This is a genomic window from Paenisporosarcina sp. P4_E4_2 (assembly GCF_056401595.1).
Window position 1 is genome coordinate 1 of sequence record NZ_JBFUJC010000002.1, and the last position, 56619, is coordinate 56619.

At 35.0% G+C, this 56619-nt stretch carries 67 protein-coding genes and 2 pseudogenes (1 of these 69 only partly in view); 45 read left to right on the forward strand and 24 right to left on the reverse strand.

Annotated elements, in window-relative coordinates:
* The 7 genes and pseudogenes from AC1DSB_RS01005 to AC1DSB_RS01035 form a co-directional block, all read left to right on the forward strand.
* Positions 1-94, forward strand: a pseudogene (locus AC1DSB_RS01005) (EamA family transporter); the annotation flags it as partial.
* Between the two features lie 366 nt (positions 95-460).
* The gene (locus tag AC1DSB_RS01010; RefSeq protein WP_477585458.1) at positions 461-973 is read left to right on the forward strand and encodes a DUF3231 family protein; all 513 of its coding nucleotides are present in this window, start codon (positions 461-463) and stop codon (positions 971-973) included.
* Between the two features lie 1308 nt (positions 974-2281).
* Complete coding sequence (locus AC1DSB_RS01015; protein ID WP_477585460.1) at positions 2282-2968, forward strand: hypothetical protein; 687 nt, start codon at positions 2282-2284, stop codon at positions 2966-2968.
* Between the two features lie 14 nt (positions 2969-2982).
* The gene (locus tag AC1DSB_RS01020; RefSeq protein WP_477585462.1) at positions 2983-4362 is read left to right on the forward strand and encodes a TIR domain-containing protein; all 1380 of its coding nucleotides are present in this window, start codon (positions 2983-2985) and stop codon (positions 4360-4362) included.
* Positions 4363-4740: 378 nt separating this feature from the next.
* Positions 4741-5595, forward strand: coding sequence for a ParA family protein (locus AC1DSB_RS01025; RefSeq protein WP_477533115.1), 855 nt, complete (start codon positions 4741-4743; stop codon positions 5593-5595).
* Positions 5588-5944 (forward strand): DUF5388 domain-containing protein, encoded by a 357-nt coding sequence (locus tag AC1DSB_RS01030; RefSeq protein ID WP_477533116.1) that lies wholly within the window; start codon positions 5588-5590, stop codon positions 5942-5944. The genes AC1DSB_RS01025 and AC1DSB_RS01030 overlap by 8 nt, the downstream gene beginning before the upstream one ends.
* Positions 5945-6496: 552 nt before the next feature.
* On the forward strand, positions 6497-8008 hold the full coding sequence (locus AC1DSB_RS01035; RefSeq protein WP_477585464.1) for a primase C-terminal domain-containing protein: 1512 nt from the start codon (positions 6497-6499) through the stop codon (positions 8006-8008).
* 132 nt (positions 8009-8140) lie between these two features.
* On the opposite strand, the gene AC1DSB_RS01040 is transcribed toward AC1DSB_RS01035, so the two are convergent.
* Positions 8141-8455, reverse strand: a complete 315-nt coding sequence (locus AC1DSB_RS01040) for a helix-turn-helix domain-containing protein (protein ID WP_477533413.1) — start codon at positions 8453-8455, stop codon at positions 8141-8143.
* A 318-nt stretch (positions 8456-8773) separates the two neighbouring features.
* On the opposite strand from AC1DSB_RS01040, the gene AC1DSB_RS01045 reads away from it, so the two are divergent.
* The 11 genes from AC1DSB_RS01045 (at position 8774) to AC1DSB_RS01095 (ending at position 18653) form a co-directional block, all read left to right on the forward strand.
* Positions 8774-9718 (forward strand): replication initiator protein A, encoded by a 945-nt coding sequence (locus AC1DSB_RS01045; RefSeq protein ID WP_477585466.1) that lies wholly within the window; start codon positions 8774-8776, stop codon positions 9716-9718.
* Between the two features lie 213 nt (positions 9719-9931).
* On the forward strand, positions 9932-10156 hold the full coding sequence (locus tag AC1DSB_RS01050) for a hypothetical protein (RefSeq protein WP_477532800.1): 225 nt from the start codon (positions 9932-9934) through the stop codon (positions 10154-10156).
* Between the two features lie 20 nt (positions 10157-10176).
* Complete coding sequence (locus AC1DSB_RS01055; protein WP_477532799.1) at positions 10177-11211, forward strand: TrsD; 1035 nt, start codon at positions 10177-10179, stop codon at positions 11209-11211.
* Positions 11212-11226: 15 nt separating this feature from the next.
* Positions 11227-13101: a VirB4 family type IV secretion system protein gene (locus AC1DSB_RS01060; RefSeq protein ID WP_477532798.1), complete on the forward strand. Its 1875-nt coding sequence runs from the start codon at positions 11227-11229 to the stop codon at positions 13099-13101.
* A gap of 17 nt (positions 13102-13118) precedes the next feature.
* On the forward strand, positions 13119-14198 hold the full coding sequence (locus tag AC1DSB_RS01065) for a M23 family metallopeptidase (RefSeq protein ID WP_477532797.1): 1080 nt from the start codon (positions 13119-13121) through the stop codon (positions 14196-14198).
* 15 nt (positions 14199-14213) lie between these two features.
* Positions 14214-14765 (forward strand): hypothetical protein, encoded by a 552-nt coding sequence (locus tag AC1DSB_RS01070; RefSeq protein WP_477585468.1) that lies wholly within the window; start codon positions 14214-14216, stop codon positions 14763-14765.
* Positions 14766-14792: 27 nt separating this feature from the next.
* The gene (locus AC1DSB_RS01075) at positions 14793-15041 is read left to right on the forward strand and encodes a hypothetical protein (RefSeq protein WP_477532795.1); all 249 of its coding nucleotides are present in this window, start codon (positions 14793-14795) and stop codon (positions 15039-15041) included.
* Positions 15038-16063, forward strand: coding sequence for a conjugal transfer protein TrbL family protein (locus AC1DSB_RS01080; RefSeq protein WP_477585470.1), 1026 nt, complete (start codon positions 15038-15040; stop codon positions 16061-16063). The genes AC1DSB_RS01075 and AC1DSB_RS01080 overlap by 4 nt, the downstream gene beginning before the upstream one ends.
* Before the next feature lie 14 nt (positions 16064-16077).
* Positions 16078-16815 carry a hypothetical protein gene (locus tag AC1DSB_RS01085; protein WP_477585472.1) on the forward strand — a complete coding sequence of 246 codons (738 nt, stop codon included), beginning with the start codon at positions 16078-16080 and terminating at the stop codon, positions 16813-16815.
* 35 nt (positions 16816-16850) lie between these two features.
* Positions 16851-18392, forward strand: a complete 1542-nt coding sequence (locus AC1DSB_RS01090) for a hypothetical protein (RefSeq protein ID WP_477585474.1) — start codon at positions 16851-16853, stop codon at positions 18390-18392.
* Between the two features lie 12 nt (positions 18393-18404).
* Positions 18405-18653 carry an AbrB/MazE/SpoVT family DNA-binding domain-containing protein gene (locus AC1DSB_RS01095; protein WP_477585476.1) on the forward strand — a complete coding sequence of 83 codons (249 nt, stop codon included), beginning with the start codon at positions 18405-18407 and terminating at the stop codon, positions 18651-18653.
* 873 nt (positions 18654-19526) lie between these two features.
* Here the strand turns inward: AC1DSB_RS01095 and AC1DSB_RS01100 are convergent.
* Both AC1DSB_RS01100 and AC1DSB_RS01105 read right to left on the reverse strand, forming a co-directional pair.
* Complete coding sequence (locus AC1DSB_RS01100) at positions 19527-20207, reverse strand: cell envelope integrity TolA family protein (protein WP_477585478.1); 681 nt, start codon at positions 20205-20207, stop codon at positions 19527-19529.
* 13 nt (positions 20208-20220) lie between these two features.
* Positions 20221-21471, reverse strand: a complete 1251-nt coding sequence (locus AC1DSB_RS01105; RefSeq protein ID WP_477533173.1) for a YHYH domain-containing protein — start codon at positions 21469-21471, stop codon at positions 20221-20223.
* 232 nt (positions 21472-21703) lie between these two features.
* Between AC1DSB_RS01105 and AC1DSB_RS01110 the strand changes: the two genes are divergently transcribed.
* The 8 genes from AC1DSB_RS01110 (at position 21704) to AC1DSB_RS01145 (ending at position 27864) form a co-directional block, all read left to right on the forward strand.
* Positions 21704-23134 carry a hypothetical protein gene (locus AC1DSB_RS01110; RefSeq protein WP_477585480.1) on the forward strand — a complete coding sequence of 477 codons (1431 nt, stop codon included), beginning with the start codon at positions 21704-21706 and terminating at the stop codon, positions 23132-23134.
* Positions 23135-23421: 287 nt separating this feature from the next.
* Positions 23422-24297: a hypothetical protein gene (locus tag AC1DSB_RS01115; RefSeq protein ID WP_477585482.1), complete on the forward strand. Its 876-nt coding sequence runs from the start codon at positions 23422-23424 to the stop codon at positions 24295-24297.
* A 61-nt stretch (positions 24298-24358) separates the two neighbouring features.
* A complete protein-coding gene (locus AC1DSB_RS01120) occupies positions 24359-24943 on the forward strand; it encodes a hypothetical protein (RefSeq protein WP_477533392.1) in 585 nt (194 codons plus the stop codon).
* 163 nt (positions 24944-25106) lie between these two features.
* Positions 25107-25358, forward strand: coding sequence for a multiubiquitin domain-containing protein (locus AC1DSB_RS01125; protein ID WP_477585484.1), 252 nt, complete (start codon positions 25107-25109; stop codon positions 25356-25358).
* Positions 25333-26499 carry a ThiF family adenylyltransferase gene (locus AC1DSB_RS01130; RefSeq protein WP_477585486.1) on the forward strand — a complete coding sequence of 389 codons (1167 nt, stop codon included), beginning with the start codon at positions 25333-25335 and terminating at the stop codon, positions 26497-26499. Before AC1DSB_RS01125 ends, AC1DSB_RS01130 begins: the two co-directional genes overlap by 26 nt.
* A complete protein-coding gene (locus AC1DSB_RS01135) occupies positions 26486-26860 on the forward strand; it encodes a ubiquitination-like system serine protease family protein (protein ID WP_477533165.1) in 375 nt (124 codons plus the stop codon). The genes AC1DSB_RS01130 and AC1DSB_RS01135 overlap by 14 nt, the downstream gene beginning before the upstream one ends.
* Positions 26861-26997: 137 nt before the next feature.
* Entirely contained in the window at positions 26998-27660 is a 663-nt protein-coding gene (locus AC1DSB_RS01140; protein ID WP_477533166.1) for a hypothetical protein, read from the forward strand.
* Between the two features lie 78 nt (positions 27661-27738).
* On the forward strand, positions 27739-27864 hold the full coding sequence (locus AC1DSB_RS01145) for a hypothetical protein (RefSeq protein ID WP_477585488.1): 126 nt from the start codon (positions 27739-27741) through the stop codon (positions 27862-27864).
* 226 nt (positions 27865-28090) lie between these two features.
* On the opposite strand, the pseudogene AC1DSB_RS01150 reads toward AC1DSB_RS01145, so the two are convergent.
* From AC1DSB_RS01150 to AC1DSB_RS01165, 4 genes and pseudogenes are all read right to left on the reverse strand, one after another.
* Positions 28091-28306: pseudogene (locus AC1DSB_RS01150) on the reverse strand (helix-turn-helix domain-containing protein); the annotation flags it as partial.
* Between the two features lie 142 nt (positions 28307-28448).
* Positions 28449-29054 carry a recombinase family protein gene (locus AC1DSB_RS01155; protein WP_477533390.1) on the reverse strand — a complete coding sequence of 202 codons (606 nt, stop codon included), beginning with the start codon at positions 29052-29054 and terminating at the stop codon, positions 28449-28451.
* 755 nt (positions 29055-29809) lie between these two features.
* On the reverse strand, positions 29810-30691 hold the full coding sequence (locus AC1DSB_RS01160) for a GNAT family N-acetyltransferase (RefSeq protein ID WP_477532939.1): 882 nt from the start codon (positions 30689-30691) through the stop codon (positions 29810-29812).
* A gap of 270 nt (positions 30692-30961) precedes the next feature.
* Positions 30962-31222, reverse strand: coding sequence for a TetR/AcrR family transcriptional regulator (locus AC1DSB_RS01165; RefSeq protein WP_477532940.1), 261 nt, complete (start codon positions 31220-31222; stop codon positions 30962-30964).
* Positions 31223-31484: 262 nt separating this feature from the next.
* Here AC1DSB_RS01165 and AC1DSB_RS01170 point away from each other — a divergent pair, with 262 nt between their 5' ends.
* Positions 31485-31628 (forward strand): hypothetical protein, encoded by a 144-nt coding sequence (locus AC1DSB_RS01170; RefSeq protein ID WP_419961802.1) that lies wholly within the window; start codon positions 31485-31487, stop codon positions 31626-31628.
* Positions 31629-31673: 45 nt separating this feature from the next.
* Here AC1DSB_RS01170 and AC1DSB_RS01175 read toward each other — a convergent pair whose 3' ends face one another.
* Entirely contained in the window at positions 31674-32432 is a 759-nt protein-coding gene (locus AC1DSB_RS01175) for an NAD-dependent epimerase/dehydratase family protein (RefSeq protein WP_002014092.1), read from the reverse strand.
* A gap of 142 nt (positions 32433-32574) precedes the next feature.
* Between AC1DSB_RS01175 and AC1DSB_RS01180 the strand changes: the two genes are divergently transcribed.
* Complete coding sequence (locus AC1DSB_RS01180) at positions 32575-33462, forward strand: LysR family transcriptional regulator (RefSeq protein WP_477585490.1); 888 nt, start codon at positions 32575-32577, stop codon at positions 33460-33462.
* A 388-nt stretch (positions 33463-33850) separates the two neighbouring features.
* Positions 33851-34300, forward strand: coding sequence for a GNAT family N-acetyltransferase (locus AC1DSB_RS01185; protein WP_477585492.1), 450 nt, complete (start codon positions 33851-33853; stop codon positions 34298-34300).
* Between the two features lie 295 nt (positions 34301-34595).
* Here the strand turns inward: AC1DSB_RS01185 and AC1DSB_RS01190 are convergent, their stop codons facing one another.
* Positions 34596-35066, reverse strand: a complete 471-nt coding sequence (locus AC1DSB_RS01190; RefSeq protein ID WP_477585494.1) for a DinB family protein — start codon at positions 35064-35066, stop codon at positions 34596-34598.
* A 797-nt stretch (positions 35067-35863) separates the two neighbouring features.
* Here AC1DSB_RS01190 and AC1DSB_RS01195 point away from each other — a divergent pair.
* Positions 35864-36061, forward strand: a complete 198-nt coding sequence (locus AC1DSB_RS01195) for a hypothetical protein (protein ID WP_477585496.1) — start codon at positions 35864-35866, stop codon at positions 36059-36061.
* A 294-nt stretch (positions 36062-36355) separates the two neighbouring features.
* Here the strand turns inward: AC1DSB_RS01195 and AC1DSB_RS01200 are convergent, their stop codons facing one another.
* Together AC1DSB_RS01200 and AC1DSB_RS01205 are read right to left on the reverse strand one after the other, a co-directional pair.
* Complete coding sequence (locus AC1DSB_RS01200; RefSeq protein WP_477533322.1) at positions 36356-36565, reverse strand: hypothetical protein; 210 nt, start codon at positions 36563-36565, stop codon at positions 36356-36358.
* Positions 36566-37057: 492 nt separating this feature from the next.
* Positions 37058-37330, reverse strand: coding sequence for a hypothetical protein (locus AC1DSB_RS01205; RefSeq protein WP_477585498.1), 273 nt, complete (start codon positions 37328-37330; stop codon positions 37058-37060).
* A gap of 258 nt (positions 37331-37588) precedes the next feature.
* Between AC1DSB_RS01205 and AC1DSB_RS01210 the strand changes: the two genes are divergently transcribed.
* From AC1DSB_RS01210 to AC1DSB_RS01225, 4 genes are all read left to right on the forward strand, one after another.
* On the forward strand, positions 37589-37840 hold the full coding sequence (locus AC1DSB_RS01210; protein WP_477585500.1) for a hypothetical protein: 252 nt from the start codon (positions 37589-37591) through the stop codon (positions 37838-37840).
* Positions 37841-37958: 118 nt separating this feature from the next.
* Positions 37959-38225: a translation initiation factor 2 gene (locus tag AC1DSB_RS01215; protein ID WP_477533376.1), complete on the forward strand. Its 267-nt coding sequence runs from the start codon at positions 37959-37961 to the stop codon at positions 38223-38225.
* Between the two features lie 124 nt (positions 38226-38349).
* Positions 38350-38619 (forward strand): hypothetical protein, encoded by a 270-nt coding sequence (locus tag AC1DSB_RS01220; RefSeq protein ID WP_477585502.1) that lies wholly within the window; start codon positions 38350-38352, stop codon positions 38617-38619.
* Between the two features lie 4 nt (positions 38620-38623).
* Positions 38624-38722 carry a DUF7660 family protein gene (locus tag AC1DSB_RS01225; protein WP_477585504.1) on the forward strand — a complete coding sequence of 33 codons (99 nt, stop codon included), beginning with the start codon at positions 38624-38626 and terminating at the stop codon, positions 38720-38722.
* 606 nt (positions 38723-39328) lie between these two features.
* On the opposite strand, the gene AC1DSB_RS01230 is transcribed toward AC1DSB_RS01225, so the two are convergent.
* Entirely contained in the window at positions 39329-39493 is a 165-nt protein-coding gene (locus AC1DSB_RS01230) for a WGxxGxxG family protein (RefSeq protein ID WP_477585540.1), read from the reverse strand.
* A gap of 5 nt (positions 39494-39498) precedes the next feature.
* Here AC1DSB_RS01230 and AC1DSB_RS01235 point away from each other — a divergent pair, with 5 nt between their 5' ends.
* Positions 39499-40029, forward strand: coding sequence for an NPCBM/NEW2 domain-containing protein (locus AC1DSB_RS01235; protein ID WP_477532921.1), 531 nt, complete (start codon positions 39499-39501; stop codon positions 40027-40029).
* A 122-nt stretch (positions 40030-40151) separates the two neighbouring features.
* On the opposite strand, the gene AC1DSB_RS01240 is transcribed toward AC1DSB_RS01235, so the two are convergent.
* From AC1DSB_RS01240 to AC1DSB_RS01255, 4 genes are all read right to left on the reverse strand, one after another.
* Positions 40152-40637, reverse strand: coding sequence for a hypothetical protein (locus tag AC1DSB_RS01240; protein WP_477532920.1), 486 nt, complete (start codon positions 40635-40637; stop codon positions 40152-40154).
* A 140-nt stretch (positions 40638-40777) separates the two neighbouring features.
* Positions 40778-41023, reverse strand: coding sequence for a hypothetical protein (locus tag AC1DSB_RS01245; protein WP_477532919.1), 246 nt, complete (start codon positions 41021-41023; stop codon positions 40778-40780).
* Positions 41024-41077: 54 nt separating this feature from the next.
* The gene (gene radC / locus AC1DSB_RS01250) at positions 41078-41536 is read right to left on the reverse strand and encodes a RadC family protein (RefSeq protein WP_477532918.1); all 459 of its coding nucleotides are present in this window, start codon (positions 41534-41536) and stop codon (positions 41078-41080) included.
* A 234-nt stretch (positions 41537-41770) separates the two neighbouring features.
* Entirely contained in the window at positions 41771-42055 is a 285-nt protein-coding gene (locus AC1DSB_RS01255) for a hypothetical protein (RefSeq protein WP_477585506.1), read from the reverse strand.
* Between the two features lie 113 nt (positions 42056-42168).
* Here AC1DSB_RS01255 and AC1DSB_RS01260 point away from each other — a divergent pair, with 113 nt between their 5' ends.
* From AC1DSB_RS01260 to AC1DSB_RS01280, 5 genes are all read left to right on the forward strand, one after another.
* A complete protein-coding gene (locus AC1DSB_RS01260; RefSeq protein ID WP_477532917.1) occupies positions 42169-42525 on the forward strand; it encodes a hypothetical protein in 357 nt (118 codons plus the stop codon).
* 25 nt (positions 42526-42550) lie between these two features.
* Entirely contained in the window at positions 42551-42889 is a 339-nt protein-coding gene (locus tag AC1DSB_RS01265; RefSeq protein WP_477532916.1) for a hypothetical protein, read from the forward strand.
* Between the two features lie 69 nt (positions 42890-42958).
* Positions 42959-43888: an AAA family ATPase gene (locus tag AC1DSB_RS01270; protein WP_477585543.1), complete on the forward strand. Its 930-nt coding sequence runs from the start codon at positions 42959-42961 to the stop codon at positions 43886-43888.
* Between the two features lie 344 nt (positions 43889-44232).
* Positions 44233-44988, forward strand: coding sequence for a DUF58 domain-containing protein (locus AC1DSB_RS01275; protein ID WP_477533265.1), 756 nt, complete (start codon positions 44233-44235; stop codon positions 44986-44988).
* Positions 44989-45001: 13 nt separating this feature from the next.
* Positions 45002-45745, forward strand: coding sequence for a hypothetical protein (locus AC1DSB_RS01280; protein WP_477585508.1), 744 nt, complete (start codon positions 45002-45004; stop codon positions 45743-45745).
* Positions 45746-46574: 829 nt separating this feature from the next.
* On the opposite strand, the gene AC1DSB_RS01285 is transcribed toward AC1DSB_RS01280, so the two are convergent.
* Positions 46575-47120: a peroxiredoxin family protein gene (locus tag AC1DSB_RS01285; RefSeq protein ID WP_477585510.1), complete on the reverse strand. Its 546-nt coding sequence runs from the start codon at positions 47118-47120 to the stop codon at positions 46575-46577.
* Positions 47121-47213: 93 nt separating this feature from the next.
* Between AC1DSB_RS01285 and AC1DSB_RS01290 the strand changes: the two genes are divergently transcribed.
* Genes AC1DSB_RS01290 through AC1DSB_RS01305 form a run of 4 tightly spaced genes read left to right on the forward strand, consistent with a single transcriptional unit; the run spans position 47214 to position 50137 of the window.
* A complete protein-coding gene (locus AC1DSB_RS01290) occupies positions 47214-49001 on the forward strand; it encodes an ABC transporter ATP-binding protein (protein ID WP_477585512.1) in 1788 nt (595 codons plus the stop codon).
* A complete protein-coding gene (locus AC1DSB_RS01295; protein WP_477585545.1) occupies positions 48994-49512 on the forward strand; it encodes a MauE/DoxX family redox-associated membrane protein in 519 nt (172 codons plus the stop codon). The genes AC1DSB_RS01290 and AC1DSB_RS01295 overlap by 8 nt, the downstream gene beginning before the upstream one ends.
* Complete coding sequence (locus AC1DSB_RS01300) at positions 49509-49649, forward strand: hypothetical protein (protein WP_477585514.1); 141 nt, start codon at positions 49509-49511, stop codon at positions 49647-49649. Before AC1DSB_RS01295 ends, AC1DSB_RS01300 begins: the two co-directional genes overlap by 4 nt.
* Positions 49649-50137: a hypothetical protein gene (locus AC1DSB_RS01305; RefSeq protein WP_477585516.1), complete on the forward strand. Its 489-nt coding sequence runs from the start codon at positions 49649-49651 to the stop codon at positions 50135-50137. The genes AC1DSB_RS01300 and AC1DSB_RS01305 overlap by 1 nt, the downstream gene beginning before the upstream one ends.
* A gap of 241 nt (positions 50138-50378) precedes the next feature.
* Here the strand turns inward: AC1DSB_RS01305 and AC1DSB_RS01310 are convergent, their stop codons facing one another.
* The 3 genes from AC1DSB_RS01310 to AC1DSB_RS01320 all read right to left on the reverse strand — a co-directional run bounded on the left by AC1DSB_RS01310 (position 50379) and on the right by AC1DSB_RS01320 (position 53886).
* On the reverse strand, positions 50379-50531 hold the full coding sequence (locus tag AC1DSB_RS01310) for a hypothetical protein (RefSeq protein ID WP_477533430.1): 153 nt from the start codon (positions 50529-50531) through the stop codon (positions 50379-50381).
* A gap of 92 nt (positions 50532-50623) precedes the next feature.
* Positions 50624-52672 (reverse strand): ABC transporter permease, encoded by a 2049-nt coding sequence (locus AC1DSB_RS01315; protein ID WP_477585518.1) that lies wholly within the window; start codon positions 52670-52672, stop codon positions 50624-50626.
* A gap of 521 nt (positions 52673-53193) precedes the next feature.
* Complete coding sequence (locus tag AC1DSB_RS01320) at positions 53194-53886, reverse strand: ABC transporter ATP-binding protein (RefSeq protein WP_477533230.1); 693 nt, start codon at positions 53884-53886, stop codon at positions 53194-53196.
* Positions 53887-54292: 406 nt separating this feature from the next.
* Here AC1DSB_RS01320 and AC1DSB_RS01325 point away from each other — a divergent pair, with 406 nt between their 5' ends.
* On the forward strand, positions 54293-54667 hold the full coding sequence (locus tag AC1DSB_RS01325) for a transcriptional regulator (protein ID WP_477585520.1): 375 nt from the start codon (positions 54293-54295) through the stop codon (positions 54665-54667).
* Positions 54668-54788: 121 nt separating this feature from the next.
* Here the strand turns inward: AC1DSB_RS01325 and AC1DSB_RS01330 are convergent, their stop codons facing one another.
* The 4 genes from AC1DSB_RS01330 to AC1DSB_RS01345 all read right to left on the reverse strand — a co-directional run.
* The gene (locus tag AC1DSB_RS01330; RefSeq protein WP_477585522.1) at positions 54789-55001 is read right to left on the reverse strand and encodes a DUF3006 domain-containing protein; all 213 of its coding nucleotides are present in this window, start codon (positions 54999-55001) and stop codon (positions 54789-54791) included.
* Positions 55002-55005: 4 nt separating this feature from the next.
* Positions 55006-55863 carry a ComEC/Rec2 family competence protein gene (locus AC1DSB_RS01335; protein ID WP_477533367.1) on the reverse strand — a complete coding sequence of 286 codons (858 nt, stop codon included), beginning with the start codon at positions 55861-55863 and terminating at the stop codon, positions 55006-55008.
* 122 nt (positions 55864-55985) lie between these two features.
* A complete protein-coding gene (locus tag AC1DSB_RS01340; protein ID WP_477585524.1) occupies positions 55986-56270 on the reverse strand; it encodes a hypothetical protein in 285 nt (94 codons plus the stop codon).
* A 58-nt stretch (positions 56271-56328) separates the two neighbouring features.
* Positions 56329-56619, reverse strand: the 3' portion of a protein-coding gene (locus AC1DSB_RS01345; RefSeq protein WP_477585526.1) for a YcxB family protein. The gene runs 135 nt beyond the window's last position; only the last 291 of its 426 coding nucleotides appear in the window; its start codon lies off the right edge, out of view; it ends in the stop codon at positions 56329-56331.

Sequence of the window (56619 nt, forward strand, 5' to 3'; positions counted from 1 at the left end):
GCTTATTTTAGGCGAGAACATAGGTGTAACGTTTTGGATAGGATCTATCCTAATTCTCACTGGTGTTTTATTCGTTATTAACGAGAAAAATTAGTATTACAAAACCCCTTCAACATTATTTGAAGGGGTTTTGCATGTTAGAAACTAATCTTCCTTATTGGCCTCGTTAGTTGAACAAGAAATGCATTACTCTTTTTGATGTAAAGCATCCGTTAGCTGAACCTGATTATTTACTTCATTTGCTCGATTAAGATGTAAGTGATACATCGCTTGTTGCACTTCTTCTCCACATTCCTCTCTACATACGTTTTCAAAAGTTAATTTTCCACATTCATCTATGACTGAATTACGAATTTAACTTTACTATTTCTTAAATTTCCCATACAAAATGAATAATCTTTTATACTCCGCACATCCTAGTCCTTGTATGAAAAATTATGAATTGTTAGGGAGTGCAATTATGGGAATACTAACTGGAAACCCAAAAGATGAACCATTACATTATGGTGAAGTGTTTGGCCTTTGGACAAATTTAGCAACAAACAATGGATTGATTGCTGCATATCAAACGTTTATTAATCACACTGGTGACGAAGATTTACAAAAACTAATTGAAGAATTGATTTACGCTATGAAAGACGAAAATAAGCAATTAGAAAAGATATTAAAAGTAAATGGCGTCGGGCTTCCTCCTGCACCGCCTGAACGTCCGGAAGCAAGATTAGAGGACATTCCGGTTGGAGCACGATTTAACGATCCTGAAATCAGTGCTGCACTCTCAATGGATTGCGCGGCAGGTTTAGTCGCATGTAGTCAAGCAATGGGTATGTGCATTAGAGAAGATATTGCTTTAATGTATGGCCAGTTCCATTTGGGCAAGGCACAACTAGGAGCAAAGCTATTAAGATTAAACAAAGATAAAGGTTGGCTTGTTCCTCCACCACTACACTTAAACTCTCCAGATAAAGAATAATATTCTTTGGGCAATCAAATTTTGATTGCCCTTTTATGATTGATTCACAATATGTGTCAAAAGCAACATTACACATTCATTCTCTTATTGAACTAAACTGCCCCGTTAGTTGAAGATGGACTCTGTTATTGGAAGTTCCCAATAATCTAATATGGTCCAAGAAATTTGAGGATCCCCATTGCAAGACTTCATTGAACCCACGTATGCCTGGTCAGTTTGTTTACCTTCATCAAAATAATGTTTAATTATTTCTTTTGTAGAGGCCGTAACATTTTGTTGAGAAATGTCTTTGTGGTCTATTGTTGATTTTTTATGAAGGAATAAAAAATTCTGTTCATCATTAAATAGGAATGCAACAGCCATTTGTTTAAGTTTAAAGAGTAACTCTCCCTTTGATTTGTTAATACATCTTAATTCTATTCAAATTATGGATGTTCCTTCTTCAACAATTGAAATCCCCTTCCTCTATTCGGAAAATCAGTTAATAGAATCTTATTCCCTGAAATCAATAATCCGCCATGAAAATAAAAGTTATCCGATATAGAAATTTGTATTGAAAGTAAAGGAAATTCATTTAGTTTTGTCGAAATATTATGATTTAGACAGTGGTCAACAAGGGCTGTGTGGTCCATGAGTGATAAGTTAACCTAACAGTTTGGGGTCTACTAGTGATTTGTGGTCTATAAATGGCCATAATATCAGATCATCTGATGATTCACGAGTGGTTGGTGCTTTATTAATGAAGCAAGAATAATGCATCATTTGTTGCGGAGTGGTCTATTAGTGATGAGATGACTTAGCTTTGGGGTCTACAAGTGGTTTGTGATCAATAAGTGGTCGTAAAATCAAATCCTCTAGTGAATCACGAGTGATTAGTGCTTTATTAAGGAAACAAGAATGATGCATCACTTGTTGGTTCGTACACCATAAGTGATAACTCATATTTGTTCATATTTAGATAACTATTTATCGTGGTGGTCCATCAGTGTTGTATTCTCTACAAGTGGACCATACAGGTAACCCATTGAGGATCTACCGGTGGCTCGTGAATGATTAGTGCTGCACAAGTGATTAATCATTAAAGGTTATGTGGTACATGAATGGTTAAGCAGGGTCTGTTCCTAGATAGAAGTGATATTCTAAAAGAAACATTAATGTAATTCTGTAATGTCCTACAAGTGGCTAGTGATTGAGTGGTGCAGCAAGAGTGATTCATCAGTAGTGCTATGTTGTACATGTCTGTTGTTCCATTTATGGGGCACAGATCATTTGTGGCCCACTAATACTTAAAAAGAAGGCGGTATGTACATGGAGTTGAAAGAGGCAGTTTGGCAAATCAGTGACTTCACAGAAGAAATCCAAAGAAGATACGAAGAAGTAACAGCTGTTAAAGAGTCCGTTCACTACAATACCGTCGATAAATGGTTTAAAGATCTCGAGAACAAAGGGATTCATTATATTCAAAGAGTAGCTGAGAAAAAGGTATACGATGATTTAGATGTAGCCATCGCCATATTCATCATGAAAAAAAGATCTCAAAAGTGGAGTTTAGATGCAATTTCCAATGTCCTTTCAGCTCAAATGGAAGTTCGACCGTTCCCTGACTTACAGAATGAGGAACCACAAGGGCTAAGTGAGGCACAAGTGATGGTGGAAATGGGCCGTAGATTCGATAAAATGCAGAAAGAGTTTGAAGAAAGATTATTTTACGAAATGGATATGAAGAAGAAAGAACTTGAACAACAATTCCTGAACAGGCTACCAACCCCAAAAACCGATCAGGAGATAAGAGCTGAAAAAACTGACCTCATGATTTCATCCGTCCGGAAGAAATACGAAATTGAAGAAAAAGCGATCGCTGAATGGAACAAGTTGCCGATGGAGCAAAAGATGAAAAAAGTGGGCTTTTTCCGTAAGGAAGAAGATATGTTGAAGAGAGACAACTTTATTAGGGAGTTTGTTAAAGACTACTTTGAAATTGGATACAAAAAATAGAATGGGGATTGAACATGTCAAAGTTAAAAGATAGAACTGCCAGCAAAGTATATATATCATATTCATGGAGTTCAGGTGAACATATAGATCGTGTTGTGAATTTAGCTAATTTCTTAAGGAGAGACGGGATAGATGTCGTCTTTGATAGATGGGAAGTAAAAGAAGGACAAAACTTTACTGAATTCATGAATCGGTGTGTGGATGATGTTTCGATTAACAAGGTATTAGTTATATGTGATAAGGAATACGCTCGAAAAGCCAATGCCCTCAATTTAAAGGGAGGCGTTGGCTATGAAACAAGTATTATTTCGAGTTCTATTCTTAATAATGCTCAAAAGGGTAGATTCATCCCAATAGTCTTCGAAAAAAGCACGATGGGTGAAGCTTTTTTGCCTACATATTTTGGAATGACAAAATACATAGATATGACTCCCGAAAACTTTGTAAACGGGTATAACCTACTACTTGAAAACTTATATAGAAATGAGGATTCWGAAAGAATGTTTTACCATGTTATTATTCAATTTAAAGAAAAATTAATGCTCAATAATTTAAAGAGATTTGAGTATGATCACGAGTCAGAAGAAGAAATAATTAATGACATCCTTGTTCCATATGTTTCAGATTCAAAATTCTTATTCGATGGGGCTTTATTGAAACCAAATGACATTGAAAAAGTAGAGATTAGAAGAACCCATCATCCTATAAGAGAAGTTATTAGCAGTGTTGAAAAGGATAATGTTTATCTTAATCAACTCTCTAAAGAAGTTGTTGTTCAGAGTGAAATGTATACTAAGGACATAACAAAAAGTATTTTTGCTAAAGTAATAAAATCTACTATTAATCCTACTAATCAATCAGATAAGCTCAGTATAAGAGCAATAGATGGTTCTGGTACTGATATAAACAACTCCATTAGAAGAGGAATAGAAACAGAAACTACTGACCGTACAAAAGTGTTTATTGTTCATGGTCATGATACTGCCGCAAAAACAGAAGTTGCACGTTTTGTAGAAAAACTAGGTTATACAGCAATTATTTTGCATGAACAAGCTAGTAATAGCGATACCATTATTGAGAAAATAGAGAGATATTCAAACGTTGGATTTGCAATAGTGTTATATACACCATGCGATGTAGGTGGTAAGAAGGAATTGGAGCCGAGACTTCTTTCTAGAGCTAGACAAAACGTATTATTTGAACATGGTTATCTTATGGCCAAAATCGGAAGAAAAAATGTGTGCGCTCTTGTAAAAGATGATGTTGAAAAACCAAATGATATCTCAGGAATAGTCTATGTGACAATGGATCAAAACGATGGCTGGAAATTAGGAGTGGTTAAGGAAATGGTTGGGTCAGGATATAATATTGACTACAATAAGCTTAATTACTAAAACCTAACAAATAATATTAATCGGTCTACCTATGTTGGAAAAAGCTAAAAGTAAATTAATATTGAATTAAAGTCAGTAATAAAACCAGGATGTGTAGTTTACGACACGGCCTGGTTTTTTGTGATTTAGAACATTTCTCGAATTGTATACAAATCTACATGTATATTTGTATATTAATATACATGTAGATTAGGTTACATGTATATGAAAGTATAAAACGTATAAATACTAAGTAAATTCAGAGGGTTTTGCAGTTAAAGATTGTAATCATGAAACAACAGTGTTATTTTTAAATTATTAGTTATCTCCATTTGTCTACAAGTCTACAATTACATAAAACATAATTTACTAATTTCATTATCTAAGGGAGGCATTTTCATGCACTCATCAGCACAAGTGATCACATTTGGAAATTTTAAAGGCGGGACAGGTAAAACCACCAATAGTACGATGATTGCTTATTGTCTAGCAAATTTGGGTTACAGAGTGTTATTAAGTGACCAGGATCCTCAAGCTAACGCTACTAGTCTTTTTCTACGCACAAAGGCACTGATCGAAGACGACATCGTATCATATGAAAAAACGTTAATGTCAGCTATTCAAGATGAAGATTTGAGCAGCATTGTAACTAAAGTCAAAGAAAACCTGTATCTTCTTCCAAGTTTCAGTGACTTTGCTCAATATCCGAAACTATTAGAAAAAAAATTCCCTGATGAAATTGATCGAGTCCAGTTTTTCTCTAAATTGCTGAAGCCTTTAAAGGGGGACTATGATTTTATATTCATAGATGTTCCTCCTACTATTTCTATCATTACCGATTCTGCTTTGTATGCTTCTGATTTCGTCGTCGTGGTATTACAGACTCAAGAAAGAAGCCTTCAAGGCGCAGAAGGCTTTACAGCCTATCTTCAAACGCTGATTGACGACTATGATGCTGATTTAGATATCCTGGGTATTCTTCCGGTCCTATGGAAGAATGGTGCAGCTGTCGACATTCAAACATTGGATACGGCCAAAGAGATTTTTGGCGATCATAATATCTTTTCAAATGTAGTAAAACAGATGGAAAGATTGAAACGATTTGATATGACGGGGATCACTGAAAATGATATGCATGACAAAAATGTCATCGAAAGCTATACAAAGGTTGCGATGGAATTTGTTCAACGATTGGATGCAGCCGTTAATCCATCGAATTCACCAAGCACGATTGGAGAGGTTGTAGATGTCTGATCTGCTTAGAAAGAAGCAACCTGGTAAGATTCAAAGAAGCCAAACAGTCGTTCCGAAGAATACATTTGATATCAAGGCAGTCGAAACTACCGTGGAACCGGAAAAAACTCCGGAACCTACACCGAAAAAAACAGTCAATTCCAATGTGGTTTCCGAAAAGTCGACAACGGTTCGAGTAAACATGAGTACCAAAAACAAGCTCAATGCTTTGGTGACATTGGGCATTGCTTCAACGGTTGATGATGTCACCGATCTCCTGATCAACGACTATATCGCAAATATATTAACAAAAGATGAGAGAAAACAATTCGAGATTATCTTCGAACTCTATAAGAGCAAATCGAAATAATACCCAAAAAGATGAGAGAGCCCAGGCTAACTCATCTTTTTTCAATACTGTAGACTCATCTACATGTAGATTTGTAGATGAGTCTACATGTAGATTTGTAGATATGTAATTTAATCTACATGTATTTTTGTAGATTGGTCTACATGTAGATTTGTAGATTCATCTACAAATTAAGAATTTCACAAATTAACACTCTAAAAAGGTTATTACCTATTATCTTGATAAAACGACTCAAATCCTTATATGTCAACAATTCCTGGGTATTAAATTCCGACATTAATCACATTAAAGTGCATACATGTAGATTGGTCTACATGTAGATTTGTAGATTAATATACATGTAGATTTGTAGATTAATATACATGTATATGTGGTTACATGTAGATTTGTAAATTTGTAGATGGATATACAAGTAGATTTGTAGACCCGTCTACCGTATTGGAAATGCCCGTAAACCCTTATTGTATAAGGGTTTTTGTTCTTCTATACTTTGTTACTAATTGAGAGATTTTACTAGATTCTCAAAAACGTTAYAAAGATAGGAGATGCGTAATGGGCAATTTATCAGCACTGTTTAATTTGATACTTCATGAAGGATTGATGGAATACAAAAAAATTGGTTCACGCGCATCCCTATCAAGACAGATTGCCTTAAAAAGACAAGATACCCAAAATAAAAACGGTATAGTGTTTGTAACACGTTCAAAAGAAGATTTGCTTTCCCCACACGGAGTGAAGGGATACATCATTTCCTCCAAGGAATCGGTTGTGGAAGATTGCAACTTGCTATCCCACTGGACACCGAATGTGTTCAATTACGGTACATATACGAATCAACGACGAAATTACATAAAAGGGCATGTTGAAACAAATTTACAACAAATCAATACGTTTGTTGTCGATATTGATTCCAAAAAGCAAGCTTATACAGAAATTTTAACGGCTGCACTCGATCACAGCGTCGGTTCCCCAACCTTAATTTTGGAAACCCCAAAAGGATTTCAGGTTTATTTTGTGTTGGACAAGCCTTTGTTCATTTCGAATAAACATGATTTTCGTGGTCTTAAAGTGGCCAAAAGGATTTCAGAGAATATTAAACGTAGCTTAGCGAAGGTTTTACAGGGAGTCGATCTCTCGTGTAACGACTTTGGCTTTTTCCGTGTGCCAAAAGAAGAAAATATTCGTTGGTTTTCAAAAGAAATGACCTTTGATTTTGGCCATTTAATTGAATGGTCCAGAAGACAAGACGACAATCACGGACGCGGTTTATTTGTGGTGCATGAAAATCAATCGGCTCACGACGTTACACAAGAAGCCTGGTTCCAGGAATTACTGCATGCAAAAAATGTAAAAGGCCAACAAGGACAAATCGGCCGTGATAACTTGTTGTTTACGTTGGCTTTAGCTTGTTACAGTGCTGGAAAAGAAGAGGACGAAACGTATAACTTGCTAGATGAAGCGAATTCTTCATTGCATGCTCCACTAAAGCACTCGGAAGTAAGGAAAATCATGAAAAGTGCGTATCGAGGACGTTTCAAAGGGGCTCATTCCTCCTATATTCAGCAACTACTGGAAGAGTGGGGGAGTGGGAAAGAGATCGTTATTCAATCCAACCCGAATGGATGGCACAAATTCAAGAAGGCTAGGAAAGATCGATCTCGAAGTCATTACGAAGAGTGGGAAAGCGATATTTTAACGTATATCAGTACACATGCAAATGTCGATCAACCCATTAAGTGGGGAACACAAAAAGAAATCTGCGAAGAAATTGGCATCCCACGCAGTACATTCCATGAAGTCGTGAAACAATCAACCAAAATCATGATGAAAACAGAAGGAAGAGGGTGCAAAGCAAAAACGGGACTAACGTCTGTTGCTGTGCTTCTTCAGTGTGCACTTTCATTCACCCAAGCCCATCGGGCAATGTACTACGAAGCCGTTCAATTAATGATGAGTGAACGAGAGAATTCAGAGTCCATTCATTCATTGGAAGATACGGTAAAAACAGTCCAACATGCCGTCAGACCAAGGATTCCAGATCTATTTACAATCAATTCATCTTAATTGTCCAGTCTGCCATTACATATCTGTATACGTATCCTGTTTTGGTTTTGCATCCTTTGTTTCCTGTATCTATCCATCATCTTTTTTCTTTGCAAACAAAAAAACACAACCACTAGAAGTCGTGTTTTCAGGTTACTCGTTTTCAGTTGGTGTTTTTTCAAGTTGATAGGCAGCGAACTTATCAAAGATACGGTCCATCTGTTGGGATTTGAAGTCATCTGCAAATGCGCGGATAAAGACTTCGTTTGGATTGATGTCGAGGACATTGCAGTAATGAATGATCCATCCAATGCTTAGATTAGCTTTGCCGTTTTCGGCTAATGAAATCCGGGCTGCGTGTTGATCACTATTTTTTTCAATTTGCTGAAGGGTTAACTTTTTTTCTTTTCGAATCTCTTTTAGGGCTTTGCCTATTTTTTGATAAATATCGATTTCATTTTCAGTCATAGTGGAAAATCCTTTCAAAAAATCATTATGCATCTGGTGAATGTAGGTGGTATACTGGACGTAAATTTTTATTTATATATCAAAAAATCTCTACAAACTTGGTTATTGGACAGTTTGGCGACCAGCAATAATCAAGTATATCGGTAGAGAAATTCCAAGGAAAATTCATGTAATTGATGTAGTAAGTATAGCATTCGAATGGAGGATTGTGAACCTCTATTCATCCGTTATCTTTGCCACGAAGACATCAAAAATGAATGAATGTACCTTCTTTGGAGTTTCTGGTGTATGAACTAAACTCAAAGGGGGATTTTTTACATGACCAAGAAGTTTCGTGTGCAAGAAGAAGTAGGGGAACGTTTTTATCGTTTACCCAAAATCTTTTTCACCAGTGAACACTATAAAAAGATGAGTAATGATGCGAAAATTGCCTTTGCATTGCTGCAAGATCGATTAGAATTGTCCATTCGTAATCAGTGGTTTGATGAAGATGGATATATCTATTTTTTATTTGGAAATGAGCAATTAAGCGAGATTTTGAATTGCAGCAAGCCGACCGTGATTAAAATCAAAAAGGAACTGCAAAAGGCTGAGTTGCTTGAAGAAAAACGAATGGGTTTATCGCAATCAAATCGTCTTTATTTATTGAAACCACAGGTGACGAATGAGGATGTATTGGAATTACAAGAGAAGAATGAAAATTCGTCATCCTTAGAGCCCCAACAGAAGTTAAAAAATTTAACTTCAAGAAATCAAAATTCTTTACTTCAAGAAGTTAAAAATTTTAACACTAATGATACTGACCTTAGTGATACTGACTTTAAAGAGACTGAATATAAGATCTATCAAGACATTGGACAATTGGAGATTCCGGTTGTTATCAAAGATGTGCTGAAAAAGCATCAAAAGAGATTGATAGATGACCATATTCAGATACAAGATATAGCGAATCATTATTTAGGCCATGCATCCATCTTGAGCGATTATCAATATGCAGATGCGTTAAACTATTCCCTTGAACGGACACCTGGCAAGATTAAAAGCATTCAAGCGAGGCTCACGAAAGCTGTAGAGGACAAGAAGCAATGGTTGTGTGACCAGGAACAAAAAGGTGGGTTCGAGAGAAAAGAAGAGAACGTGCCAGATTGGTTTGAAAAACATCGGGAAAGGCGTCAAAATCCAGATGCTGTCGAAGAGGATGAAGGGTTATCTCCGGAATTGGAAGTTAAACGAGATGAGTTACTAGCGTGGTTGAGAAGGTAATGCTTCTCAACCTTTTTTTATTTATAAATTAAATTATTTAACCCATATTTTGTATTCTCTTGAATTAAGAACCCTTGAAATCAAAGTAATACTTGAACTTACTACCTAAATAGAAAAGGATATAGTACCCATGTAAAATATGGTTATTTAACTTGCCTTTATTGTGGCAACTTGATAAAGTGGGAATAATACAAGATTTAGGAGGTGGAGGAAATGTTTGAAAGAATTCAAGGTTTTTTAGATACGTTGTTTAGCGACATGCAAGCGACGTTTATTACCATCTTTGCGATCGGGCTGTTGATTTGCGCCATTGGGGTCTGGGCTGGAGATGAACAATCTTCCCCAAAATTCAAGAACGGCATTAAGTTATGTGTAGTTGGCGTTGTTTTGTTTTTACTTGCTCGTCCCGTCATCGATTATGTTCAAACGAATCTCTAACCTAGAAAGATGTGATAGCTATGCGTTCCGAAGGTTACTTTGAACGACAAGAACGATTGCGCTCTTCTGGAAAAGTCGAATTGCCTCTGAATATCGACACCAAGAAATACTTATACGGCAATATTTCCTTTCAAGATGTATTTGTCTTATCCCCGTTTGTGGTTTTGGGCATCATTATTTCTTACCTGCTGTACAAAATGGGACATCTTGATCAAAAGATGATGTTGATTGCATTTGCACCGACATTACTGGTCGCCGTTTTTCAACTCAACAAACATCCAGTTCGAAAAAACCTGTCACTCCTCCAATACAAAGTAATGTGGAAACTACAAGCAAAATGGCGAAAGAAAGAGTTTTATTATGCGAAAGGGGACTTACCGATGAGTCGTAGCAATGGCGATACACGTACCGAACTTGGATTGATGAACATTGCGAACGGCTGCATTGAATCGTCGAATCGCACGTTAATCAAAGTGTTGGAAATATCTTCGGTCAATTTATCGTTGATGAATGAAGCCTCCAAGGAACGAGTGCTCGAAGCCTATCAAGCGTTTTTGAATGACTCAGGTGAAAAACAAATTCAAATCATGCAAGTGGCGCAACCGATTAATTTAACGAATTACTTGATGTGGTTCAATGACCAATTGGGGACGGATTCATCTTACGCGAAACGCGTGTTGAAAGAAGGCTACATGAGTCAAATTGAGCGCATTCAGAAATCCAAAAACATGGTAACGCGAAAACGCTATCTGGTGATTTCTAAACCGATGACCAGCCCGGAAAAGGATTACATGAAGATGGATATGACCGCAAACATCTTGAAGTCGAAACTTGAAATGATGTTGAGTGGGTATGAAAAGCTCGACGTGAAGGTATTGAACAACGATGAGTTGCTGAAGTTTTACTATGCCTGTATCGATTTTGAAAATGCACAAGCCCAAGGCGAGAACATCATCAGCAAAACGAACGCTAGTGCCGACGTGATCATCGGGAAAAACACAGCGAAAGAATTGTTGAACTACTACAAGAATCAAATGAACGAGCGTTTTGAATAAGGAGGTGACGAGACGATGAATTGGTTTACACAACTACTACGCCCAAACAAAAAAGAAGAAGCGAGTTTTGAAGATACAGTCAGAGGCATGAATCAATCACTCCTCACCGTCTTGGCACCAGATAACATCACGGAATACGATTCGTACGTCCGTGTGGGGGCTAACTACACCCGTTCACTGTTGATTGTCGATTACGATCCGGTGCAAGACCAAAATAAAATCCAACAAGTCACGGAAATTCCAGAAAACGTGTCCATCATCAATTATGTACAGGAATACCATACGGGCGAAGTGCGTTCGCAGCTCGTCAAAAGCATCAAACAAAACCGCATGAAGATGAATACACGTTTTGCGGACGAAAATACCATCATCGAATCGCAAGGGCAGATTGACAGTGCATCAGAGATGCTGAAGAATCTCGCGTATCGAAACGATAAAATCTTCTTATTCCACACCCTGATTCACTTAGTGGCGAGTTCCATCGAGGAGCTCGATCAATTGACCACGACCGTGAAAAGCAAATTCTCCAAAATTGGGATTATCCATAACCCAACGGATCGAGCTATTGACGCCTTCCGTTCCTTCCTGCCCCTGAATGAAAACAAAGTGGATGAGCTGACCTACAAGATGAGCAATTCCGAAGCCATTTCCTATTTCTTTCCGTTTCATGAAAATGAAATGTTCTCTCAGACCGGCTTAATTAAAGGTCGCAACATGACGACCGGAAATGTCGTGATTGTCGATGACACCACCTTATTAAATCGACATGAGTTTGTTATCGGGATTTCCGGAATCGGAAAATCGACGTATCTGTTCGCCAACATGACAAACAAGCACATGCTCGGGCGCAAAATTATTACCGTGGATCCGAAAGGTGAATTCGGACGTTCTTATGCCGATTTGGGTGGGGCTTGGGTGAAATTCCAATTAAAAGGCGGCAATCGCATCAATCCACTGGACCTTCCGAAAGTCAGTGAAAAAGTCATTGTTGAGGAAACGGAATTTGGCAATATCCTATTAACGAAGATTTCGAATCTATTAGTCATGTTCCGCCTCATGTATAACGGCATGACCGATTTACAGGAAGAGATATTAAGTAGCTATATTCAAAAAGTCTATGCTGAAAAAGGGATTACGGATTCGACCAACACCAGTTCATTGACGGCTATCGATTATCCGACTTTACAAGATTTATATGAACTCATTGAAAAAGATCAAAAAGACGATCCGTATTTATTTGAAACGATCCGTGATTTCCATACAACGCTCAAAACCTATGTCACGGGGATGTACTCGGAACTCTTTAACGGCCACACCAACATCAGCATCGATAATGACCTGGTGTGTTACGACTTAAAAGAGATGAGCAATAATGAAAAAATTCAACGTATTCTCTTTTATAACATTCTCTCGCATACGACGTACGAGATTATGAGTGGTGACAGAGAACCGAGTGAAATCTTCATTGATGAAGCGCATGTCATCGCAGACCCGAAGGTACCGAAAGCCATGGAATTTATCTATTTCATGATGAAAGTGCTGCGATCTTTCAACTGTGGCATTACCACAGCTTCTCAGTCGGTAGAAGATTTTTTGTCCGCGCGTGATGAGAACCGAAACTACGGAAAAGCGATTATCACACAATCGGTCCAGCGTTTGTACTTGCCGATGAGTGAAGAAGAATTAAAGTTCCTGGAAGAAGAACTCGGCAATACCTTCTCCAAAGGCGAACGAGAAACGCTCATCTTAAAAGACGGCAAGAAAAAAGAACAGGCAGGAAAAGGAATCTTCTACACCGGTTCCAAAAAAATCAAACTGGAAGTGCAGTTGAATGACGTGACCGAAATGTTGTGGTTTGAGCAAAAGAGCATTAACGACATCACGATTTAAGGAGAAGGGGTGAGGAGATGAACGCAAAGGAAACCGCCAAGACCTTTGGCCACATGCTTCTCGTGAAGGTTTTCTTCAATCCTATCGGATTGGTGATTCTCGGCACCGCGATTCTCCTGTTGGTTCTCCCTATGTTTATGGCCATGAACGGCAAAGACAAAGGATTTGATTTGGAAAACCCGGACCAAAACGTACAAGCCCTTTCAGATGCTTCAGGAGGCACGTATTGTGCGGTGAATGGAGAAATCAATGAAGAACGCTGGGAAGCGAAATTAAGCACGGCAGGCGTCTTTTCAGGCAAAGGAGACCTCTTCCTGCAGATTGCGAATGACAATGGAATTGACCCGGTGCTGATGGCGGCGATTGCGCTGCATGAAACAACGAATGGCACGTCGAATGCGGTGATCACGAAAAATAACCCGGGTGGTTTGATGGGGACGGATGGATTGATGAACTTTGCGACGCTGGAAGAAGGATTGATGGCGATGGGGCAAACACTCCACAACCGCATCATACAAGACGGGAAAGTCACCATTGTCGATCTCGGAAGTGTCTATGCACCGATTGGTGCTGAAAATGACCCGACGAATCTCAATGCGCATTGGGTACCGACCATTACGTCAATTGTCAGTTCACTTGGCGGGTTGACGATGAATTGTACCGTCCTGACGGGAGATTTCGCAGCGCCCATTCCGAATGTGAAAGTGAATTCCAATTACGGGGTGCGTATTCATCCAGTGACCGGTGAAATCAGTAACCATGAAGGCGTTGATTTTGCGTGCAGCAGTCCGGAGCCGATTTATGCCGCGAAGGAAGGAAAAGTCGTGTATGCGGAATTTTCAAGTAGTTATCCGACCAACACGTACGGCAACATCGTCGTCATCCAACATGTCAACAATCTTTTTACCGCCTATGCGCATTTGAGTCGCATTGGGGTGGAAGTGGGGCAAGAAGTGCGACAGCTAGAAGTGATCGGACAATGTGGCTCAACGGGACGTTCGACCGGTGACCATCTGCATTTTGAAATTCATTCGGACCAGATGTTCGGAACAAGACTCAATCCCATGTTGTATTTAGCATCCGATGAACCTGTCTAACAGGAGGGAGAACTTATGCAAAATCGTTTGAAACTCGTACAGCTCTTACTGATGTTTCTTGTAGTGGCTTTAGTTATCGTAGCATTTAACTTATTTGCGACCAATCAAGATTTAAAACAAAAAAATGCGGATTTGTCGAAGAATGTCGAAAATTATAAGGCTTCTGAAAACGAGGAAAAAGACGTGTTCACACTAACCGAACAGTTTTTAACGGATACCCTGCAAGGCGGCTCAATTGATTACTTTACGAAACGTTATCGCAACGAAGTGGAACAAACGCTCGCAGAGAATGAAACGTCGCAAGATGTGGACGTCAGTAAAATGAAAGATCTTGAGATTTATAACATTTCCGTTCGCAAGCAAGACGACATGTACAAAGTATATGCCATCTACAAAGTGACCTTAACAGGGATTGACGATGAGTTTGTGAATCCTGGGGATCAACCCGTCTTAATCCTTACATCTACCATCACATGGATGAATGAACATGGAGAACTGAAGGTGGATGCCCACGATTTGGAACCTCTCGTTTCTGGGGAACAGGTAATTCAAGAGATTTCTTCTTAAACCGGACATAAAAGGATGTGAACAGAAATGGCCATCTTACAAAAAATGATGATTTTGCAGCGAACCGTCCATAAATGGGTGGAACAGACGATCGATCGATTGGCGAAAAAGCAATTGGATCAAGCCCGCCGCCACTACGAATTGGAATACAACCAACCACTCAGTGAGCAAGAAGAAATCGAAATTAAAAAAGGCGTGGTGTTGAGAGTCGCTTTCTTCGTGTGCATGCCACTACTGGTCTTGTTGATGACACTCATGAACGGAGGTGTCAGATGATGAAGCAACTTTTGTTGTGTTTAGGAATCTTGGTGTTATCCATGATGTTTATGAATGATGTAAAGGCTGCGGAAGGCGAATTTATGGAAGATACATTAAATAGTTATGAAAATACAGAAGGAATAACTACGGAACAAGTTAACCGTGCTGAATTCTATATGGAAAATGTATTGTATTTAAATAAGTACGATTATGAAACAAATCATTTTGACTGCAAGTGGTATGAAATTACATGCCAAACTAATAGTTTTTTATTTACTGCAGTCAGTGGTTTTGTATTTGGATCGATTGATGGATTCGGGAAATTTCAAATGGATTCATCTTTTATAACTGGRAATGCAACATATGAGGGATACATGTTAAATTTCAAATCATTAGCGTGGACGATGGCAGCTATTTTCCTTCTTTGGCAGACTGTGAAAATTATAATTTTGTACTCAGCTAATGGTGAGGAAGGAATGAACACGCTATATGAAAAAGTAGTGGCAGTCGTGACAGGATCGATTTTGCTAGGCATATACGGTGAGCTTTTCAACTGGATATTGGAATTGACGCAAATACTGACTGAGACCTTGTTGAAAAACCCAGCGACACATTATAACGTGATGCAGGTGTTGGCAGTGAACTCAGTAGGATATGGAATAATCCTGATGGTGGTCATTTCGGCTATTTTGTTTGTTTTTTTCATCTCTCTCTTGTATCGAACGGTGTTGTTCGTGGTTTTATACATTTCAGGTGTTATGGCCATTCCGACGATCGTGAATGATCAATACAATTTCTTTAGTCTCTGGCTGAAAATCGTCGTGAGTAATGTATTAACGTTAACGCTACAATTGTTGTGTTTTGTTTTAGGGGTAAAAACCCTAATTAACTTACAAAGTGGCAACCTTTTGATAGGGATGATATTTTTCATTGTAGGACTGTCGATTCCCACATTGCTAAGCCAATTTGGTGCATCAACGGGGTCTGCAAGAGCTATGGGATCTACAGTAAAATATGTAGCTAGATATGCAAAAAGATAAGGGGGTAATAATCAATGAAAAAGGTAATCATCAATATTTTTTCAGTCATTCTATTACTAATCTTAACGGGATGTAATCAAGACGATAAGCCAAAGGATGTTAGTGACGAAAAAGCGAAATCCGTGTTTAACCTAAAAGATACAGAGAAGGCCATGAAGATGATAAAGGATTTAGAGGGAAATCTCATATCTTGGGAAAGTGAAACAAATAAGGCGATCTCTAAGGGAGAAATTGGTGTTGGAGATAATGAAATATTAGTCCAAAAAGCGAATGAAAAGAGTGGAGAACTTGTTATAAAGCCTTTTCTTGAAAAATATCCGCATAGTTTAATTGAAAATAGAGGAGATTTGAAAGTGACGTTTAATCCATTAAGCTCTGAAGATTGCTCGTTTGGTAATTGTAACTATGACGCTATTGAAGCTCCAGTGTTACAAGTAAATGAAGAAAAATGGGAAACATATCACTCAGATGAATTTAATATCACCGAATTAGTGTTTACAGATATAAAAATTTCATATCCAAGTAAAGAAGAAAGTGAATCAACTTCTATTAGCTTTGTAAAAGATGATTCTGGAAATTTATATTTTTCTTTTAACCCAATCGTTAATTCTCTTAATTTTGACTTGAAAGAAATAGACAAGGAATTTTCTTCAATAAAAACCAACATTCCCGAAGATGAAGTAAAGGCAGCGCAAGATGAGTTTAAACAGGAAGTAAAAGAGCTGCTATCCAATTACGCTGAACTTCAATAACCTAGGTAACGGGGAAATGAAAGGAATGAAAAGAGATGGTTATTCGAACGATTGCGAATAGGGTCGGAACATTTGAAGTTGAAGGGAATACCATTTCCTATTTACAACCACTTTCGACGTTTAATACACAGGAAATGAACGAAATCCAGAACTGGTATAAAGAAAAAATGCAAACACTGCAGCATACTTCATCTTTTCTACCGGCAAAAGACATTACCTTTCAATCTGGCCAAGTTTGTTATACGTTTGATGTGACCGGTCTTCAATCATTTAATGTATTAAAGACCATGTACTTGGAGGATAAACTGCCCTATTATCTTTCGTTAATTCAATTGGCGAAAGAAAAACAAGTCCAGGTCTTATGGGAGACCGAGAACCTGGTCATTGATCATGAGGAAGTAAGTGTGAAAGCACTCGTCATTGAACATAAAGCTTTTGATATTGAAAACACGAGGTCTCGAATTAATGCAGTAAAAGAATTGATTATTATCTCGCTGACGAACTTGCAGCATGTATACGGTCGTCCTAAACGTAGTGATTTTTTTGAGCAGAATGAAGAAGTAATCCAATTTGCTGAAATGATTTATTTACGATTAGACTCGCTGGATCATATGGCATCTTACATTCAATCGTTGTACGATGAGGTACAGGTGCGAAAACAACAAGAACAAGATGAACTTGCGGAAGTAGATAAAAAACGCTTTTCCATTCCTAAATTAATTCCGATTCAACTTCTTCCGCAAAAATCGAAGAAGCATTCTCATATACGTCCAGATTCAATTGTTGCTAGGAAAGTGAATAATCCGTTAAATAAGAAAGAGAACAACATTCGTTTTCTAGTTGGAACCGCCCTTATTTTAGTAGGAGCCCTTTTGTTGAACATCATCTTAACGAACGCTACGAAAAACGCTGAAAAGCCAGAAGAAGGACAAACCAGCTCACAGCAAGAAGCCAAAGACATAGAGCAAGTGTATGTGGATGGACTGCTAGGAGATACCGATGGTGTTATGAAGGCTTTGGAATCAAGGGAGTATGAAAGTCTAAATAAAGATGAGACGGAGTTGTTGCATCAACTCTGGATGAAACATGGGGCTTATGAAAAATATCTGGCAAAAGATGAGGATGCGGTCAGTCAACTCACGGAGCACATGACGAAGCAAAATCAACCAGATCAATTGGATCGTTTGGAAGAAATTTTGAAGGTCGGCAATCCACATGTTGAGTTTGCAAAAGGTGTGCTTGCAAAGGAGTGGGACCAAGTCCTGGCTAATAAAGATTTAGTCGAGTTGACAGATGAACGAAAAACCCACATTGTGACTGCCTATCTTCAGACAGGGGACATTAAAGGAGCAAAGTCATTTGTTGCTGAAAAAGCACCTAAGAACGATGGATTGATGAATCTGGTATTGATGGCCGAGAAAACCCAAGTAGAGATGGCAGCCTTAGAAGAAGAAAAAGCACTACTTCAAAAAACAATTGATGAGAGTCAAGATTTGAATAAAGTCTCAGAAGCCATGCTAAAAATGGATGTAGTTAAAAGTAATTTGGATGAATTAAAAAAGAGTAATGGACTGTGAGGTGTATAGAGATTGCAAACAAAACGTATTGGGAAACTAGGACGTATTTTATTGCCCAAAGATATTTTAGATCGATTTCAATTAAAAGATGGCGATATGATTGATATTTCCTATAATGATACACAAATAATAATTGAGCCACATCGCCAATCCTATGTGTGTGCGATTACAGGTAAGATTTCAACTGAAGCCGTTAAAATTGGCGAGGCATGGATTAGTAAAGATGGAATCAAGAAGTTAATTCAATATATGGATCAGTAAAAGCCTGAAATCGAATCAGGCTTTTTTCTTTTTTTTACGGAGATTCTTCTCTCAAGAAGCGATTTAATGGAACAAGAAAGGTATTTTTGGAATGGTACAGAAATAGTTATTACTCTAAGGGTTATTTAAGTTTATTCAGAAGGTTAGTAGTGGAAGAAAATACGAAGGATTTAGCGAATGAAAAGTAAAGGAGGAATGTAATTGAAACGTATTCTTTTAATCGTACTAGCTATACTGGGAGTGTTGATAGCGTTGTACTTTTTATCATCAGTTTCAATGTAATTTTAGAATTAGGGGCTATCGAGTGCGAAGCTACAAAAAGAATTAATGCCTTTTACATAAGAAGGCAGCTTGTTTTATTGACTTAAAGCCCCCTGTACTTCCCAATCCGGTTGTTATGTCAACTGATTATAGTTGTTGTCTCAAAGTGGATATTAAATTACCTTTATTTTATAATTATGGTGGGGCCGCCACTTAGTGTGTAACTAAGGAGGTGTTAACTTGAACATTTCTATTTCTCTTAAAGAACTGAAAGAATTAACCCTAATATTTTCAATTGACATGAAGTATCTTCTTCTTTTAGTGGGTTTAATGTATATATAAATTATCGTTATTTTGGTATTTCTAAAAAATAATACATATTAATGCGGCCCCTTACTCTTTAGAGTAAGGGGCCGCATTAATAAATTATAATATAATTCGTTAAATATAGACCGTCTAGAGACGCTCTCTGAGGTGGATTGTATGTTGTAAGTTTTAAAAGTGAAATTATTAATTACAATAGGTTGTGGCTTTACCGGAATGTCTTGAATATTGCTATTAAAAAATGATCTAACCTAGGTTTTTAGGCACTTAGATGGTTGGTTATCTTACTTAACTTAGTTTCTGAACTATAACATTCCCAACTCTGAGCATTTGTTTACTATCAAAGATCTCATCAAATTCTAATTTTTTTACTCCATACTGAATAATGAGTTCTTTTTCTAATAAGCCATCTCTGGACCACTGTACATTTTTTATTGTTTGAAAACGGAACTTCTGTTGGAAATCAAGGTTTTTGTTAACAAACCACACTCTTTTGTTTGTTACAATCAAATACCCCTTAATTTCTGTTTTAGATGATTTATCAAATTCACACGAGATAAATGTTAAGCCTTGTTCATCCTTTTCAAATACTTTAGTCACGAGACCTTGGAAGAATTGTTTGTTTGACTGTACAGCATGAAATTCATAATTTGTATAATCCATTCCATTAACATCAACTACTTTTGAAAGAAGCTCAAGCACTTCCTTCTTTTCTTGTTGTTGTCTTAACTCTTTTTGTTTCTCCAACAGAATAGCCTTTTGCTTAGCTTCCATTTGTTTTAACTCTCTTTGCTTTTCAAGTTCCACAGCTTTTTGTTGCGCTTTTTTCTTTCTCATTTCCTTTTCTTGTTCTACCTTTAATCTATAACTTGAAACCCTTTGTTCAATTTGTTTGGGATCTTGTTTTTTGGTCAAAAGTTTAACAATAACATCTTCAACTTTWAAACAAACACTTCGATAAATACCCATTTCTTCACCTACCCTATGCAATCGTCATTTTTTTAGCCACATAAAACCGACGTCCTAGCCACGCTAGAAACATCAATCCAATACCAGTTCCAGTTTGGGCATTTTGTTTTCGTTCAATTTCCTCATACTCAAGCGCACCAATCTCATAGTGATGATTAAAAATTACTTTTGAATCGATATATTCTTGTGGAATTGAAAGTTTTTCTCCTTTTAAACCCATGTTGTAAGCTATCTTCTCGATTTTCAAGACATCTTTATTGGATTCAAAACCTTCTTGGTACCACGTAATATACTTTCTGTTTTCAAGTTTTGGTTTCTTATATTCAAGCATTGTGAAGGCAGCCAGATAACCTTTATCCAAATAAGATTGTTTTAAGTCTTGTTGGCCCTTAGCGAACCCCTTTTGATATGCCGTTAGATAATTTGGCTTCTCATTTTTCGGTTCGTTAGATTTATCATTTTTTCCATCTTTATAACCTAATATGTTCAATTCAGCTTCTCTTTTTTTGTTTCTTTCAGTTACTGCTTTATTAAATCCAGCCGTGAAAGAGTTAGATAACGATTTATTATTTGCGTATTTTGTAGGTATTTCAACTTTGTCTTGTTTTTGTCCTAATGAATATCCGGCTTGGTCAGCCTGTTTTTTTTCCGTTGCTATCTTAGACTTACCCACATCAAACCCTTTGGAATAACCAGATGAATAACCAGATAAATATGCTTCGGATCCTTTTGAAGATGCTGATTTTTCTTTTTCTTCATATCCATTTTTTAAACCAGCAGCATAACCGTCTTTTTCACCCTTAGCAGCATCTTGTTCTGCTATAACTTTGGCTTTTTCTGCTTCAATTTGCGCTATTTGTGCTGCACTACCCCTGATTTTAGAAGTATCGTAATCACCTGGAGCTTCACATGGAATTCCATCATCAACAGTATTTCCCCAACCATCTAATTTTTCAGGATCGTTAGTTTTTGAATATCCTTTGGCATTCCAGTAATTGACTACCTCATCATATGTTGCAAAATCTGAACAATCCTTGTCCCCTGATTGATTGGAAGAGGGGGTGGTATTAGCTGATGAGCTACCACTTGAAGAAGTATCTCCCCCGCCATTATGAGAGTGATAACCCGTACATAATCCTTTTGCCTTCGACTTCTCAGAACAATTGTGCCCACCACTACTATCCGTTCTCCCAGAATGAGCCTCAGCCATCTCATTAAATGGAATGAACAACAATAATGCCATCAATATTAAAATTTTCTTCATAATAACCCCATATTCTATAGTGTAATAGATTCAAAGACTATTTTACTATATTTTTACATATGTTGTCTTTATTGGTTTTAAATAAAATTCTTCAGTCCATTTTTCTAGGTAGAGATAACCATCATTATCAATACTTATAAAGCTATACAATCTGTATTAATATGGAATATACTTGTGTAAAATGAAACTCATAATTAAGTTTTTYATACTTAAATAATAGGAGATGACAAAATTGAGCAATAATGAGACCGAACTAATGGAAAGTGATCAAAAGATTTACTCTTTATCAAGTTTTCWGAACTTCGAAAATTATTTACAAGGTCTAGGACTTCCACATGAGGGAATTATTGCTTCTACTAGAGAGCGTAATCTTATGAGTAAGAATTTACCTGAAGCAGTACAAGAACTATCTCCTCAAAGTAAACGTAATGCAATTTATTTATCCAAGTTTGTTGCTAGTTCTGCGATAGGTTTATATGATGCTGCGTTGAATTACTTATGGAATGAGGTTGTTATTTCATTAAGGGAAAAAGTGAATTTCTACGGACTAGATTTATTCTTTGATGCAGCTGTGGGTGGTGAACTTAGAGATACATATTCAACCGTCGAAGATTTAAGTTCGATTAAGGATAATACTTTAATTGACACATGTAGAAAACTCGAACTCATTTCTGATTTGCTTCACGAAAAACTCAAGCATATTTTGTATATGAGAAATAATATTGGGGCGTCACATCCTACAAGGGAATCTATCAAAACATATGAACTTCTAGGGTGGTTGGAAACTTGTGTAAAGGATATAATCGAAGATCGTCCTTCTGAAGCAGCGATTTTTGTACAACAACTTATTGTGAATTTAAAAAATGAAAWCTTAGTAATTGATGAACCACGGATAGAACAAATCAAGGAAAATTTAGTGCAACAAAATACACGTATATCAGGAAATTTATTGACCACATTGTTTAGTATTTTCACTAAAAAAAATACCTCACCTAATGTTAGAGATAACATTTTAAAATTAGCACCAGTCGTTTGGGATGTTAGCCCTGAAAACAAAAAATATGACATTGGATTTAAATTAGACCATTTCGCAGTTAATTTAGACGACGAAACTCTTGCTTTGGGTAACAGTTTCCTTGAAAAATGCAATGGGGTACATTATAAAAGTGAAGGTACAAGAAGTAGAGAATTAAACTCACTGTTAGATCGCTTAATGGAAGCACACAGTTCTAGAGATAATTATCACCATGAAGTACCTATAACTAGACAAATCAAAAAATACATTGTAGAAGAAAGTGATATTTTACCAAACATTAAAGATAAGCTCATAAAAACAATATTGATATGTAGAATTGGTAATGGAAATTGGTATTGTGATGGAGTCTCACCGGGGGCAAAATCTGTTTATGATGAGATAATAAAACTATTTAATTCAAAGCAGATTAATACTTTAATTAAGTTTATGACTGAACCTGAAGTCCGTAATCAATTTCATACAGGAAATTGTGTTTTCCARACAAAGCAGTTACTAGAAATAATTAATTTGGATTTACAAGAAGCTAGAACAAGAGAAGCAATAGAATTTATTATAGGAAATATCGATAATTATAAAACTAAAATTTTCGCAACTAAGGAACTTAAAGATTGTTTGAAGTTTCTATAAAATAGATTTCCTTAATCAAAGCTAGGGATTTTGCATAATTAAGTAATCGATAGAGTCTTATACAACTCGTCCAAGCTTGATTCTTTTACTATAAAGATTAGAAGAAGATAAAATTCTTCTTCTTTTTTATGTGTTATCAAAAAGTTGTTTTCAAATTCAATACATAAAAATGAAGCTCCGACTAAAATTTTTCAAAGAGCAAAATATCAGTGTTGTAGTAAAGCTAAAATCTCTAAGTATCTGTTGTAAATTAAGAATATACATCACATCCAAAGGCGGTTATTTTTGTGGAAATAATACCACTTTCTAAGCTATCGACTGTATACGGAGTTCATGATTTACTTAATAAAACTACGAACGCAATTAAAGTTAGAGAACCTGGTGAAATCATCAATATAAATATTAGTAATTTGAAATACATAACACCCATAGGATTTACAGGCCTTTTATCAATAATTAACTACTTAGACAAAGAATATGAATTGAAAATTAAAGTTCCTTTGGATGAAAAACCGATTACTTACATGGAGAGGATGAATTTTTTAGAAATTTGCGGTGAAAATATAAAAGCCCAATTTGAACAACAAGTGAATATGGATCCTATTTATAATAGGACTAGATATAATTTAGATGGAAATCTATTAGAAATAAAAAAAGCGCATACTCATGATGATATTGAAGAAATTAWCAATTCTATTAAGAAAATCTTAAAGAACAAGGGGTTTAAAGGAAATCGTTTATCGGATATTCAAACCTTTATAACTGAGTTGGGTAATAACGTCATTGACCATACAAGTTCTCCTTGTTTTATTTCAATCAAAAATAATGAACAGGAAAATGAAATAGAAATTGCTGTTTCGGATACCGGCAAAGGCATATATAAAAATTTAAAAAAAGTATTAAAAGAACTTTCGCCAGATGAGGTGGTCAGAGATGCAATAATGACCACGGCCTCGAGTCTATATAAGGATAAACGAGGGAAAGGGCTTATGGATGTAAGACAAAGAGCCTTTAGATGGTCTGACGAGGCTCAATTGCATTTACGTACAAATGATTCTGTTTATCAAATAACAAAAGGTAGCGTAAATCCACTGTATAGAGGTAATCAAGCATTTGGAACTTTTTTTCAAATAAAAATTCGATATCCTATTGACAAAAAGTAGAGAATGATATTAAATTAAATCAGATTTCAAATATGAAATTGAAGTCGAAAGGGCTAATTAAATGAAAATTTTCGATTTGAATATTTATAGTGACGAAAAACCTGTTAACCTATTAAACCGTCCCAAACTTAAATCTATTAGAGAAACCATGATGAAACAAATTGAAATGGCGCCTACAGAGGCGATTTTCCGACTGGATATGGAACAAATCGGCGATGCTAACGGGTCAGGTATAGATGAAGTCGTAGCCAAACCATTGAAATGGATGATTGAGCAATTTAGTAATAAAAAATGTGATAAATATATTTTTCTTGAGAATTTAAGTCCAGAAGAAGAGTATGATCATGCTTACAATATAAAAAGCACTTTTAATATTGAGCAATTGTGTATTATGGTAAAAGAGAAAGAGTCATATTCAATACTTGGTTATATTGGTGGAAATAAGAACTCTCTTAGAGAACTCTTAGAATTTGTTTATGATAGAAAAATAGTAACAGCAAGAGATGTTGTGGATGGCCTAGGAAAACAATTGAACACGGCAAGTACCCAGTTATCAAAATTATCTGAAAGACGTTTAATTTCTCGAAAAGAAGTTCAAATGCCAGAAGGTGGAAGACAATTTGTTTATGAGAGCCTGTTTAAATAAAGCAGGTTTTTTTATAAAAGTATTCAATTTTGAAATTGAAATCGATGAAATAAGAGGAGGAAGAGGTGGAAATAATGGATATGGAAAATGTGTTTTGTAGAGGACCGACTATTAGGAGAATAAATGTGGAAAAAAGAAAAATAATATTGAGGAGGAGAGTCTGATGAGTAGTTTAAAAGGAAAAGAAATAAGCATAATTATAAATGGTCGAGAAAAAGTAGTTGAGGATAAAAAAATTTCTTATGAACAGTTAATTGATTTAGCATTTGGAAACGTGGATTTAACACCGAATACTGTCTATACAGTGACATATTCAAAAGGAAGAAATGAAGATAAGGGATCGATGATAGAAGGAGATACTCTTACCCTAAAAAAAGGAATGGTGATTAATGTCACAAGAACTGATAAGTCATAGTCCAGATTTAAAAAAATTGCGAGATGAAGGATATGAAATCGAGATTAGGAGTGGATATGCCTTAGTTCATCATGTACCTTATGTAAACTCAAATAGTGAGGTTAAATTCGGAACATTGATTTCAACTCTTTCATTAGCTGGAAATCAAACCACTAAACCAGATAATCATGTCATTTACTTTAGGGGAGATCATCCTTGCAATAAAAATGGTTCAATATTAACTGGAATTCAGCATAATTCTTGTGAACAGGTACTAGGGGACGGTATTATTTCGAACCACTCCTTCTCAAATAAGCCAGCAAGTGGCTATGAAAATTACTATGAAAAGTTTACTCGATATATAGAGATGATAATGGCACCTGCATATTCAGTTGATCAGACAGTAGCTGCGAGAACGTATATAACTAGTCAACATGCTGAWAATTCTGTATTTAATTATTATGATACGAATTCAAGTAGGGCTAACATAGATGTAATTACAGAGAAACTAAAGCATCAGAAGATTGGAATAGTAGGGCTAGGAGGAACGGGATCATATATATTAGATTTAATTTCTAAAACTCCTGTAACTGAAATTCATCTATTCGATGGAGATGTTTTTTTACAACATAATGCTTTTAGGGCTCCAGGAGCGCCCTCTATAGAAGAGTTAAGAGAAAAGAAACTGAAAACAGAATACCTTCAGGCTATTTACAGCAATATGCATAAAAGTATAATCTCTCATAATAACTATATAGATGAAACTAACATACATGATATTTTGACATTGGATTTTATATTTATTTGTATTGATGATGGTGTAAGTAAAAGAGTGATTATAGAAGAGTTAGTTAAAAGTGACAAGTCTTTTATTGATGTAGGTGTAGGGATAGAAATAATCAATGAGTCATTAATCGGTGATATTAGAGTGACTACTAGTACTCCTGGGAACCGAGACCATTTGTTGAAACGAATTTCATTTACTAATGCTGAGAAGGATGAATATTCTACTAATATCCAAATAGCAGACTTGAATGCCTTAAACGCGGTAATGGCAGTAATTAAATGGAAAAAAATCAATGGATTTTACCAAGACATTTATAAAGAAGTGCATACTACCTACACTATTAATACAGGAGATCTTAATAATGCATATGAATAAATTTGAACATGTCTTCAGTTCGATAATCCCAAATCATATAGAAGAAAAAAAGATATATATTAGCGTAAAATTTAATACTGCTATTCATAAATGTGCTTGTGGTTGTGGAGAAGAAGTTGTGACGCCGTTATCGCCAAATGATTGGAAAATCACCTATGATGGTGAAAGAGTCTCTTTATATCCATCCATTGGAAACTGGTCTTATAAATGCCGCTCTCACTACTGGATTAAGCAAGATAATATAGTTTGGGCTAAGAATTGGTCAGATGAAAAAATTAAGCAGGTTAGGAAAGAAGAGTTTAAGGATAGAGAGAATAAAAACAAAGGTATCCTATACTTTTTCAAGAATTTATTTAAATAATATCTATTGATTTCTCACCCAGAAAAATTAGAAAGTCGAGGTAAAGTCTAATCGAAGAATACCTATCTTTTTTACCTATTGTTGTATCCATCATTACAGCCATTGTAGGGTATGCATTTGGCCAAAGAAATAATAAAGTGACAAGATTTCATCAACAAGTAGAGTCAAATCTAACAGACCTTTGTGGTCCTATGCATTTCAGCGTAAAAAAGATATTAAAGACTCAGGACATAAAAAACAGGGAGAGATTATTGGATCTATTTTTCAAGAATACACTTAATCCTAACATTTATAAGTTAGGAAATAGGAAGATTATTGATTTACTCATCACGAATGAAAATGCTTATTCACTTTTTAAAGAAACACGTGGAACTCAGGAGTGGGATTCTTTCTGGAGTGGATTTACTTCTTTTCAAAAATACTTGGATAATGAATATTGGAGAAACTTCAACGTTCTTTATAGTGATTATCGATGGCTTCAACATATGGTAACTTCTAATATATTTATTAAGTGCTGGCACGAAATAATTCATTTTCTTTTTCAAGCTTCTCAATTTGGCGTTATTGCATCAGGATTTTTTGTTTATATTTCTATATGGGATAATTTCACAGCTAAAATGTTCCCTGATGGTAGTATTAACTTAACCCTTCAATTATTTTTAACAATGGTAATTATTTTCTGTACCTTTGTAGTAGTAGGAGCAAGTGTACGAGGTCTAAAAACTCAGAGAGATGATTCTTGGGTTAGAAATTTAGGGAAACGTCGGGTACCTTGGTTAATTGCTTTTTTAGATAGGTAACTTATTTATTATAATTGTCAATTAATAGTACCTAAAAGTAAGAACGGGAATTTTAATTATATAGTAGGAGGTTTCTTTATGACAAAACACTCGGGTGGAAAAGTCGGAAAAGCTGGGAAAACATTAAGTAGTAAAACTGCATCCAAACCACAGAAAAGTAACGCAGGTAAAACTCTCAAAAAACATCAAGATAATAAACATTAAAAAATATGCAGATAGTCTTAATACATAAAAGTGTTAGGATTTATTATTAAAAAAACACTTAAATCTGAAAAATTAGTGCATTCGCCCTTCCCATGTTTTTTAATGATGGGAGGGCTATTACAATTCYATAATAAGGTTTTTAATTGAGTTTCTTCTATATATATAGTATTTCAATATTTTTTGGTTTTAACTATCTCACTAATTAATAATACATTTAGCAATCTGATTACTTACGTTCCAAATAGCGATAAATGGTTGTACGAGAAACTCCCCATTTTTCTGCCACGTCTTTGATTGGTGTACCTCCATCAATAAGAGCTTTCATCATTTCTATATTTTCTATATCTTTATCTCCATATTTCTCTGGACGACCCCCAAGTCGCCCACGCGCTTTACCCGCCACTCGTCCTGCAGCCGAACGTTCTTGAATAAGATTTCGTTCAAGATACCCACTTAAACGTTTAGTAGATTAAAAAGGAATGTTCCTAAATAAAGGGCACAATCCTAAAAGTTGTTTATAAAAGGTATTCCAAATCGTTGGAAATCTCATATATGAAATGAGTTTCTTCTATTATATAGGTTAACTATAAAGATTCTTCATACACTCTGACTAGTTTATAAAAAGTAGTCTTTTTCACACCAATTTCCTGCATTGCCTTAACAGCCGTTATCTCTTTTAATTTCCATCGATCATAAGCTTGTTTAAACTCCGCGGTAACCGTAACTTTTGGTCGGCCAAATACTATGCCGTTTTGCAAAGCCACATCAATTCCTTCACGTTGCCGTTTTCGAATTCGTTCTCGTTCCTCTTCCGCCATCCAAGAAAGAATCTGTAAAACAAGATCCGCAATAAATGTTCCTAAGCTGTCTTTATATTGAGTTGTGTCTAACAAAGGCATATCCAGCACAACTATATCTGCCTGGATGTTTTTTGTAATGTCGTTCCACTCGTGCAAGATTTCTTCTTTATTCCGGCCAAATCGATCAAGTGAATGAATATAAAGCACATCACTTTTTCTAATGATGCGTTTAAGTAATTGATATTGGGCTCTTTCGAAATCTTTTCCACTTTGTTTGTCCATGAAGATGTCTCGTTCTCCAAGTCCCAATTTTTTCATAGCCTCTAGCTGGCGTCCTTCATTTTGATCTTTGCTGCTGACTCGTATATATCCGAATTTTTTGTTATCCATTTATTTACTCCTCATTTTGGTTTGCCTACTTTTATTCTACCAAAAGTGTTCGTAAAAGTGTGTGTAAAATAGAGGACGTTCGAAAATGGTTTTTATAGTTTTGCGAACTATAAAAACCATAAATTATGAGCAAATTAAAACAGTTCGTAAAAGTGTACTTTTACGAACGAGTGTTGTTACATAGCCGTTTATCATTAAACTACCAATATGAAAAATATTCATAATTCTAATTGGGTATAAGATAAATATGAGATTGTGAAGATTTTCACTTAAACTAACGGGGCAGTTTAGTTGAACAAGAGAAATGAAAATTCCATTCATTTTTATGTCGCATTAGACACAAAAAGCGACATAAAAAAGAAAAGGACCAGATTAGTCAATTAATAGTTTCCGAACAAAGGTACTTCCTTTTTTGATTGCAAATTGTGTACCAACAATGATATTGGAGAACATCGAGAGGTAGAAAAAGCTGTTTTTGATTTTTCGGCAGTTAGCTTAGAAGATGTAGAAGCATTTGATTATAATGAGCAAATAGTTCTTTACGATTAATGGGTGTTCTTCCAATTTACGGAGGCTTCATCCAAGGTTTATTCGCGAGAATGTTCATGCTAGTATTCATGTGGAAATAGAAACATATATAGTTTCCGAGTAGCATTAACTCATCTTTTACAGGAAGATAACAAGGTAATAACTTCAAAATAATTAACTTAAAAATACAGGTACCGCCAATTTATAGCGATAGCTGTATTTTTAAGTTAATCCATAAATTGTTTTGTCATAAATACTTGTGAAATATCAGTATTTTTAAATCCATTATTTTTTAAAAACGGGAGGACATTTTTCATTTTGTCTTCCAAATTATAAGTATTTCTTTTAATAGAACGATTAAAATGAAGCCCTTCCTGTAGTGCAGCTTGAATAGCGAGTATTCCATCTGTATGTTCATTGTTAGTAAAAGCTTGAAATAATGTGACACCTTCAGCTTCATTACCAAATTGTTGTTTTGCTCTTACTAAACAAGCAGCAAGCACTTCACTATCCTTCATTGCAATAATTGCCTCTCCACCGGCCTTTGGTGTAATAGAAGGATCTACTTGCCATGGTACTAAAGCTGGGAAAATACTTGAGTTTACTGCTTGCAGTGCAGGTATTCTTTTCAATTCAAATTCACTAGCAATTTTTTCATCATAGCTTAATACACCTTCTGCCTCTAAAAAATGCAGCGTATCAATTACTTTATACCCAACCTTCTCATATAGTTTTATAGCTGGTTGATTAATTGACAGAGCCTCTAATGTAGCTATATTTACTTTTTGCTGATTTAACAGGTCAAGAGCCTTTTCAATTAGGATTGTTCCTAGTTTCTTTCCTCTGTATTCTGGAATAATTCCAGTACCACCATTCCAAGCAATCTTCTCACCATTTACTTCCCGAATGCCTTGTAATACAAATCCTATTGGTCTATCCTCATCAAACATAACAACAGACATTGCTACTGATAGATTATCATTTCCAAAACGAGCTATAAAAGAATCCAATGGCATCTTCATCGGAGTAAAATATCCTTCAAACCCACTTGTAAAAAGTTCGTGTGCTTCCTTAAAGGTTAAATGCTCCATTGTCTTAAATGTAATCATTTCATAACACCCCTTGTTAAAAAAGTAGTATACATTTCTTTAGATGACTTCACTATTTCCGAAAAAGGAAATGCTGGTTGCAAAATAGAACCATGAAAAAGAATTCAATCAATCATACCCCCAAAAAAATTTGCAGCATGGGAAGTATTTAATTCTTTATTTAATTCTTTTGAGATCTCTCCACACTCTTGACCATCTTGTAAAATGGTATTTAAAAAATGGTAAAATAGCCCACTATGAATCTCATATTTTTTTCGATTCTCTGCTCTGCTACCAGAAGTCCAATGCTAGTTGATTTCTTACATTGTTTAATTTTGGCTCTTTTAACCACTCATCTGAAGTATACATATCAAAAAGCACATTCACTTTTTCTGTAGTAGAGTAAAGCGTAGAAAATTTATTTTTCAGCTTTTGAATCATCTCATCTTCCTGTTGCTGTAGCGTATGATCGTATACTTCTTCTTTACTTTTAAAATAATGATAAATTGCACCTTTAATTTTACCACATGCTCTTTTAATGACTACATTCATTGAAAATATCCTTTCTATGGCTCTTATTATTATTGGAGGCTGGGTGCAATAATCAGTATAGGTTTAAGTGTGCTTCCCGTAAGGGAGCGACAGTCATTGGTGCACAAGCTTATAAAAATCAACATAAATTTGAACAGAAATCTACGGTAGAGAGTAACTGTTTAATGGGTATCAAGGAGTGCTTACTCAACTTACGGGTGCTTTAGCAGAACAGGGCTTGGTTTTACCCCTTTAGATATGATTGTCTAAAGGGGTGTTTATTATGTTGAAAAGGAAAAGAACATCTGTGGAACATAGAGTTGTTCCACAAATGAGAATGAAGAATAGTGTGCTTTATTTGGGGAAATTGGAATATTTATTGATTATAGAAACTGTAGCTATTGAAAATGGAACAAATAAAAGCTAAATAACAATAATATAATCTCTTTTCTAGATATGCATTTATCAATAATCAAGAATCAAAGAACTTAATACCACTTAGTACAAAAGCATCAGAACTTGGGCTATAACCAACTAACTTTCTTGTTCCTTCAATATCAATTCGTTTAAACCTGTTGTTAGAAACACCATGTAAAATTGAAAATGGAGGTAAGTTCTTTGCCGTCATCGACTTTAAGAGAAGGTCCATAAAATCTTCTGGGCTTAAGTATGCACTCATATCTCTAGCCGTTAGTGGTTTACCATATGGATTATAATCATCATATGCACCTATACGAATAGCAAGACTTTGTAACCCTTCTTCATAAGCAAAATAAGAAGCAACAGCCTCTGCAAAACACTTACTTACCCCGTACATATTTTTGGGTCTCGTGGGGGAATAAGCATGTGGTTGATAATCCAAAGGATAGCCTTCAATTGTTTGAGCACTTGAAGCAACTATTACTTTGGATACATTATTATCACTAGCAGCTCTAAAAATATTATAGGTTCCCTTTATATGATTTTCTAATAAGGAGCCATAAAAATCAGCATTTGGTGAAGGATTACCTGCCAAGTGTATAACTATATCTATACCTTTCGTAAATTCTTGACAAGCAGCTAAATCAGAAACATCTAAATATATGATTTCATGATTTGTATCTTTAAAAGTTTCTAAAGCAGATAAGTTAATATCTGCTAGCCGTAACTGGTAATTCCCTTGCTTATCTAGGAACCTTGTAACATCTTGGCCAATCTTACCTGCAGCACCTGTAACTAAAATTTTTTGCATTTCACTTCATCCTTCCATGAAAAATACATCCCTTATTAAGGGTCATATAATAAAGCATGCACTAATTATAAGTTTGTTATGGCATTAAATAAAACGAAGAAATATAATGGGGACATGAATAAAACTCATAAGGAGGACCATAGTGACTTTAATAAAATATGAAATATTTAACAAAGTGGCAGAACTCAATAGTTTTACAAAAGCTGCAGAAGTGTTAGGTTTCACCCAATCTGCTGTAAGTCATGCAATTAGAAGTTTGGAAAAAGAGTTTTCCTTTCCTTTATTTATTCGCAATCACTCTACTTTTACATTGACCAAAAATGCAGAGGAGCTTTTAATTACCGTTCGGCAAATTTTATACTATAACAACATTCTGAAGCAGGAAGTAGCCGCTATCAATGGGTTCCAAAAAGGAATAGTAAGAGTGGGGGTTTTTTCGAGTATTTCTAAAAACTGGATTCCTGGTATTCTTAAAAAAATGGAGGAAATGTTTCCAAATATTGAAATCGAATTACTGGAAGGAAACTATGCTGAGGTTGAGAACTGGTTACAAAACGGGAGATTAGATTGTGGATTTATTAATAATGATACTTACTTTGAATCATTTGAAAAATCCTTTGAAATCGTACAATTGAAGAGGGATCGACTTTTATGTGTTGTATCTAACCAATCCCAATTATGTAAGGAAAACCAAGTATCAATGCAACAAATAGAAAATGTGCCTTTTATTATGCCAACATATCAGTGTTATGATGATATTCAAAAAATATTTAAGGAGAATAAAGTTAGCCCCAATATTCGATTCGAAAATATGAATGAATACTCGGTGATCTCCATGGTGGAGAATAATCTAGGAATTAGTATATTGCCAGAAATGATTATACCGAAATCAAAAATTTCTTTTACAGCCATTCCACTTAAAAGTGATAGCTATCGAACTATTGGATTAGCTATAAGAAAACCAACCTCACCCGCGACTAAGAAATTTTCTGAGATTACTAAAAGGTGGGTATCATTTGAATCAATTTAAGTTTTCCAAAATCTGGGCTATTTAAATTAAAATGGTTCTTCTTGAACTAACGGAGGCATTAGTTTAAGATCATCGGGTTACTTAGGCATCACTTTTTTCTCGTACAACTAAAAGGGCAGCGTTCCTGTAATGAATAAAATTAATTATGTAAAATCAACAAAGTTTGTGAAAAAACGTACTTAAACTAACGGGTGCTTTAGTTTAACAAGTTAAGCCAACATTTAGTCGGCTTTTTTGTGGCACATCAGGAAAATAAAGTGCAGCAAATGCTTATASTCGTTTTTTTTAGCGCCTTCCAACTGTGTAATTTTGGTACAATGGAAATGGATTTTGTAATACAACKTGCAGGTTAGTTGAAAAAGAAAAAATAATTGGATGAGGGGATAAATTGATTAAAATAATTGACATTAGTRTTAGAGAWAACGCTAAAGATGTATTAAACATTCAAATACCATCCTATAAAGTAGAGGCAGAAATAATCGGTTCCGATGAAATACCACCATTGAAAGATACAGTCAAAACATTGCAAGAATGCGAAGAAATTTTCTTTGGTTATTATGAAGATGAAGAACTATGTGGTGCAATATCATTGGAAGTAGAAGATAATGTTGTTGATATACACAGACTAATTGTGCATCCAACCCATTTTAGAAAAGGGATTGCTCAGAAACTTTTAAATTTTGTAACAAGAAATTTCGAAGCTGAAAAAATAAAAGTAGCGACAGGCACTAAAAATACTCCAGCAGTTAGTTTTTATAAAAAGAATGGCTTTGAAAAAATTAAAGAAATCACAGTAAATGAAAATATATCTCTATCCTTTTTTGAAAAGAAATTATAAAATTCTTATTGAAGTAACGTCTGAATTAACTCAATAAGAGATCATTTAAGTCAGCAGAGTTTTGCTGACTTTTTATGTCGTAGTGGGAACATACAATGCTTCTTTCTTGTTCAACTAAGGGGTGCATTAGCAAAAAATCAATGAGCTGCATAGACGGCTCTTTATTCTTATTCAACTAACGAAGCAGGTTAGTTTAAGATGAGAATGGGAGTTTTTATGTCGCATTTGACTCAAAATGCGTAGTAACTAAAAAAGAAAAGGCGTATCACCTAAGTGATTACACCTGTGAGATAAATTAATCCCAAACACGTACTCTTGGAACCCTTGCCATTCTTAAGTAATCCAGCAATTGGCCGGTATGGACTGATTCATGATAGGCGACTCTTAGCAACATGTCTCCCAAACTTCTTATGTAACCTGAATCAGAACGATCAATTTTAATACTTGTTAAATCTTCTTCAGAAAATGACTTAATAGTTTCTATGAAGTCATTTCTAAATGGTTCTGCAAATTTCAATTCCTCATTTACAGTGGAAAAAGGTTGTTTTTCGAAAGGAGAATCAAAGACTGCCAGACTGCCTTGATTTTGGATAGCTAGATGGTAATAATGTTCACTTTCTAGAACATGCCTAATCATCTCTATACAAGTCATTGCTTCGTCATCGGGTTTCCAATGTAGTATTTCTTGGGGAATAGATGTCCAAACCTTAGTACTTCTTCTTCGTACTTCGTTGAAATTTAAAAGAATTAAATCAATTGAGTTCATAATTTATTGTCCTTTAATTGGTATGTATTAAATATACATGAATGAATGTTCGAATAAAAGAGAGCGATTTTGGTTAAAACATTACGTCACAGTTCGACTATAATGTGTAATAAAAGAGAAGGTGCTTATTCAACTAACGGGGCAGGTTAGTTGAAGAGTGTGGTATAACTTTTGTTCAACAATTGGGCCATTTTGTGGAGAAGGAAGATGGGAGAATTATGGAAAAAGTATTAAATCAGGTCTGTATGGGTTAGTGCTCGGATTGGCTGTTTCCATTCTTGTTACAAAGAAATTCAAGAGGTAGGTAACGGTGGTCGCATAATTACGTATAAACCGTTTCTTGATTATTTTATAGCGATTTTACGTTTGGGAATTATAGGAATGTTTTTGGGTTTGTTTATTGGTTGGAAGGATTATGAAAAGAAACATAAGACGCAGCAACAAGGAAAAACATATTACATCCTTGCCTTTTTTGTTGTATTCCTCATTTCAAGCATTTTAATGTTGATATTGAATTGGTGAAATAGTATTCCGTTTTCATCTTCAAATAACGGGTGCTTTAGTTAAAGATCATAGGGCTGTTTAAACAGCCCTTTTTCTTATTGAACTAACGCGGCAGGTTAGTGCAATAACTTTTTGTATAGCAATGGAGGTAGGTGTGTGGTTTTGAGAGAAATGGTTTTGTATTGGAGACTTTTCTATTTAATTGTTTTGGTTTGTTTATTTTTAGCAGATTTAATTGAGGAATCTTTATTCTTTGCAGTTATTCTAGGCATAATTTTCTATAATGGTATTCCTTGGCTATATGGAAAAATGATAAAGCAGAAATAATTCTTATTCAACTAACGGGTGCTTTAGTTGAAGAACAGGAGATCGTCAGAGATGGTCTTTTTTATTTGCCTGAAGCACAAGACAGATTGGATATTTATTCATTAGAGGAGAAAAGCAAATCAACCAAAAGCCCGTCAACTCAACGATGTATATTGGGTGAATAAAAGATAGATTCGTGAAAAGAGGAAGAAGTGATTACCCGTACGGGTTGGGCAGAAGGGGTCAACTTCCGAGTCGTGGTGTTATGTCAACCTAGCGTGCATACGTGATACAATCCAGTTGAGTAACTGAATCGATGTTTGCGGACGGATCGTCCGTGACGGTCAAGGGCATAAATCATTAGCTATCACGTTTTAGTCGTAGATTTTTGAACCATAAAGAGAATAAAAGACATTCATCAATGAACGATGAATGTCTTTTATTATTCTCTTGTAAACCCGAGAAGAGACTATATAATCTCAACCCTTATTAAATTTTAGTACAACCACATCAAAGATACGGTATATAGATTTTATTGTTACAAATCCAATCGGAATCAATATAAATAAATACACAGCAGAATACATCATGCTTTTAAAATCACTTGTTGCAGATAACTTTGTAAACGCTAAAGCGATTACAAAAGCAATCATAAAAATAAAAAGATTATTATTTTTCGAAATTTTCATAATTGGAAAACTCCCTTAGTTTAATCTTATTAAGTCCAACCATTGGTTTCACAAAAGTCTGTGAAGAACCTATAGTCCCCTTCCAGTTTTTTACATGCTTTTATAATACCATAAGTAACTACATGATAAACAATCACAGCACCCGCACCTCACTTCTTTCATCATATAGTCATCATACCGTGTCCATTAACTCCTAAGTTTTGTTACATAGGGTGCTTTAGTTGAAGAACCGGCTGCCTTTTACATGGCAGTCTTTTTTTAATGAACCTAGTTGAATACTTCCCATTCGGGGTGTTATGTCAACCTAGGATGCATACGTGATACAATCCGGTTCAGCGATCGAATTGATGTTTTGCGGATCAACCTCATGTAGAGAATCCATGGGAAAGAAAAAGGGAAAAGCGAATCTATCGCTTTTCCCTTTTCTTTATTCGTTTTCTAGCACTCTCACTTGAGAATTGCTTTTTTCAAACATTGAATAACAATCTATTTTCAGCCATTTATCAGTCGATTAATCTGGTCTTGTATATACTTCATTTGTAATCGTAGTCRCTCTGTTTCTTGACGTATTTTCAACATTTTGTGCTGTTGTTGTTCTTCTTCTTCTTGGTTATTCTCCATTAGATGTTCTTGTTGTTCTAGCATAGCTTGTTTCCGTTGTAAAGTTAAACCGAAAGCTGTAATAGTTTCTCCTAAAGTAAGTAATATCTGTCCTATGTGATGTAAATTAGCATTAGCAGGATAGTCATCTTCTATAGTCTCCATTTGGTCATTCAGGTAAATCCCCTCTTCTCCTTAACAATCTCCTTTATTGTATTCATTATCTAATAAAAAGACCCATGTTCAACTTGCGGCTTACTATAAACACGTTGGCCCACGAAGTAAGAGGACTTTTTATTTGGAGTTATTTATTATTACCACGCTTTTATTACATTTGTTTTTTCACCATAAAGTAATCTGTTGCATCAAATAAGATGATACAAAAAATTAGTTTCATCGATTTTTAATCAGGAGGCTAAGACATTGCATAAAAATAATATGGGATTTGGTCAAAAAGGTCCGAAAATGCTAACTGCTATTGAGCTTGAGCTAATTGCTGCAGCAATAGTTACATTCGGCGATGCTTTAGGAGCCGTTGCAATTGTTCGAGCCATGGAAGAAGAAGCACAAGGAGAGATAAGTCTGAAAAATAAAGATGAAGAATTGTTAAGTATGCAAAAACAAATTGATTATTTAACAAATGAATTATCTAAAATAAAAAGCCAAATAACTTGAGTTATACTCTTTATCAATTCCTGCCGCATCTAACGGTTCAACTCTACAATAAGTCTGACTTCTGCATGATTTTCATAATTTGAGTTAAAATCACAATGTAGACAAGGGGTGAGTGATTATGAATAAAGATAACCAAAACAATCAAAGTACTGAAACACCAGAAATTTTTGCAGCTAAACTAGCATTATTTGGAACTGCACTCTCAACGTTAGGGGATGGAATACAGACATTAGCTGCAGGGATTGCTCTTGATATATTAGAAAATGCAAATAATGAAACCTTGCCAGACCAAACGGATCAATTAAGACAAATGGAAGATAGAATGCAAAATCAAATTGATCAATTAACCAGAAAATTAGAGAAAATGGAGCGTGGAATGAGATAACGATTTTCTATTATTATAGATAACACGGGCGTACAAGAACAAATAAATTTATCAGTTAAACCTGCTTTAAAAAACAATAGGGTGTTCATTAGTTTCATCGATTTAAAATCAGGAGGCTGAGACATTGAATGAAAGTAATATGGGCAATGGTCAAAAAGGTTCGAATTCGCTAACTGCTACTGAGCTTGATGTAATTGCTTCAGCAATAAATACATTCGGCGATGCTTTAGGAACGATTGCAGCGGTTAGAGCCCTGGAAGCAGAAGTACAAGAAGAGAAAGAACAAGAAAATCAAAATAAACAATTGATAAGAATGCAAAAACAAATTGATCAATTAACCAAAAAATTAGAGAAAATGGAGCAATTATTTAGAAGCTATGGAGGCTTGGATTAGTGATATGGACTGGCACTGCTTAGGAAATAATCAATCAATTCCAATTCAACCTTCATGGAAGACTGTGGCGGACATACTATATGATTCAAAAATGTATGAATGATATTAAACTAACGGGTGCATAGTTGAAGAATCGGCTGCCTTAAAGAGCAGCTTTTTCTGAATGAGTAATGAAGCGACTACTTCCTCATCCGCGTGTTATGTCAACCTATGATGCATGGTTATATAATGGTGTTACCTGAAGATCTACTGGTAGCACTACAGAATTAAAAAAATTATAAATCGCTTCACTCTAATTCATTTTGGATATACTTTTAATGATGTTTTATTCAAAATTCGAACTGATGATAATGATATATAACACTGTGAATTCTTCAGTTCGATTTTTTGTGAAATACGATACTGGCATCTTGTGTACTTTTTAACCACTCATAATTCTTCCTCAAGAAAAACTGTAAGAAGATACTCCTCTCTTGGTACGGGTACCCTTGCAATTGGTATATTAAATTCAATACAAAAAGGTCATCAACGAATTTCCATTTAGTCCAATCAAGCTCTCTATTAATTCCTCTAATTTCTCTAAACAAAAGAACGCCCGAGTGGACGTTCTGAATTTCATCATATTAGTCGAATTTTTCCCAATCGTGGCGTTATGTCAACCTAGGGTAGCAATCTAGTTTCTTGTTCAACTAACGGGGCAGGTTAGAGGCTACTTTCGATCGTCTTTTCTTTTTAATCCCATAAGACCTGCTAAACCTAATAACCCAATCCAACCCCAATCCATATCATTATCATCATCATTGGCTGTGCCAACCGTTGTATCATTATTAGTATCATTTGTGCCTGTTTCAGCAGAGGTTGTGGTTCCGATTATTGTAAATGAACTTTAATAAAGTAGTTTCATATGATAAAACAACTCAATCAGTATTGGTTAATACACCAAAACCTAAAGTTGCATATCTTGGTGATACTGTGAAAAACATGAATTATCAGGAAAGTAATGATGGTGGACTTCTAGTTTATAACGGTAAAATAGTTTTCGAYGACGAACTAGAAGGTAGAACTACAGTAAAGGATAACGTAGGTACAGCTTACAAAAACTTTGTATTATTGTATAAACATAATCATGGTGATGACAATTCAAGTAATTTCATCGAGTTTCCACTGAATTCTAAATATAAGCAGTTTACAACAAGAGTTGGGTTAGACGCCAAGTATCAAGATACGACAGCCACTGCACAAGTTGATTTCTTGTTGGATGGCAACGTGATTAAAACATTAGATTTTAAAGCAGGAGATTTCCCGCAAGACGTAACTTTTAGTGTAGAAAATGGTAAGAAATTAACTATACAGTTAACAAGAGATGATGATAGAGCAAGTATTATCTTTGGTAATCCATTACTAAAATAGTAATAGTTGTATATTAAGAAGGCATCTCTCACGAGGTGCTTTTTTATTTGACCAAAATACAAGTATAATAATTTTCAGAGGTGGAAACATGATTTCAAATTGAGTGGGTTTCAACGATTTGTCTAGTGAGCATCTTTGGTTTTTATCGGTAAATCATGGATATAGGTTTCAATTTCTTCTTTAAGCCAGTAAGGATTCCCTCCAATTAAAGCAGTTTCTGTGGGCAATTTCCCTCTTTTGCGCAACATGTGAATTTTTTTGGCATCCATGTTACCACCATGTTCATTCATTAAATCTCCAATATCTTTTTGACTTAATAAATCATTTGGATTCTTAATGATCAATGGTTTGATTGATTTAGGATGATAGGTGTCGGAATAAAAGTAGGTTAGTAATCGATCCAGCGCGAATTCAATCCAATCGGAATCCAATTCTTTAAAGATCTGATTTAGATCAAATGATTCTTCATATTCAAATAATCGAGCAAGTGCTACGAGCACTTGTTCATTCCTATTTAATAATTTCAAGTCATGCTGCTGTTCCTTTGCTTCTACGTAAGACCTAAGATTCTGGCACTTCGTCAGAATTTCCATAGTTGCTTTTTTCATGTAAATGTCCTCCTTTGTTGAATCATTCAACATCCCACTTAATTTTATCAAGTTTTGTTGAATCATTCAACGAACTTCCTTTTTCGCGTTTTTAATGACTACAATACCCCCAGTAAAAGCGTAATACTGGGGGGTAAATATCATCTGCCCATCTTTACATCACCAAAAGCTGTATTTTGTGAAGCTGCATAGATTACACGATTTTGAATGGCAAAGGGGACATTCAGTTTGTCGCATGATTGGAACGCAAAGAAAATGGCTTTTCTGCTTTTGGTACACTCGATGACATCTTGATGGATGGATTCGACACACAAATTTCTTCGCCAAAAGTGAAGGCTACGAAGTGCACTTATCTGAGCTTCATTTAATGGATATTTTTCTGTCATAGTAATTCCTCCTTTATAGGATAAAAACAAAAGGGGAAACATCCCCTTTTGCATTTAAAGCAATCCTTTTTCTTTCAAGGAAATGCCGTCTTCATGACTCACAATGATGGAATCTAATACCTCAATGCCCATAATCGCCCCGGCTTCCATCAGTCGTTTACTAACCTCAATATCCTCCTGTGAATACTGGCAGTTGCCGGAAGGATGGTTATGAGCCACGATAATACTCCCTGCATTATTGAGAATGGCCGATTTGAATACTTCTCTCGGATGCACAATACTGGCATTTAAGCTCCCAACATGGCTTTTATGAACTGCGATAACCTGATTTTTTACATTGAGGCAAAGTACCAAAAACACCTCTCTGTCCTCCTCTGCTATCATGGCTTGAATGAATTCGATGGCATCTTTTGGTGAACGAATTTGTTTAGGGAGTAAGCTCGTATAGGCTTCTTCCACCTCTCGGATTTCTTGTTTAATACGTACGATTTCAATCATTTTGTTTAATTTCATGATTTGTTTCGCTCCTTTTTTGTGTTGTTCTCCGGGCGGTAAATGTCCCAAAAGGGATTATTTTTTGCCTTTTGACACGAAGGACGAACAGATCCAATAGACGGCCAGTCAAGGGTACCAGCGTAAAAAGTTTTTCTGCGCAAGCGCGATTTGAAAAAGTTTTTCGCCCCTTGACTGTTGTTTTGGTGGTTAGTCGGCTCCTGTCTTTGTACGAAACAGAGGGAGGGCGAACGCCTAGGAATCTGCCTTTGTTTCGGGCTTAGACAGGCTGGGAATCTGTACGATCCGGAGGACAAAAGCAAAAAATACAACAACAAAAGGCAGCCACTGGGCTGCCCTCCATTTCTTCTTCTTCATTTCTTTATTTGATAATCTTTTCGGCTCGTTTCCTCGTAAAGAAAAGAACAGGAACCAACGAAATGTAGGCAAAGCCGTAAATTTCGTGGTTATCGGGCTTTTTAGAGGAAAGCGACACGTTAGAGCTTCTTTCAAAGCGTTTGCTGCTTTGTTAGGAGCCATCGTGCTGCCGCCCCGAAGGTATTTGATTCTATATGGTCTAGTTTTAGAGGGAATCCTCTAATAAATGGAGAATACTGTAAAAGTGCGATAAAACTTATGTAAGAGGAGGACAAATGAAGAGTATAAAAACAGTTGATGCAGCAAAAAAAGATATCCAGGTACTTGTAGATTTTGTGTCTCTCGTAGAAAACTATCAAGCGAAAACCTTAGCGCAAAAGATAGTAAAGGCTTATGCCTATTCAGGAAGCATCGCCAAAGTCGTTGCAAACATGAATAACGAATTTGGCCCTGACACGATTGATCACACATATGTTTCTGATCTGCTCAAAAGCAAACCGCAAGATGAATTACATAAGCACATGAAAGCAAACTACTTAACTAAAACGCGCCACACAAGGAAAAAACCGAGTAAATCACCTGCGCACACAACATTTCAGTACATTGAACACAATGACATAGGTAAAAGATAATCAGATATGGGAGGAATATAAAACGATGAATAATGAGGCTGTAAACATATTTATGCCGAAGAATTTCGAGGATGAGATGGAGGTCATTACGACGATATTCAACCCTACAAATGATATTGGACTCGCAATTGCCGGGGAAAACTTGCACCCAACCTCAAAGTGTCCGATCTTAAGAATATTTATGTTAGAAACTGTAGATCAAGGATGGGCTTTTAAAGAAGAACTGCAAGCTTTTGCATTTTTGAATTATGATGACGCCCAATCATTTCTGGAAAACCTTCCTACCATGTCTGCATTGGATCTGTTAATTGTCATGAATGGCCTGGAACTTTCTGATGAACCGGCGGTAGGCTTATTTTCATAGCATTACACTACTGAAGTCAATGAGTCACGTAAAAAGGGTTTAAATAGATTGCATAAAACGTTTAGGAGGATTTGTATGTTAGATAATATAAAACAAAATATAGCTCAAGTAATGATTGATAAAGAAGATGAAATTGAGTTAATGATTATTGCTTTGTTAAGTGATGGCCATGTTTTATTAGAAGATGTTCCAGGCACTGGTAAGACTACGATGGCTAAATGTTTTTCTAAAAGTATTGATGGTACATTTAATCGATTACAATTCACACCAGACACTTTACCCTCTGACATAATTGGTCAAGAGTATTTTGATGTCAAAACAAGTGATTTTAAGGTTAGAAAAGGTCCGGTTTTTAGTAACGTGCTATTAATTGATGAAATAAACAGGGCGGTACCAAGATCGCAATCTGCCCTACTAGAGCTAATGGAAGAAAAGAATGTCACATTAGGCGGAGAATCATACCCATTACCGAAACCTTTCATTGTTATTGGCACCCAGAATCCATTTGATTCCATTGGTACATTTCCACTACCCGAAGCTCAATTAGATCGTTTCTTATTAACGATTAAACAAGGTTATCCTTCTTATGAAAATGAGAAAAAAATGCTTAAGAGATTTAGATTGGCCAACCCTATTGAAACGATTGAAAGTGTCATATCAATTAATGAGATTATTCGTTTGAAAGAAGAGGTTAAACGAGTGTTAATTTCAGATGATATTGAAGATTATCTTATGAAAATTATTCAGGGTACGAGAAATCATAAATACGTTGAAATTGGAGTAAGCCCTAGGGGGTCACTTGCCTTTATGAGAGCAGTTCAATCACGTGCATTTATCCATGGTAGGGACTTTTGTATTCCTGATGATGTAAAAGCATTGGCTCAACCTTTGCTAGCCCATAGAATTTCATTAAATGTGGAGGGTGAAGTGAAGACCACTAAGCAACATATCGTCCAGGAAATAATAGACCTAACGCCTGTTGCTGTAGAGTCAAGATGATAGTCGCTAAAGAAAAGACTTACTTCTCATCTCCTATTACTTTAAGTTTCTTGGTAGTGTTTTTTTTGGTATTTAATTTTCTAGAAAGTTATATAATTGTGGTCTTAATCGCATTCTTTCTTAGTTTGGTCTTGTTATCCTATGTGTATCTTAAAACTGTACATAGTAAGGTTTCCTGGACATTCAAAAAGTATAGCATCTCTTCAAGTGTAGATGATCTAGAAGATTGTTTTATTGAGATATCAAACGACTCTCTACTCCCACTTTTTAACTTAGAGATTCGCATTGAGAGTGAGAATGATAAGAATATTGTCTTTCTCAATTCTGAGAACTTAGAGAGTAGTATGGAAAAGATCATGGTGGATGTGCTACCTAAATCCAAAAAGGTGCTCAAGGTTCTCATTAAGGGTAAAAGTCGTGGACATCATAACTGGTCGAATTTCGAAATATTTATTAAAGACCCCTTTCATTTACAAGCCTTTCGATTAGTGTATCCTAGAAAATCTCTTCCTACATTTATTGTTTTGCCAAGAATTCTAAAGATAAATGATATTAAATTACAATCTATTATTCATGGAAATAGGATGACGAACCACTCTTTTTATATGGATGAAACAAAAATTATGGGTACCAAAAACTACGAAAATGAAAGTTTTCGCCACATTCATTGGTTAGCAACGGCAAAGGAAAACAAAATAGTCGCAAAAAAATATGAAAGAGTAAATGGAAACGAGTATTCGATCTTTTTAAATATGGTTGGTAGTTTAAGTTTTCAATTACGTCATGATATGGAAGAACTTATTGAATATGCAGTATCTGCTTATAACGTCCTTTCCAAGGAAGGGTGTAAGGTAGAATTGTTGGTGAATTACACTTCATTACAAGATGGAGTTCTTAAAGTAGATAGTCATTCGAGTAGATCGCAACTTAAAAAAATGATTGAAACAGTCACTTTAATCGAGACCAAAGGAGTCTTTTTATCATCAAAGAGCTTTTATAATTATGTATTTAGGTTAAAGGATAGAAATTCTTTAGCTCTTGTTATCGGTACGCCTCCTGACCCAAGTCTTTTCAAAGATTGGGTGCAAATAAAACAGTGAAAGGGTGATTTAAATGAAACAGAAAGCGCTCATCATATCCCTTTTTCTAATATTAGGTTTTGTTTTTAGCAGTTTGGTGTCGATTACCTCCCTTTCTTTCACTAAACAAATAAAGTCCATATTTAGTGATGATAATAATGAGTTAATCGAAGACTTTGTAAAACTTCCCACTGAAGAAAAGAAAATTCAAGAAGATAAAAAGAGTAATAAATTATTAGAATGGCTTACAAAACCGCCAACTGGAGAACTAAAATTTGTAGAAGAAAAAAAGGGTAGTGATGAGGTTTTACCAGTTTTAAATCTCAAAGAAAAAATATTTCCATCTGAAGATATAACTCAAAGAACTAATTTAAAAGCTGCTATCTATTATTCACTTTTGGTCATATTCATAATCATGTATTTTCTAAGATTGCGTTACAAAAAGAAAAACAATAGAAGGAGCAATAACAGATATGAAGTTGAAGAAGAACAAATAAAACCAGTCCTAAAAAAAGCTGTAATTGAAATAACCCCATTTACTAAGGGAAAAAGGGTAGCAACAACAATTCCGATTCATGAAATTCGAAAATTGTTACAGGAGTGGGAAGCTGGGTTAGTTGGAAAAAGAATCAAAAAAGAGGCGGAAACGATTAATGAATGGTTTGAGAGAATTAATGGACCAGCAGAAATCATCCCTATATATGAAAAGGTTCGTTATGGTGAACAGAATTGTACGGAAGATGAGATAAGATTCATAAAGAATACTTTAAAGTTGTAAAAGACTTTTTACATTCAGGCGTTCCTTCATGCTTATTTAATGTCTTTTTGATTTCAATTTTCGCATTGCTTTTAAAGCTATGATTTCCACCAAGCATATGCTTATTAGACTCTTTTGTAACAGTCTCCTTTTGGTAGGTTAAATTGCCATTTTGTTAAGACTAACCAATTCCTTCACGAAGCCGTTTGTGATTTGCTAGTGTTCTTCTTCTGCCATCCAAATGAATTTTGAAATAAATACTCATAGGCTGTCTATTGACTGCCTATTTTTATGTCGTTAAATTGAAAGCCGTTAATAGTTTAGATCTTGGTGATATTAGTAATACTGAACTGTCTAAGAAAATGATGTAGTTCCCAAGGGATTTTTACTTTGGTACTTAGAAGTTAAATTAAATAAGGCAGTCTTTAAGACTGCCACAATGTTTATAAAGTACAAACGCAATAGTTTGTAAAGCGGTACCCGCAAGACGTCCCACCTTTACAATCATAGACTTCTACAGCATAGCTACCTACATAACTACTTCCACAACTGTCAACCCTGCAAGTTTTTCTACCTTCACAATCACAAACAGCAGCCATCATCTTTAATGCACTCATTTTCTTTTCCTCCTTTTATAAGCTTAGATTAGTTAAATCGGCAACCGCATTTTTCAGATAAAAAATAACCACAAGATTGTCGAGTTACACAATCTACTGCTTCAACATACTTGTGCCCAATGAAGCTTAAGCACTCCGACGTTACTGCACAAGATGTTCTACCAGAACTACAATCACAATTCACAGGACCTAAAAGTTTCATATTCTCACCTCCTTTCAATAAATATATGAGTTTATACTAACTCTTTTTTTCTATTAATTTGATTGGGATCGAAAAATGCTTTTAGTTCTCTTGCAAAATTAACATATGAGATAAAGCGATGATCAGAATTAATTAACATAAATGTTGGATACCTAGAAATTTTATAGTTTTTAAGGAAATCTGAATCAGTAAAGAGTATTTCTTTAAATAAGTGTTGTTTGACATCCATTTTGTTACTAGTACTTGGAGATTTAGATATTACTGGAACAAAATTATAAAATTCTCCATAAATGAGAGATTCCTTAGCAAATTCAGCTAAGTCTTGATCACATACATCACATCCAGTATCTATTACAAGTAGGATTAGAGACTTATCTGTTAATTCATCTAAGTTAACCTCAGCATTGTTCTTGTTTTTTAAATTAAAACTAGATACAAAATCACCATTATGTAAGATAGAATCCTTTGCAATTCTTAAAAATACTTCCTGTAATTTTTCACCAAATTTAACCTCTCTTAAAATAGATAGAGCAATTAAAAGTAATAATAAACATGTAAAAAGATAAATTATAGGCATTTTTAAACCCTCCAGATAATTCTGAATTTACTTTCTTTTACAGGATAACATGTTATAATGAAATTAAAAAGAAATTTTTAGGAGATATATATAATGTTAACCATTTTTAAGTCTTTCTGGACTGTATACAAACATCAACCATTTTTGTTTATTTTTATTATATTGTCAAAATTAATTCAAGGTTTTTTTCCATTGCTTTCGATTCTTATCTTGCAAAAATTAATAAATTCCGTACAACTATTTTTTGAAACAAGAAGTACTCTTACAGAAATTTCATATCTACTAGGTTTGCAAATTTTGTTGACAATTATTAGTAACATCCTACTTAAAGTAGACGAGTATAGTGCTCTTTATCTTCAAATGAAGCTTGAACTTAGTATAAAAGGAAAAATATCTGAGAAAATAATTGGTGTAAGTTACGAAAAACTAGAGGATCATGAGTTCTATAATCTTATTCAGCGGACTCAGGGAGACTTAGGAAGTCAATTTATGAATCCCATAAATAATGTTTTAGAAATAGGAAGGTCTTTAATAGTAATTACTACTGTCCTTATATTTTTGATTCAATTTCACATATTATTTTTAGTAATATTAATTGCATTTGCTATTCCTCTTCTTCTTTTACAAAATAAATTTGGTAAGAACCGATATTGGTTAACCAAATATTTAACACCTTCGGCTAGGGAACAAGGTTACATATTCAGTTTATTTGTAGATAGAAAATATAATAAGGAGATTAGATTAAATCAATCATTTAATTATTTGTTTGATAAATGGAAATCATCATACAGAAATAATACCGATGAGGTTTTGAAACAACATTTAAATCAAAATAAAAAACTTATTGGTTTAGATATTTTAAGTTCTTTAACATTTGCAACTTCTTTTTTTCTTATTCTTTTTCTTTTGTCTAAGTCTGTGATAAGAATTGGTGACTTTGTATCTGTTCTGGAAGCAATTCAAAGAGTATTAGGAGTAATTCATGGGTTGTCCTACGTAACTTCTAACCTAAAGGAAAATACATATTATTTAAAAGACGTATTTGCAATTCTTGACATGCCAAGTAGACATAAAAACATCAATAATGTATCAGTCAATTCAGATACTATTTTAGAAATAAATAATTTAGATTTTAAATATCCTTTTTCTGAAAATAAGGTATTGAATAATATTAATCTTAAGATGAATAAGGGCGATAACATAATTATCGTAGGGAGTAATGGCTCCGGAAAATCAACTTTAATTAAGTGTTTAATTGGTTTATATGAAATACCTAATAATAAGATTAATCTTTTTGGGAAAGATATTAATCTCTTAACTGAAGAAGAAATTTATGGGAAAGTTTCTGTGATATATCAAGATTTCGGTACATACGAGATGACTGCTTATCAGAATATATTATTAGGCGATACAACACAGGGAGAGAAAGCAATTGTAGAGGCAGCTAAAAAAGCAGAAACTGATGAGTTCATAAATTCTTTATTTAATAGGTATGAGACAAAGTTAGGAAGATYGTTTGAAGGTAGTAAAGATTTATCGGGAGGTCAGTGGCAAAAATTAGCATTGGCTCGGGCAATGTTAAAAGACTCTGAATTGATTATTTTTGATGAACCTACCTCATCGTTAGATTCAATTGCCGAGAAAAAATTATTTTTAAAGTTCAAAGATATTACTGAAGGTAAGACATCTATTTACATTTCACATCGAATGTATGCTTGTCATTTAGCGGATTACATTATAGTGCTTAAGGAAGGACAAATTGTCGAAACTGGTAATCATCTGGAATTAATTAAAAAAGAAGGACATTATAAAGAGCTTTATAATAACCAGTCAGATATGTACAAGACAGGAGAAGTGGAGATGAGTTATGGAAATGTTTAATTCGGTACTTTTTTTAATATTTGCTTATATATTTTTATTTTCAGCAATAAGTAAAATTAAAGACTATGAAAATCACATTGAGGTTGTAAAAAGTTATAAAATATTGCCAGACGTATTTGCAAAATATCTAGTAAATTTATTTTTGCTAATTGAATTACTAGCAAGTCTAATGATTATCTTTAGGGTATACATGACTTATAGTGTAATTGCGCTATCCATACTTACATTTATATACTCTGTAGCGATTATTATAAATCTTGCTCGAGGAAGAAAAGATTTATCTTGCGGATGTGGAGGAGTGTTAGGAAATCATGATATATCTTATAGACTTGTAATACGAAATTTACTTATTTTAATAGGACTATTTTCGGCGATTACTTTTCCGAAATCTAAACTACTATTCCAGGAATATGTATACTTAAATGTTCTAATAATTGCTGGATTTATCTTCTACTTATTACTTATTGAGACAATACTATTAAGAATGAAAACTAAGGAGTTGTTGTCATGATTATCGATATTATTATATTTCTTACACTTATAATTTTTATAGGTCAAAATATTTTGTTGCTTTCATACTTTAAAATAATTAATCAATTCTTTCAAGAAATTCAACAGATTGATCTTCCGAAAAAGGGGAAACAATGATGATCAAAGTATTCGTATTACTTATTCTTTTATCATTAGTTGCGATTAACTTTTTTATAACAAAAAAAGTATATGCACTTTTTACTTTTTATCTACAGGCTATTCCAAGAAACCCCTATTTAAAATTGGCTAAAGAAATTAAGGCTGGTCAGACAGTTGATACCGAAATGTTGAAGACATACGAAAGTTCTCTTAAAAATAGTCTAACTATAGTTGCAATTTCGGTAGAGTGTTCAATATGTAAGGAACTTATTAATAGTTTTCCACAGTCAATTAACAGTTTTAGTAATTTAATATTATTGAGTAATGGAAAAATTCCGGACATTCAGAGAAACATATTAATAAACCAGAATATTAGTTTTGTTGAATCCGAAAAAGTTTTTAAAATCCTTGGTGTTCGATCTGTACCAAAAGTTATCAAAATAGAAGATAATATTATTTTAAGTGTTAATAACATAACTAATGTTGACGAGTTATCTTTGATTTAAAACTATTATAGTTCTACATTTTAACTCAGTTGGAATAAACGAAGATTAAATTAAAAGGAGCCAGAAAATCGTTACAAAATCGATTCTTTGGCTTTAGATATTCGATTAACCTCCCCATCATGCCTTTTCCAACTCCTTGGTCGTACTCTTTGACAGTATTTGTGACTTATGTTCACTTCTACGATCATTGTAGGGTCCACTCATTAATTCTTTTACCATATATCCTGAAAATATAGTTCAATCATTGGGATGGAAATTTGACGAGGTTACTTTCTCCATATACTTTTCCTTGTTTATCAATAGTTGTTGCTAGTTCTTCTTTTGTTCTAGAAGCCTGTTGTTCTATCGTGGTAGGTTCAGGATGATGACATGGAAACCGAATAATCGCAATCATTCTACATCCCCTAGTCCAATGCGTGAATTTGCTCGGTCACATAAACTAAGGGAGGCAAAGCTAGATTGCCTCCCTTGGTTTTATGTGGTTTTTTAAACATTTTCTTTTAATACGTTATAGGGATTTGTTCGCAAAGCTTTAACTGCGGGAAAGCAAGCACCTAGAATGCCAACCAACACCGGCATACAAATTGTCAATGAAAGAAYCGTCAATGAATCCCAAGGAAAGACATTATACATTATGCCGATGTATGATATAGATAGTACCAAACCGACTATTCCTGACAATAAACCCACGAAAGCTCCTTCAATTATAATTGACCATGTAACCGTTTTATCTTTCCAGCCAATCGATTTAAACAGAGCTAGTTCGCCTTCTCTTTCCACAATATTTTGCCACATCATCTCGGCTGTAGTCAGTGCGCCAATCATTAGAGCTGCACCCATAATCAAGTAGTGAGATTTGTTTACCTCAACTGCAACAAATTCGCCTAACCAAGATGTATATAAAACTCCCTCTAAACGGAAGGATACGTATAAATAAAAGGATAATAATGTGGAAGGTAACGCAATCGCCAATATGGACAAAAGGTTTCTTCCAGGTCTTTGCRATACYTGGTTCATAACAAACCCAACCATCRATYGRTTACTAAAAAYCCTTTTAGACTTWTTGGTTATTTCTCCTGATTTRATTCCYTGATATGGTTTYAATCGWCCGACTTGCATAAGTGGTAGAATTATACCTAAACCATAAATTACTAGCGACGTACTGAAAACTAGAACAATCTTGCTAAAGTTAAATGTGCTTCCATTTAGCATAAAAATTACTTCTAAAATAATGGCTATTAGTGTAATTAGGAGTACATAAAATAATGCTTCTCCTAGTACCATTTTCCGAAGAATGCCCGTTCGCCATCCAAGTGCTAGAAATATGCTATATTCTTTCTTGCGTGTTAAATAAGATACATAGGTCGTTGCAAACACATACATCATACCAATCAGTAGGATGGTAACGAGAATACTCGTATACCCTAATGATGTTTCTCTTAAAATGGTGATAGCCGCGCCTATATGAATCCAAGGTTGTTCAATCCACCCAAGCGTTTTATCATGTTCAATCACTTTGGTGATGGTTGGCTGAGGTGATGATCCTCTTGTAATGATTACTTGAAGTCCTGTTGCACGTTCAATATCATTTTTGACTTGTTCCATTTTTTCTTGTGCTGCATTTCCAATATCACCAATGCCTTTTACTTTAATGCGAATGGAGGATATGCTATTCCCTCCAGTAATGATTTCAGCTGCCTTCACAGTAGTTAAAATGTTAGGTGGATTTGTAAGTAAGCCTGTTGGTACACCGGATCCTTTCATCGTCCTTGAAGGATTTAACGGGTCATGGTCTGGTCCAAGAACTATCCCCGCCTGTGCAGGACGATATGTCTCGAGTGGTAGTTCAGTTAAAGGGTCTTTACTAATTTTTAATTTATCAGAAGAGAAGCTACCAACAATATTCAATCTCAAAACTGGCAAGAGTGGGACTCCGTCTTCAGATAATTCATGATCTAACAATTCTGCTTTTCTGAAACCTGAATTTGGTAAGATATCTTTAAAAATGTCGATCACTTCGACAGGCTTGCTTGAAACTTCATAACTACTTGACCATCTCTCTGGAAAAGGACTTTCTATTTTCTGATAATCAAGAATACTGGATTTAAAAACTAATTGAGTTCCATGAACTGATAAAGAAGGATTGTCATTCGGATTAGCCAAAGCTTTAAAAATCATGGTTTCCAATTCTTCACCAGTCAACTCGAAACTGTCTACCTCTTCTGTCTCCAAACTATTTAAATAGTCCCGTCCGTTTCCTTTCTTAATTAATTCGATAGCTTGTTCCTTTTCAGTGTCAGTATTAAAAGGGATAGCTAATTTTTCTTGCGAAACCTGAAACAGGCTATTGGAAAAGCTCTTATTATTTATTAAAACAGGTATTTCAAATAAACGGTCCATTTCTTCATCGTAAATAGCATCTTCATTTGGCTCTAAGTATCGGCTCGTATCAGATAGTTGAACTGCCTCGTCTAGTCCTACAAGCTTTGCTTCTTCTTCTGGATCAATACCAACCAATAATTGGTATTGACTCAAGCTTATCTCACCTTTATCATCTCCCCAAAAACCTAAACCTTCACTGGGACCTGTCCAATTAGTAGCTCTGTATGTCTCTATATCCTGTATGGTTYTTTTGGATAAACCATCATTATATGTCTCTGTGATTCTATACTTATAGATACCCTTGTCGCTTGTTTTAAATTTTTCTTTCATAGTTATTCCTAATGTGGTATAGCCCAAAACTGAAAYAGGKGCTGCWAYCGCTACATCGTTCATYGAYTTGATTTTTTCGTATTGATCGTAGCTGATGCCTCCRTTAATTCCATTTAAGTRGTTMGGTTCCATCARGTTATCTTCATTGAAAATGGAACCTGATGGGGTGAYRACAAGRTCATAGGCGCTTTCCCACTTCTTTTGCAGTTGATTATTAACCGTTCCTCTTGTTGTTTCCGTTAAACTGAACAGATAAATGAGCACACTGCTAATTAACATCACGCCAATCACAGAAAGAATAAGTCGATCTTTATTGCGAACCAGCTGCTTCATCATAAAAGGTATCATACAGGTTGCCTCTGACTAACGGATATAATTTCTCCGTCTCGCATCTCCACTTTCGTATTTGCTCGATCAGCTAGAGTAGAATCATGTGTAACCAAAATCAACCCACATTGTTTACTTTGATTTAAGGACACCAATAGTTGGTAAACCGTTTCCCCGGTATCTGTATCTAGATTCCCTGTCGGTTCATCTGCCAATAGCCATTTAGGTTTATGAACTAACGCCCTAGCTATGGCAACTCTTTGTTGCTGTCCACCTGATAGTTGTGAAGGGAGAGAGTTCATTTTGTCTGTAAGTCCAACTTGTTCCAAAACTTGTGTCGCTCGCTCTTTTTTATTGTAACTAACCTTTCTACCAAAAAGAGGCGACAATACATTCTCTAATGCCGTCATGGTTGGAATCAAATGAAACTGTTGAAATATGAAACCAATGTTTTCAAAGCGAAAATCTGCCAATTCTTTATTGTTCATTTTGTGAACAGGCTGTTCTCCATAAAGAATTTCTCCACCAGAAGGTATATCAAGTGTTCCAATAATGCTTAATAAAGTCGACTTCCCCGAACCTGATGGCCCAATAATTGAAATAAAGTCGCTTTCCTTGAGTGTTAAATTTAATTCTTTTAATGCATAGGTTTCTATGCCATCGCCTTTAAAAACTTTTGTCATTGATCGACATTCAATTGTGTTATTCAAATGAAGCCTCCTTATTAATTTGGTCTGTTTGCTGGGAAATTTGTAACAAGATAATTCCTTGTAATTTCAAATAAAATCCCTTTGTAGAAAAAAATGTTATTTCTATTTATTCTAAATATAACAAATATACATTGATAATAGAATCCTTTTTGCTAATAAACAGAGTAACCTAGAGAAAAAGTTTAGAAGAATTTCATCGTATATTTGATAAATGTCTTTGTTCTACGCGTGAATTGTTTTAGTTGAAGGAGAACCACTAAAATAACCAATCTTTTTTATAAAGACTACAAAATCATTGGGGTCTTCTCATTTTAGTGAAGGCGTTGGGGGAATTAAGTTGAGTTAAATGAATATGGTAAAATTCTCTCTACTCTCGCATATAGTATTAAAAAATGGGGGTGATTGTTTGGACGAGAAGAAGAGAAAAGATAGTTGGACGGTAGAAGATGATAAAGTACTGGCAGACAGAGTCTTAACCTTTGTGCGTGAAGGGAAAACACAACTACAAGCTTTTGTAGAAGCCGCAACAATCCTTGGCCGCACAAGGCAGGCATGTGGGTTCCGGTGGAATAAAACATTGCGAAAACAATACAATATACAAAAACTGAACCGAATTAAACCCAATGAAGTTCACAGTCATATACAACAAGCCATTACATCATATGATGAGTTGGCAAAAGCATATGAAAAACTGAAACTAGATTATGAACAGTTACAGTCCGACCACCAAAAGGTAAAGGCCTGGCTTACAGATGGAAAAGAGTTATTACGAATAGAATAGGATGACGAAAAGAGCATTCAAAACCGTTGCTCTTTTTTTATGTCTTGAACTACGGAATAGTAAAGTTCAGTGGTAATAATGAAAAAGGAATACTGCGCAAAAGCTCAGTATCCCTTTTCGATTAATCTTCCCAAACGTCTTCCATCAGTTGTTCTATTTCTCTTCGTAAATTTTCTGTTTCCTCATTTTGAATACTTACCTTGTTATCAGAGATGACGACAACATCACCAGGCTTTGCATCAAGAGGAAACATGGATTTTGGAAAGTCTTTTGTTTGACCCTCGATTTCTACGACAGCGAAATCACCTTCAAATCGATCAATAATTCCTTTCATATCTTCACTTCTTTTCTGTTTTAATTGAAATTTTTGTGCCATCACTCGTTACGGTGATGCTGCCTTTTTGATCAGTGCGGTATACGGTTGTTTTAATCGCTTTTAACCGATTTAACGTTTCTAATGTTGGATGTTTGTATTGATTATTAGCTCCAACGCTAATAAATGAATACGTTGGCTTTGCTATCTTCAAAAATTCAGCAGTCGTGGACTCTTTAGCGCCATGATGACCAACTTTTAAGACATCCACTTTACCTATTTGTTTCATGGCTAACATGTCTTTTTCAGCCAGCGTTTCTGCATCTGCCATAAATAAGAAATTTTGTTTGTTGTAATTCACATGAAGGACCGCACTCCAATTGTTTAAATCACTCTTATTATAATCCTTAACAGGTGCAATAAATTTGGCTTTGATGCTCTTGTCAGCTAAAGGAAGGGCTACCCCAACTTTTGCTGTTTTGATCGTTAGTTTTTCGTTCTTAACGGCAAGTAGAAAATCCTTGTATGCTTGTGTGGTATGAGAAACTTTCGGTGCGTATACGTTTTCTACTTTAAATGCATTGATGACTTCATCTAATCCACCTACGTGATCGGCATCCGGATGAGTAGAAATTAAGATCTCAATGTCATCTACTTTCAACTTCTTGAGATAAGCGACCACCGCATCGCCCTTCCCTTTGTTTCCTGCATCAATTAGGATATCGTCTCCAGTAGGAGTCTCGATATATGTGGCATCACCTTGCCCAACATCAATAAAGTGAACAATCATGGGTTTTGGTTTAGCGACAGTTGTAGCATGCGCTGTTGTTGAAAGCAAACTAATTGAAAGAACCAGCATAAATAGTAACTTTCCGAATTTCATAATATTTCCATCCCTTTTTATAAACTAATGTACCATGATGGGAATATTCTCACATCATAATTTTTGTGCCCAATAAAAAAATCCCAATTATGTGCAACCAAATTGGGATTTGCGCTACTCTTTTATATAAAACTTCTAGAACTTGTTGCCACTTCTTCTTTAACGCCAAATGCTTTTATAATATTAATTAATTCATCATAAGAAAACTCATATTCACAGTCAAAATTGTTTATCTTAATAGAGCTTGTGATTTCTTTCCATTCTAAGTTCATATATTCTAACGGAGTTAATGCATAATCTACACTCATCTCTATATCCATTATTTCTAATTCATCTATTCCAGACTCTATATACAACTTGTCATCTACATACATAAAATCTTCAAATATATACTTATACTTAATCATAATTAAACCCACTTCCAACAAGTCATTTTGCTTTCTTTGAAACTACCATAAAGACATGTTAATTCTTAATTTTCATGATGAAATAACTTCTCACTTCTTCAATGTTCACTAAATCCCTCTTGGGAAGGACATAAGCACTCATTGATCCATTATAAAGATAAAAATTATCGTTATCTTCTTTGAATTTTTTCAGACCAGCCCAACTGACTTTGGTTTCACCAACATCAGAATTCACGACAATTCCTTCGTCTGTTATAACCATTTGCTGTTTTCCTAACAAGCCCTCGTTATCGCCTTCTTTTAACATCTTCTTGGCATTTTGGGCGACTGTCCGTTTGAAATATGCTGG

What these genes read in the sequence shown, in the direction of transcription:
- AC1DSB_RS01010 (WP_477585458.1), top strand. Translation starts at nt 461, where the DNA reads ATGGGAATACTAACTGGAAACCCAAAAGATGAACCATTACATTATGGT.
- AC1DSB_RS01015 (WP_477585460.1), top strand. Translation starts at nt 2,282, where the DNA reads ATGGAGTTGAAAGAGGCAGTTTGGCAAATCAGTGACTTCACAGAAGAA.
- AC1DSB_RS01025 (WP_477533115.1), top strand. Translation starts at nt 4,741, where the DNA reads ATGCACTCATCAGCACAAGTGATCACATTTGGAAATTTTAAAGGCGGG.
- AC1DSB_RS01030 (WP_477533116.1), top strand. Translation starts at nt 5,588, where the DNA reads ATGTCTGATCTGCTTAGAAAGAAGCAACCTGGTAAGATTCAAAGAAGC.
- AC1DSB_RS01035 (WP_477585464.1), top strand. Translation starts at nt 6,497, where the DNA reads ATGGGCAATTTATCAGCACTGTTTAATTTGATACTTCATGAAGGATTG.
- AC1DSB_RS01040 (WP_477533413.1), bottom strand. Translation starts at nt 8,455, where the DNA reads ATGACTGAAAATGAAATCGATATTTATCAAAAAATAGGCAAAGCCCTA.
- AC1DSB_RS01045 (WP_477585466.1), top strand. Translation starts at nt 8,774, where the DNA reads ATGACCAAGAAGTTTCGTGTGCAAGAAGAAGTAGGGGAACGTTTTTAT.
- AC1DSB_RS01050 (WP_477532800.1), top strand. Translation starts at nt 9,932, where the DNA reads ATGTTTGAAAGAATTCAAGGTTTTTTAGATACGTTGTTTAGCGACATG.
- AC1DSB_RS01055 (WP_477532799.1), top strand. Translation starts at nt 10,177, where the DNA reads ATGCGTTCCGAAGGTTACTTTGAACGACAAGAACGATTGCGCTCTTCT.
- AC1DSB_RS01060 (WP_477532798.1), top strand. Translation starts at nt 11,227, where the DNA reads ATGAATTGGTTTACACAACTACTACGCCCAAACAAAAAAGAAGAAGCG.
- AC1DSB_RS01065 (WP_477532797.1), top strand. Translation starts at nt 13,119, where the DNA reads ATGAACGCAAAGGAAACCGCCAAGACCTTTGGCCACATGCTTCTCGTG.
- AC1DSB_RS01070 (WP_477585468.1), top strand. Translation starts at nt 14,214, where the DNA reads ATGCAAAATCGTTTGAAACTCGTACAGCTCTTACTGATGTTTCTTGTA.
- AC1DSB_RS01075 (WP_477532795.1), top strand. Translation starts at nt 14,793, where the DNA reads ATGGCCATCTTACAAAAAATGATGATTTTGCAGCGAACCGTCCATAAA.
- AC1DSB_RS01085 (WP_477585472.1), top strand. Translation starts at nt 16,078, where the DNA reads ATGAAAAAGGTAATCATCAATATTTTTTCAGTCATTCTATTACTAATC.
- AC1DSB_RS01090 (WP_477585474.1), top strand. Translation starts at nt 16,851, where the DNA reads ATGGTTATTCGAACGATTGCGAATAGGGTCGGAACATTTGAAGTTGAA.
- AC1DSB_RS01105 (WP_477533173.1), bottom strand. Translation starts at nt 21,471, where the DNA reads ATGAAGAAAATTTTAATATTGATGGCATTATTGTTGTTCATTCCATTT.
- AC1DSB_RS01120 (WP_477533392.1), top strand. Translation starts at nt 24,359, where the DNA reads ATGAAAATTTTCGATTTGAATATTTATAGTGACGAAAAACCTGTTAAC.
- AC1DSB_RS01125 (WP_477585484.1), top strand. Translation starts at nt 25,107, where the DNA reads ATGAGTAGTTTAAAAGGAAAAGAAATAAGCATAATTATAAATGGTCGA.
- AC1DSB_RS01135 (WP_477533165.1), top strand. Translation starts at nt 26,486, where the DNA reads ATGCATATGAATAAATTTGAACATGTCTTCAGTTCGATAATCCCAAAT.
- AC1DSB_RS01145 (WP_477585488.1), top strand. Translation starts at nt 27,739, where the DNA reads ATGACAAAACACTCGGGTGGAAAAGTCGGAAAAGCTGGGAAAACATTA.
- AC1DSB_RS01155 (WP_477533390.1), bottom strand. Translation starts at nt 29,054, where the DNA reads ATGGATAACAAAAAATTCGGATATATACGAGTCAGCAGCAAAGATCAA.
- AC1DSB_RS01160 (WP_477532939.1), bottom strand. Translation starts at nt 30,691, where the DNA reads ATGATTACATTTAAGACAATGGAGCATTTAACCTTTAAGGAAGCACAC.
- AC1DSB_RS01165 (WP_477532940.1), bottom strand. Translation starts at nt 31,222, where the DNA reads ATGAATGTAGTCATTAAAAGAGCATGTGGTAAAATTAAAGGTGCAATT.
- AC1DSB_RS01170 (WP_419961802.1), top strand. Translation starts at nt 31,485, where the DNA reads ATGTTGAAAAGGAAAAGAACATCTGTGGAACATAGAGTTGTTCCACAA.
- AC1DSB_RS01175 (WP_002014092.1), bottom strand. Translation starts at nt 32,432, where the DNA reads ATGCAAAAAATTTTAGTTACAGGTGCTGCAGGTAAGATTGGCCAAGAT.
- AC1DSB_RS01190 (WP_477585494.1), bottom strand. Translation starts at nt 35,066, where the DNA reads ATGAACTCAATTGATTTAATTCTTTTAAATTTCAACGAAGTACGAAGA.
- AC1DSB_RS01200 (WP_477533322.1), bottom strand. Translation starts at nt 36,565, where the DNA reads ATGAAAATTTCGAAAAATAATAATCTTTTTATTTTTATGATTGCTTTT.
- AC1DSB_RS01215 (WP_477533376.1), top strand. Translation starts at nt 37,959, where the DNA reads ATGAATAAAGATAACCAAAACAATCAAAGTACTGAAACACCAGAAATT.
- AC1DSB_RS01225 (WP_477585504.1), top strand. Translation starts at nt 38,624, where the DNA reads ATGGACTGGCACTGCTTAGGAAATAATCAATCAATTCCAATTCAACCT.
- AC1DSB_RS01240 (WP_477532920.1), bottom strand. Translation starts at nt 40,637, where the DNA reads ATGAAAAAAGCAACTATGGAAATTCTGACGAAGTGCCAGAATCTTAGG.
- AC1DSB_RS01245 (WP_477532919.1), bottom strand. Translation starts at nt 41,023, where the DNA reads ATGACAGAAAAATATCCATTAAATGAAGCTCAGATAAGTGCACTTCGT.
- radC (WP_477532918.1), bottom strand. Translation starts at nt 41,536, where the DNA reads ATGAAATTAAACAAAATGATTGAAATCGTACGTATTAAACAAGAAATC.
- AC1DSB_RS01255 (WP_477585506.1), bottom strand. Translation starts at nt 42,055, where the DNA reads ATGGCTCCTAACAAAGCAGCAAACGCTTTGAAAGAAGCTCTAACGTGT.
- AC1DSB_RS01260 (WP_477532917.1), top strand. Translation starts at nt 42,169, where the DNA reads ATGAAGAGTATAAAAACAGTTGATGCAGCAAAAAAAGATATCCAGGTA.
- AC1DSB_RS01265 (WP_477532916.1), top strand. Translation starts at nt 42,551, where the DNA reads ATGAATAATGAGGCTGTAAACATATTTATGCCGAAGAATTTCGAGGAT.
- AC1DSB_RS01275 (WP_477533265.1), top strand. Translation starts at nt 44,233, where the DNA reads ATGGAAAAGATCATGGTGGATGTGCTACCTAAATCCAAAAAGGTGCTC.
- AC1DSB_RS01280 (WP_477585508.1), top strand. Translation starts at nt 45,002, where the DNA reads ATGAAACAGAAAGCGCTCATCATATCCCTTTTTCTAATATTAGGTTTT.
- AC1DSB_RS01285 (WP_477585510.1), bottom strand. Translation starts at nt 47,120, where the DNA reads ATGCCTATAATTTATCTTTTTACATGTTTATTATTACTTTTAATTGCT.
- AC1DSB_RS01295 (WP_477585545.1), top strand. Translation starts at nt 48,994, where the DNA reads ATGTTTAATTCGGTACTTTTTTTAATATTTGCTTATATATTTTTATTT.
- AC1DSB_RS01300 (WP_477585514.1), top strand. Translation starts at nt 49,509, where the DNA reads ATGATTATCGATATTATTATATTTCTTACACTTATAATTTTTATAGGT.
- AC1DSB_RS01305 (WP_477585516.1), top strand. Translation starts at nt 49,649, where the DNA reads ATGATCAAAGTATTCGTATTACTTATTCTTTTATCATTAGTTGCGATT.
- AC1DSB_RS01310 (WP_477533430.1), bottom strand. Translation starts at nt 50,531, where the DNA reads ATGATTGCGATTATTCGGTTTCCATGTCATCATCCTGAACCTACCACG.
- AC1DSB_RS01330 (WP_477585522.1), bottom strand. Translation starts at nt 55,001, where the DNA reads ATGAAAGGAATTATTGATCGATTTGAAGGTGATTTCGCTGTCGTAGAA.
- AC1DSB_RS01335 (WP_477533367.1), bottom strand. Translation starts at nt 55,863, where the DNA reads ATGAAATTCGGAAAGTTACTATTTATGCTGGTTCTTTCAATTAGTTTG.
- AC1DSB_RS01340 (WP_477585524.1), bottom strand. Translation starts at nt 56,270, where the DNA reads ATGATTAAGTATAAGTATATATTTGAAGATTTTATGTATGTAGATGAC.